Below are 56,742 nucleotides of genomic sequence, written 5' to 3' on the forward strand. Positions count from 1 at the left end.
CGGACTCGTCGTCGAGGTCGTCCTGCACCGAATCCAGACCGTCAAGCCCGGCCTTCCGGGCGCGCCGCTTGTCGTTGATCCGGGTGACCTGGATCGCGATCTCCATCATGAGGCTCATGGACAGCGCCAGGATCAGCATGGAGACCGGGTCGCCGCCGGGGGTGGCGAAGGCGGAGAGGATGAAGAGGATCAGGATGACGTAGCGGCGTTTGTCCTTCAACGTCTCGTAGCTGAGGATGCCGATGACGTTGAGCATCACCGTGATCAACGGGACCTCGAAACTCACACCGAAGACGAGCATGAGAGTCATCAGGAAGTTGAAGTAGGCCGTGCCGTTGAGGGCCGCGATCTGGGTGTCGTCGGCGATGGTGAGCAGGAACTCCAGACCGAACGCGAGCACGAAGTAGGACAGCACCGCACCGAGTGCGAACAGCAGTGTCGCCGAGGTGACGAAAACACGGGTCCACATCTTCTCGTTCTTCTTCAGCCCCGGGGTGATGAACCCCCACAACTGCAGCAGCCACACCGGGGCGGACAATACCAGGCCGGCGAGGAAACCGATCTTCAGCCGCAGCATGAACATCTCGAACGGGCTGGTGGCGAGCAGCCGGCACTCGTCAGTGACGTCACCGCCGAAACGCGCTTCCGCCGGCAACTGGCAGTACGGTGCCTTCAGCAGCTCGCCGAGACTCGGGGTGCCCAAGACCCCGTTTCCGTACCACATGTACCCCAGTACGGTCCCGACGCCGATCGCGGCCAACGCGACCAGTATCCGTCGTCGAAGCTCCTTGAGATGCTCGACAAGAGACATCTCCGCTTCGCTCGGCCTACGACGCTTCCTCGCCAGACGTGTGCGCGGCACCCGGACGCGACGGGGGGCGTCGGGAGTACTGTCAGTCATTGCGGGTCGGAGTAGCCTTCAGGTCATTCAGGTCGGTCGCGGTGACGGGCTCGTCCTCCGGGGCGGGCGGAGTGGTTGACTCTACCTCAGGGGTGGCTCCGTCCTTCTTCATCTCGGTCATCTCGGACTTGAAGATGCGCATCGACCGCCCCAGGGAGCGGGCCATGGTCGGCAGCTTGGCTGCGCCGAACAGGAGCACGAGCACGAGGACGACGATCAGCAGTTGCATGGGTCCGGGCATCATATGGTGGTCACTCCTCGGCCGGTCAGGCCTCGTTCTTCTTCGTCGGGTCGGTTGCGGGTTCCGGGGCGACGGTATCGTTGGTCACGGCTCCACCTTCCACGGCGGTGGGTTTTCCGTCGTTCTTCATCTCATTCATCTCGGACTTGAAGATGCGGAGCGACCTTCCGGCGGACCGGGCCAGCGTCGGCAGCTTCGCAGCCCCGAAGAGCAGGACGATGACGAGGAGAATGATAAGAATCTCAGGCCAACCGAGGGATCCCATGGGGCAGTGCCTTTCCGTCGCGTGGATCAGTCAACGATAACCCTACGCCAGTGAGCGGTAGGCATCCAGCGCAGCACTGGCGCGGCGGGCCACGCGGTGGGCGAGATCACACCGGGGCTCCTCCTCCTGGGGTACCACCGCCCGGATCGTCGGCGCGTACGCCAGCAGGAAGCGCTCCAACCAGTCCCCCGTGTCCGGTATCGCCGCGCGCAGCGGGCCGGGACCGTCCACCTGCCAGATCGGGAGGTACTCGAACATCCACGCCGCGTCGTCCTCCAGCTCGATCTCGGCCCAGCGCTGTCCGTCCCGGTCGAAACCGAACGGGTCCTGCGGGTCGACCGCCCGCCCGAGTGCCTCCGGGGCGGGACGGTCGGTCACCGTCACCGCCGACATCCGGGAGACGTTGAAGCACCGCTGGTCCTTCGGGTCCGAGTCCTCCCGGGCCCACAGGTAGGCCTGACCGTCGATGAACTCCAGCTGGTCCGGGACCAGGCAGCGCCGCCCCACCGAGTCCGAGGACGCCGACCGGTACGTCAGCTTCACCCACCGGCGGTCGGACAACGCCTCACGAAGGGCCGGGAGGTTCTCCGCCAGCACCGACGGCGTCCCCTCCCGAGAGCCACCGGAACCGGGGGCGGGCCGCGTCGCGGTGGTGAACTCGTCCGGCACGAAGCGGTCCCGGCGGTCCCTCACGTCCTGCTGCAGTCCGCGGATCATCTCCGCGGCGGAGTCGACGTCGGCGCGGCCCGGGCCGGACATCACGCTGGCCAGCCTCTCCAGGCTGAGCAGCAGCGCCCCGGACTCCGCCGCCGTCAGCGAGGGCGCCCGGTCGAGACCCAGCGACGTGACGACGTCGACATGCATCCCGGAGGTCGTGAACTCCAGCAACGACCCCGGCAGGTACGGGGGAACACCGCAGGTGGCCGCCTGTGTGAGTTCATGGCGCAGCTGCGGGACGGTCACTCCGAACTGGGCGGCGGCGCGCATCAGCGTGCCGTCCGGATGGTGCCGGAACCAGGCGATCACCGACAGGACACGACGGACCTGCCAGGTGGTGTACCCGACACTGCGGCGACGGGGCACGGGCTCGGTCATGACCGCTCCTCCTCTCCCCCGGCCCCGGAAGCGCCGAAGGTCCGGACGGCCTCCTCCAGGTGCGCGATGATGTCGGCGACGACGTCCGGCGGGTCCACCACGAGCACATCGGTGGCGTAGGACGCGGCTGTGCGGACCAGCCAGCGCCGGTCGACCGGTCCGAGAGGACGGGCACCGTCACCGTCCTCTGCGTCCTCGGGGCCGGCGAGAGCGCGGAGTTCCTGGGCACCGTCGGTGAGGAAGCGGACCCGGGCGCTGACCATCGTCGACGCCGCGCGCAGTCCCTCCGTCACCAGCTCCGCGACAGGACGGTCCGGGACGTGGTGACGGATCAGGGTGGCGGCGGCCTCCAGGTCGGCGATGCGTGAGAGCCGGAAGGTCCGCTGTCCGTCCCGGTCGAGGTCGAATCCGGTGAGGTAGAGCCGGCCGTCGACCGCGGCGACCCCCCACGGGTCCAGACGGCGCAGCTGCGGCTCCTCGGTCAGTGCCGGCCAGTAGTGGAACCGCAGGCTCAGGTTCCGGTCCATCGCGACGTTCAGTGCCTCGATGTCGGCGTCGGTGAGGTCGACGGCGTCGGGGACCGGGGCGGAGAACCCCGGACCGGCGTCGGCGTCGGACGCCGGGGCCACCGTGGAGAGCTTCTGCAGTGCGTGGCGCACCGGGGCGGCGAGCGACTGGTTCGGCACCCACTGCGCGGCGGGGCGCATGGCCTGCCACCGGGCGTCGGTGACGGCGAGGTCGGGCAGGAAGCTCGGTACCGGGTCGATGCCGTACTGCACCTCGGGGTGACCGTCGGCGTCGGTCCCGGTCGACTCGGTGACCACCAGCCCCAGCTCGTCGAGGAGCGGGCGGTCGCGGTCGAAACGTTTGCGTACGATCTCAGGGGCCCCGGCGTATCCGTCGACGTGGGTGCGGATCCAGTGGAGGGACCGTGGGCGCTCGGTCAGCGCCAGCACGAGATTGAGCAGGCGCGACGACGCCGGGTCCCAGTGGACCTCCGCCGGACGGTTCACGGAACTCACGGTGCCTGCTCCCCGAGGATGTCCAGCAGGTGGTCGAGCCCCTCGGCGGCGGGGTCGAAGGGGTCAGGGAGGACGATCTCGGCACCCCCGTCGCCGTTGACCTTCAGCCGCGTCCAGTCGACGGTGGTCTGGCGGGAGCCGTGCCGGGCCGCGGCGAGGAACCGTCCGCGGGCGGCGGCCCGGGTGGTCGGCGGTGCGGTGTGTGCGGCGACGGCGACGTCGGCGGGGTCGACGAGGGTCGCGACCTGTCCCCTGCGGGCCAGCAGGTGGAAAAGGCCCCGGTCGGGGTTGATGTCGTGGTATGTCAGGTCCACCTGCGCCAGCCGGGGGTCGGTGATCCCCAGGTCGCCGCGCTCGGCGATGCGGTCGATGAGCTTCTTCTTGATCACCCAGTCGATCTCGGTGTCCACCGCGGAGAAGTCACCGGACTCCGCGCCGTCGAGCACCCTGCCCCACAGGTCGACCACGGGAAGGAGCTGGGCTCGGGGGGTCCCGCTGTCACCTGCGGAAGGCTCCGGACGGTCGTCCAGCCACCGGAGCGCCGCGGTGTGGAAGGCACGCTGGATGCCCAGCGGAGTCGCGGTGCCGCCGTCCCGCAGTGCCAGCGGTGTGGTGCCCGTGGCGTCCCGGGCGATCTCACGTATCGACCGGATCTCATTGGACAGCTCGTAGTCCGGCAGGTTCACGCCGGCCTCGATCATCTCCAGCACCAGCAGTGTCGAGCCGACCTTCAGTGCGGTGGTGGTCTCGGACATGTTCGAGTCGCCGACGATGATGTGCAGCCGGCGGAACCGGGAGGAGTCGGCGTGCGGTTCGTCACGGGTGTTGATGATCGGACGGGAGCGGGTGGTGGCAGAGGACACCCCCTCCCACACGTGGTCGGCGCGCTGCGACAGGCAGTACCCGGGCCCGAAGTTCTCGTTCGGGGCACCGGCGGCCGGCACACTGATCTTTCCGGCCCCGCAGATCAGCTGGCGGGTCACCAGGAACGGAAGCAGCCGGGTCGAGAGGCTCTTCAGGGGCATGTCCCGTCCCACCAGGTAGTTCTCGTGGCAGCCGTAGGAGTTGCCCACCGAATCGGTGTTGTTCTTCAGCAGGTAGACCTTGCCGCCGATCCCCCGCTCCGCCAACGACGCCTCGCAGCGGGACGCCAGGTCATGGAAGATGTGCTCCCCCGCCCGGTCGTAGGTGACGAGCTGGTGGAGCGAGTCGCACTCGGCGGTGGCGAACTCGGGGTGGGCGCCCACGTCGAGGTACACCCGGGAGGCGTTGGGCCAGTAGACGTTGCTGCTGCGGTACTCCTCCACCACCGGGGCGAAGAGGTGCCGGGCGACCTCGTCCGGGCCCAGCCGACGGTGGCTGTCCAGGACGCTGGTGATGCCGAACTCGGTCTCCAGCCCCATGATCCGGCGGGTGAACACGGTCGCCGTGACTACTGCCCGCCCTTCTGGACGTAGGACTTCACGAACTCCTCGGCGTTGGACTCCAGCAGGCCGTCGATCTCGTCGAGAAGGTCGTCGGTGCCGCTGACCCTGAGCTGCTCCTGGCCGGAGGCGGCGGGAGCCGCGGCGCCGGTGCCGTCATCGTCCTCAGGGCCACGTCCCCCGTGCACCTGTCCCTGGCCGGAGCCGCCTGTCGAGCCTGATCCGGCTGCCATGTGGAACCACTTCCTTCATGAATTCTTGAGCGATCGTGGACGTTGTGTCCCGGTGCCTACAGGCTAGCAGCCTGCACCGTCGAGGGACCCCGGGAGCAGTTCGCCGAGGACCCGGACGAGCCCGGCGGCGTCGTCGACGTCCGCCAGGGCGTCCCTCAGTTGCGGCGCGGTGCCCTGGAGGGGGTCGGAGAGCAGGACGCGCGTGGTCGGTGACGACCCGTGGGGGGTGTCGAGGACCAGGGTGTCCCAGTTCGCGGCGAGCAGTTCGCCGGAGAACCGGCGGGCGACCTCGCCGCGCAGCCAGGCGCGGGTGTCTGTGGGGGGCTGGGCGGCCGCTGCGGCGACGTCCCCCGGGTCGACGAGGGTGCGCATCCGGCCCGTGCGGACAAGCGCGTTGTACAGGCCCTTGGCGGGGTCGATGTCGTGGTACTGGATGTCGACGACGGCCAGTGTCGGGTGGTCCCACCCGAGGCCACGGGCACGGTAGGCGGTGAGCAGGCTGAGCTTCGCCGTCCAGTCGAGCCGGTCGGCGGTGGAGGCCGGGTCCTTCTCGAGGTCGTCGAGGATCTCCCCCCACAGTTCGAGCACCAGGTCGTCCCTGTCGTGCCGGTGAGCGGCGGGGACAGCCTCGATCACCCTCCGGCGGATCTCACGCTGGATGTCGACGGCGGTGCGTTCCACCCCGCCGTACAGACGCACCGGCGCCGAGCAGTCAAGGTCACGGGAGATCTGCCGGACGGCGGTCACCGGCTCGTACAGGCTCAGGTCCGAGAAGTCAGCGCCCGCCCCCACCGCGTCGAGGACCAGGGCGGTGGTGCCGAGTTTGAGGAAGGTGGAGTACTCCGAGAGGTTCGCGTCGCCGATGATGACGTGCATCCGGGCCCAGTCCTCGCCGACGTGGGACTCGTCGCGGGTGTTGATGATCCCCCGGTTCAGGGTGGTCTCCAACGACACCGTCGTCTCGATGTAGTCGGCGCGCTGGCTGATCTGGAACCCCGGGGTCTGACTCTCAGCCCCGAGGCCGAGCCGTCCGGCGCCGGTGTAGACCTGACGCGTCACGAAGTGCGGGATCAGGGCGGCCTGCACCGCTTCGGTGTCGTAGGACCGCGGGTACAGGTAGTTCTCGTGCGCACCGTAGGATGCGCCCTTGCCGTCCACGTTGTTCTTGTGGATCGTCAGCGCAGGCTGGTCCTCCACCGCGCCGGACGCCTGGGCCGCGGTGTGCATCACCAGCTCACCGGCCTTGTCCCAGATCACCGCGTCCCAGGCGTTCGTGGTCTCCGGGGAGGAGTACTCCGGGTGCGCGTGGTCGACGTAGAACCTCGCCCCGGAGGTGGTGACCACGTTCGCCGAGCCCAGGGCGTTGGGGTCGACCACCGGTGCGGTGCGGTAACGACGCAGGTCGAAACCGCGCACGTCGCGCAGCGGGGACTCGGCGTTGTAGTCCCACCGGGTGCGTCGGTTGACTCCGAGCCCGGTGGCCCCGGCGTAGGCGACGACCGCCTGGGTGGAGGTCTCGATCGGGCTGGCGTGGGGGTCGTCGGAGGCGATGATGCCGAACTCGGTCTCGGTGCCGATCAGCCGGCGTGATGCGTGGTTCACCGTTCCCCCTCCAGGTCGGCAGCCGGTCCGGCGGCCCCGTCGGCCCGGTCGGCCCGGTCGGCCATCGTGATCTCCACGACCCGGCGTGACGAGTGGCCCGAGATCCGGGCCCACTCTGCGGGGTTGGTGGTGTCGGGCAGGTCGTCGTTGTCGCGGCACTCCTCGTCCACGGCGGCGTCGATGTGGGCCTCGGTGACACCGTCACCGTCGCCGCGCAGGACGTCCTTGATGGCCAGCTTCTTGACCCGGTCGACGATGTTGGCGAGCATCGCGCCGGAGGTGAAGTCGCGGAAGTACAGGTCGGAGCGGGTGCCGTCGGCGTAGTGCAGGGTCAGGTAGGGGCGGTCGTCGGAGTAGAGGTTGTCGATCACCCGTGCGCGCAGGCGCGCGGCAGCGGCCTCCGCCCCGCCGGCGGTCTCGACGAGTGCGCCGGAGATCGGTACCGCGGCGGTGAGGTACTTGCCGAGGATGTCGGCGGCGGCCGCGCGGTCGGGGCGCTCCACCCGGATCTTCACGTCGAGCCGGCCGGGGCGCAGGATCGCCGGGTCGATGAGCTCCTCACGGTTCGAGGCGCCGATGACGATGACGTTGCGCAGACCCTCGACTCCGTCGATCTCCGCCAGCAGCTGCGGTACCACCGTGGACTCCACGTCCGAGGAGACCCCTGTGCCGCGGGTCCGGAATATCGCCTCCATCTCGTCGAAGAAGATGATCACGGGCTGGCCGGCGGAGGCGATCTTGCGGGCACGTTCGAAGATCAGCCGGATCTGCCGTTCGGTCTCGCCGACGAACTTGTTGAGCAGCTCAGGGCCCTTGATGTTCAGGAAGTAGGACTTGGCGTCCGGGGTTCCGGCGTCGGTGTTGATCTTGCGGGAGAGGGAGGACGCGACCGCCTTGGCGATCAGCGTCTTGCCGCAGCCGGGGGGACCGTAGAGCAGGACACCCTTGGGCGGCAGCAGACCGTAGTCGCGGTAGAGCTCCGGGTGCAGGAAGGGCAGTTCGACGGCGTCGTGGAGCTGCTCGATCTGGCTCTCCAGGCCACCGATGTCCGAGTAGGAGACGTCCGGGACCTCCTCGAGGACCAGGTCCTCGACCTCGGCACGGGAGATCACCTCGAAGGCGTACCCGGCGCGGCGGTCGACGACGACGCTGTCACCGGGGCCGACCTGCCTGGCGGCGAGCTCGGAGGTGAGCCCCCCGGCGCATTTCATCAGGGCCTCTTCGCCGAGCTTGTCGGCGACGACGATGCGCTCGGAGTCGACGACCTCGACGACGGTGCCGATGTCGCCGGAGTCGGCGTACCCGCAGACCTCGACGACCTGCTGCCCCTCCCCCAGACGGACGAGGGAGCCGGGGGTGAGTTCCCCCGGGGAGACCCGCGGGCTGACCGGCAGCCGCATCCGGCGTCCCGCGGTGTGGACCTCGGCGGTGCGGCCTCCGTCCCCGGTGTCCAGCAGTGTGCCGTAGGTGCTCGGTGGTTCCGCGAGGGCGTCCAGCCGGGAGTTGAGTTCGTCCAGCTTGTCGCGGCTGGACTTGAGCATCTCGGTGAGTTTCGCGTTGCGTGTGCCCAGTGTCCGGTTGGCCAGTTGCAGCTGGCGGTAGGACTCAGGGCCGGAGTCGACCCGGGCGGTCGGTCCGTCGTGGAGATTCTGGTCCGTGGTGTGCTGCGTCATAGGGGGCCAGTCTACATGCGGGGGAAAGGTAGCCTATCCAGAAACGTGGAAGTGCCCCCGGCCCGTCCCCCACGGAGCAGGGGCGGCTACTTGCGTGCCCGGCGCTGCGGTTTCGGGGCGACGGTGCCGTCGGCCAGTCGCCGGGCCCACACCAGGAAGGCGGTGTGGGCGTTCATCCGGTGCTCGGGGCGGGTGGCCAGGCCCTCGACCTTCCATTCGCGGACGAGGGACTCCCACGCCTTGGGTTCGGTGAAGCAGCCGAGTTCGCGGATCCCCTCCATGACCTTCATCAACTGCGGGACCGTGGCGACGTAGGTCATGAAGACCCCGCCGGGGATCAGCAGGTCGCGTACCGTCTCCAGGCACTCCCAGGGGGCGAGCATGTCCAGGATCACCCGGTCCACAGGGCCGTCGGTGTCGTCGACGGTCACGTCCTTCAGGTCGCCGAGCCGCAGGTCCCAGTTCGCCGGGTGCTCGCCCATGTACTCCACGACGTTGCTCTCGGCGTACTCGAGGTGGTCGTCGCGGATCTCGTAGGAGATCAGCCGGCCGTGCCCGCCCACGGCGCGCAGCAGGGTCATCGACAGCGCCCCGGAGCCCGCTCCGGCCTCGAGGACCTTCGCACCGGGGAAGATGTCACCCTCCACCAGGATCTGTGCGGCGTCCTTGGGGTAGATCACCGCGGCACCACGGGGCATCGACAGCACGTGGTCGACCAGCAGGTGACGGAAGCACAGGTACTCGCCGCCGACGTGGGACACGACCACGGTGCCCTCGTCGCTGCCGATGATGTCGTCGTGCCTGATCTCGCCTTTGTGGGTGAAGTAGCTGCCACCGGTCTCCAGGGTGATGGTGTAGTGGCGGCGCTTGGCGTCGGTGAGCTGGACCCGGTCACCGGGCTGGAACGGGCCGGAGTAGGCCACGGTGTTCCCCTTTACGTTGGTGCGGCAGTGGACCCGATCAGTCTAACGGCCCCCACGTCACAGCGCGGTGGGGACCCCGCAGACCCCCGCCCGGCACACCTGGACCGCGGCCCCGTCCGGGACGGGGCCGAGCATCCGGGCGCCCTGTTCCGCCGACAGCACGAGAACGGAGGTGCCCAGCTGCCGGCGCAGCGCGGTGACCTGCGCGGGGTCGGCGGCGGACACCGTGGCCTGCACAGGTCCGGCGAGGTGGCACTCCAGGGCGCACAGCCAGCCGCCGGCCTGGGCCAGGTGACGGTCGACGACCCCGGTGTGGGCGTCGAGGATCCGGCGGGCCTCGGCCGACCAGCGGGCCCCGACCGCCCGGACGTCCGGGTCGTCGAGGGATGTCGCCACGGTACCGGCCATGCTCAACGCCTCGGCGAGCACGGCCACCGCCGCCGGGGTCGCCCCGTCGTAGGGGTCACGCGGACGCACTCCGGTCTCCGCCACCGGCGCCGCCGCGTCGTACCAGGTCCCCGGGCCGCGGTGGAAGGAGACCTGGGTGTGCCGCACCAGCTCGGAGACCGCCGCGGGGATGTCCAGCCCGCCGTAGGAGCTTCCCCGGTGCTCCCACAACCGGACCAGCGCGAGCAGCAGCCAGGCACAGTCCTCGAGGGTGCCCGGCGCGTGTGGTGTGCCGGTGCAGCGCACCACGTCCCGCACACCCCCGTCGGCGTCTGTGGTCACCGCGTGGTCCCACAGGGCGGCGGTGATCTCCGCCCCGGACCCCGGGTCGCCGGCCTCGGTGAGGGCGACGGCGGCCATCGCGTTCCAGGCGGTGACGACCTTTCCGTCGACGGCGGGGCGGGGGCGGCCGGCGCGGGCACGCCGCAGGGTACCCCGCAGTTCCGGGGTCAACGGCAGGCCCTCGCGCCGGGTGAGCACGACCCGGCCGTCCACGTCGCCCGCCCCCGTCAGTCCCAGGCGTTCCAGCTCCCCCGGTGCCCATGTGTAGCTGTGGCCCTCCACCCGCCTGCCGTCGACGACGGTGTCGGCGTCGAGACCGCTGGCCAGCAGGTGGGGGTCGCCGGTGCGCAGGTCGGCGGTCAGGAAGTCCCGGGTCAGGTCGACGGCCTCGGCGACGAGGTCGTCGTCCGGGCGTCGCACGCGGTAGGCGGCCAGGGCGCGGAGCAGCAGGGCGTTGTCGTAGAGCGTCTTCTCGAAGTGCGGTACGGTCCAGTCGGCGTCGACGCAGTACCTGTGGAACCCTCCCTCGACGGGGTCGGCGAGGCCGCCCTGCAGCATGGCCGCGGTGGTCCGTCCGACGATGTCGAGCACCTGGTCCGCCGCAGTGCCGGAGTCGGTCCGTTCCGCCCACCGCACCAGTCCCAGCAGTGCGGCCGAGGGTGGGAACTTCGGGGCGCCGCCGAACCCTCCGGTGGGGTGTTCCGAGGCACGCATCCTCTGGACGATCCGCGTCGGCAGTTCGGTGGTGGCCTCCCTGGCGGTCCAGGACGCCCCTGCTCCGTCGCCGTCGCCGTCGTTGTCCTCCTCCCCGCTGGCGCCGATGGCCTCGTTGAGCCGGGCGGTCAGCTCGTCGACCCGGGGGCGTTCGGTGGTCCAGGTCCGCGACACCGCCTCGAGAACCTGGCGGAACGACGGCTTGCCCTGTCTCGGTGCCGGCGGGAAGTAGGTGTCGGCGAGGAAGGGCCGTCCCTCAGGGTCGGTGAAGACCGTCATCGGCCACCCGCCCTGTCCGCTCAGGGCGACGGTGGCCTGCATGTAGTAGGCGTCGACGTCCGGGTGCTGCTCGCGGTCCACCTTCACCGCCACCATCCGGGAGTTGACCATCGCGGCGATCTCCGGGTCGGTGAAGGACTCCTCGGCCATCACGTGGCACCAGTGGCAGGTCGCGTACCCGACCGACACCAGCACCGGCACACCACGCTCCCTGGCCTCGGCGAAGGGTTCGGGGCCCCAGGGCTGCCAGTGCACCGGGTTGTCCGCGTGGGCCAGCAGGTAGGGGGACGTCGATGCGGCGAGACGGTTGGAGTTCATGCCACCACGGTAGCCGGACGGGGCCGACGACTACAGTGGCGGCAATGACGTCCCGCAACTCCACCGGAATCACCACGCACGTGGGCCGGCAGCTGGCCTCTCAGCTGGCTCCCCAGCTGTCCGGGTCCGTGACCACCGACCCGGACGTGCTGGCCGCCCACTCCTCCGACCAGTCGCTCTACAGTCCCGTGGGGACACCTGCCGCCCTGGTCCGCGCCACCACGGTGGACGACGTGGCCGCCACGATGCGTTTCGCCCACGGCCACGGCATCCCGGTGGTCCCCCAGGGTGCGCGGTCGGGCATCTCCGGTGGCGCGAACGCCGTGGACGGCTGCATCCTGCTGTCGGTCGCGGCGATGGACCGCATCCTGGAGGTCGACACGGCGAACATGACCGTCACCGTGGAGCCGGGGATCATCAACAAGGACCTCAAGGAGGCCCTGCGTCCCCACGGGCTGGCGTACCCGCCGGACCCCGGCAGCGTCGCGATGTGCTCCATCGGCGGCAACATCGCCACCAACGCCGGCGGCATGTGCTGTGTGAAGTACGGCGTCACCCGCGAGTACGTCCGGGAGTTGACCGTCGTGCTGGCCGACGGGACGGTGACCCGGCTGGGCCACCGTACCGTCAAGGGGGTGGCAGGGCTCGACCTGGCGGGACTGTTCACCGGCTCGGAGGGCACTCTCGGCGTCATCGTCGGGGCGACCCTGAAGGTGGTGCCCCGGGGACGGGAACCGCTGAGCGCACTGGCGACCTTCCCCTCGGTACGGTCGGCCGCCGAGGCGGTCTCCGCCTACATGGCCACGGGCGCCTCGCCCTCCCTGCTGGAGATGATGGACGCCGCCACTGTCGCCATGGTCAACGACCTCGGCGACTTCGGACTCGACGCCTCCGTCGGGGCCGTGCTGATCATGCAGTCCGACTCCCCCACCGCAGCCGGAGACACCGAGGACTTCGCCGCCGTCGCCGGGGCCCACGGCGCCATGGATGTCGCCTTCGCCGACAACCCGACCGACTCGGAGCTGCTGGTGGCGGCCCGACGGTCCGCACAGCCGGCCTGGGAGCACTACGCCCGGGCCCACGGCGGCGGACAGCTGCTCGACGACGTCTGCGTCCCACGCTCACGCATCGCCGAGTTCTGCGACCGGGTCGGTGACATCGGGGACGACACCGGCGCCCTGGTGACCGTCATCGGCCACGCCGGCGACGGCAACATGCACCCCTCGGTCTTCTTCGACACCGCCGACGAAGCCTCGGTCGCCGCCGCACAGGACGCCTTCGACCGGATCATGGCCCTGGGGCTGGAACTCGGCGGGACCATCACCGGCGAACACGGGGTCGGCAACCTCAAGAACCGCTGGTTGGCCACCGAGCTCGACGCCGGCAACCGCCACCTCCACCGCGAGATCAAGTACGCCGTCGACCCGACCGGGGTCCTCAACCCCGGCAAGATGCTGGAGCACCTGTGACCAACTCCCCCACCTCACACGACACCCCGGTTGACCTGGACGGGCTGGCGGCAGTGCTCGACGGTTCACTGAGCACCGACCCGGACGTCCTCGCCGCCCACGCCACCGACCAGTCCGTCCACCCGGGGCAGGACGCCCTGGTCCTGGTCCGCGCCGGGAGCGTGGACGACGTGGCCGCCACGATGCGCTTCGCCCACCGCCACGGCATCCCGGTCGTCCCCCAGGGTGCGCGTTCCGGACTCTCGGGAGGCGCCTGCGCCGACGAGGGCTGCATCCTGCTGTCGGTCGCAGCGATGGACCGGATCCTGGAGATCGACGCGGCCGACATGACCGTCACCGTGGAACCGGGGATCATCAACAAGGCCCTCAAGGACGCCCTGCGCCCTCACGGTCTGGCCTACCCGCCGGACCCCGGCAGCGTGGCGATCTCCACGGTCGGCGGCAACATCGCCACCAACGCCGGCGGCATGTGCTGTGTGAAGTACGGCGTCACCCGCGAGTACGTCCGCGAACTCACCGTGGTCCTCGCCGACGGGACGGTGACCCGGTTGGGCCACCGTACCGTCAAGGGGGTGGCAGGGCTCGACCTGGTCTCCCTGCTCACCGGCTCGGAGGGCACCCTCGGCGTCATCGTCGGGGCCACCCTTAAGGTGGTGCCCGGGGGCCCGGACCCGTTGACGGCACTGGCCACGTTCCCGACAGTGGGCCGCGCCGTGGAGACCGTGACGTCCTACATGGCCACCGGGGCCAACCCCTCGATGCTGGAGATGATGGACGGCATGACCGTGGGGCTCGTGTCCGAGATCGGGGACTTCGGGCTCGACGCCTCCGTCGGGGCCGTGCTGATCATGCAGTCCGACTCGCCCACCGCGGCGAAGGACACCGAGGACTTCGCCGCCGTCGCCGGGGCCCACGGCGCCATGGACGTCGCCTTCGCCGACAACCCGACCGACTCCGAGCTGCTCGTCGCCGCCCGTCGCTCGGTCCAGGTCGGCAACGAGCGCTACGCCCGGGCCCACGGCGGCGGCCAGATGATCGACGACGTCTGTGTCCCGCGCAGCCGGTTGGCGGACTTCTGTGCCGGGGTGGGAGACATCCGGGACGACACCGGGGCCACCGTCGCGCTGGTCGCCCACGCCGGCGACGGCAACGTCCACCCCTCGGTCTTCTACGATCTCGCCGACGAGGCGTCCGTGGCTGCCGGGACACTCGCCTTCGACCGCATCATGGAGCTGGGGCTGCGCCTGGGAGGTACCATCACCGGCGAACACGGTGTCGGCGCCCTGAAGTCGGCCTGGCTTCCCCGCGAACTCGACGAGGGAAGCCGACTCCTGCACCGCAGGATCAAGGACGCCGTCGACCCGACCGCCATCCTCAACCCCGGAAAGATGCTGGAGGCCCTGTGACCCGCCGTCCCCTCGCCCTGTCGCCCTCGCGTGTCGGTGACTACCGGCAGTGCCCACTGCTCTACCGCCTGCGCGCCATCGACCGGTTGCCCGAACCCAGTACCGTCGCCCAGGTCAAGGGGACACTGGTGCACGCCGTCCTGGAGGACCTGCACAACCTGCCCCGGGAGGAGCGGACCTACCCGGCGGCGGTGAAGATGCTCACCCCGCACTGGACGGCGATGAAGGACGCCGACGCCCAGCTCGTCGACCTGGTGCCCGACGAGGCAACGACGGACTTCCTGGTGGAGGCCCGGTCACTGGTCAAGGGCTACTTCCAGATGGAGAACCCGGCCGGATTCGACGCGGAGTCGGTGGAGAAGTACGTCGACACCACCCTGCCCAACGGTGTGCCGGTCCGCGGCTTCATCGACCGGGTGGACGTCGCCCCCACCGGCCAGGTCCGGGTGGTCGACTACAAGACCGGCAAGAAGCCGATCCCCCGCTTCTCCGCGCAGGCGGTGTTCCAGATGCGCTTCTACGCACTGGTGTGGTGGCGCATGTTCGACCACATTCCCGAGCAGCTGCGGTTGATGTACCTGAAGGTCCGTGACGACATGGTGCTCTCCCCCACCCCGGCGGAACTGAACTACGTGGAGCGCGACCTCGAGGAGGTATGGACGAAGATCGGCCAGGACGCCCGCAGCGGCGACTTCGCCCCGAAGACCTCGAAACTGTGCGGGTGGTGCTCATTCCAGTCGATCTGCCCGGCCTTCGACGGAACCCCGCCGGAGTACCCGGGCGTGCCGGAGGAGTTCGCCTGACCCGGGTGCGGGGTCAGTGGGTCGGGGTCAGGAGAGCCCCAACGAGTCGATGAGGTCGAGGAACGCGGGGGCGACCGGGGTCCGCCACAGCACATGGGCCCTGCCGTCTGCACGCCCCGGCCCCCCGTTGACCACGGAAACGGTCTTGCCCTGCCGGAGGGCGTCGAGCACCAGGCGGTACCCGCTCATCACCGACAGGGATGAGCCGACGACCAGCAGGCTGGACGACCCGGCGAGCATACGGGCCGCCCGCTGTTTCCGGGCCTGCGGCACAGGTTCGCCGAAATAGACGACATCGGGCTTCAACAGCCGGGACCCGCAGCCCAGACATCCCACCATGCAGAATCCACGCACGTGATCCTCGTCCAGTGTGACGTCGCCGTCCGGGTTGACCAGGGAGGGGTCCAGATCGACGCTCTCCAGGTAGCCGGGGTTGGCCTCCACGAGCCGGGAGTCGAGGGACCGACGGTCCTCGGTCAGCCCGCACCGCAGGCACACCACCTGCGACAGGTCTCCGTGCAAGGTGAGCAGTTCACGGCTCCCGGCAGCGGCGTGAAGCCCGTCGACGTTCTGCGTCACCACCCCGGTGACCAGACCTGCCTGCTCGAGTTCGGTGAGCCCGTAGTGTGTGGTGTTCGGTCGGGCCGCGGCCATCCGGCGCCAGCCGACGAAGGACCGGGCCCAGTACCGGTGGGAGGCGTCCGGATCGTGACGGAACTCCTGGTAGGTCATCGGCCGGTGGCGGGTCAGGGAACCGGACGGCCCCCGGTAGTCGGGGACACCGGAGTCGGTGGACACCCCGGCACCGGTGAGCACCAGGGCCGGCGCCGTACGGAGCTGGTCCGCCACCGCGGGCAGGGCCACCTCAGGTGGCGTGGGGGTGGCTGTCTCCGTGACCACCCGGGCGATCGACCGCAACGCCGAGAGATGTGCCGGGGTCACGGGGTCGGGGATCATTCCCCCCAGGCTACCCGTGCAGGTTGAGCCGGACCCAGGGTGAGTCCGGGTGGTTCAGAGCCACGGCGATGTCCTGGACGAAGCGCATGCAGGAGTCGTCCAGCCGTCCGTCCGCGACCGCCCGACCCACCACCACGCCGTCGGCGAACTCCTCCCAGCTGCCGTAGGTGGAGCGGGTGAGTTCGAGGGCGCGGTTCAGGAGCCCGGAGCACTGGTCCACGGTGACCAGCCCTCCCCCGTGCGCCAACCAGAGCAGGTGGACGGCGACGGAGACGTCCCAGCCGGTGGTGTCCGTCGGCGGGGTCTCCGGGAGGGCCGCGACGGCGGCGTCCTGGAGGAACGGGATGACCAGGTGGTGGTCGGCGGGGTCGAGGGGGCCGAGCACGGTGTGGGCTGCGGGTCGCCTGTCGACCGGGGTGGAGCACAGTCCGGCCAGCAGCTCGCGGTGGCGGCGGTAGTCGGCGTCGCCGGCGTCGTCCAGGCGTGCAGCCACCGTCCCCAGCACGTCACGGGCGGTCCGTATGCCGTACACGCTGGCCAGATGGTGGCGGTGGGCCTCCCCCGGGTCCACGACGAAGAGCTTCTGAAACCCCGAATTCGGGGGGTGCGCCTCGGCGGGTCCGTTGACGACCCGGCCGTCGTTGAGGCCGTGCGGCAGGCTCAGTGCCCAGGAGCGGGATGCCTCCGCGGTGCGGTCCCTGTCCCAGACCAGCTGCAGCTTCCTCGCTGACCTGGGGAGTTCCTGCAGGGCCGAGCGGTAGGTGGTGGCTGTCGGGGTGGTGTTGTCTGCGGGGTGTGTCACACCCGCCATGTTAGCTTCATGAACTATCTTCCGGCCGGGTGGCGGAGACGGTCACCCCACATCCGGGGACACCCGGGCGGTGCCCCCGCTGTCCGATCAGGAGTCCACGTACAGCTTTCCGCGCCACACCGGGTGCAGCAGGTTCTCCTTGCTGAGCACCTGGTCCAGGGTCTCCTCGTCCAGCAGGCCCCGTTCCAGGACGACCTCGCGCACCGACTTTCCGGTCCTGGCGCACTCCTTGCCCACCAGGTCACCGTTGTGGTGGCCGATCAGCGGGTTGAGGTAGGTCACGATACCGATGGAATGCTCCACGTAGGAGCGGCAGACATCCTCGTTGGCCGTGATTCCCACCACGCACAGCGTGCGCAGTGTGGTGCAGGCACGTGCGAGCAGGCGGATGGACTCGAACAGCGACTGGGCGATCACCGGCTCCATCACGTTGAGCTGCAGCTGGCCGGCCTCGGCCGCCATCGAGATCGTGACGTCGTTGCCGAAGACCTTGAAGCAGATCTGGTTGACGACCTCGGGGATCACCGGGTTCACCTTCGCCGGCATGATCGACGAGCCTGCCTGACGTTCCGGCAGGTTGATCTCGTTGAGGCCGGCACGCGGGCCCGAGGAGAGCAGGCGCAGGTCGTTGCAGATCTTCGACAGCTTCATCGCCACACGCTTGACCACCGAGCTGGCGTTGACGTACGCGCCGGTGTCGCTGGTGGCCTCCAGCAGGTCGTTGGCGGCGAGCACCTTGAGCCCGGTGACCTCCCGCAGTGCGGCGACCACCTGCTGCTGGTAGCCGGACGGGGCATTCACCCCGGTGCCGATGGCCGTGCCACCGAGGTTCACCTCCAGCATGAAGTCGGCGGCACGGTTGAGCTGCGACTGCTCCTCCGAGAGGTTCTGGGCGAAGGCGGTGAGCTCGTCGCCGAGGCTGACCGGCACCGCGTCCTGGAGCTGGGTGCGTCCCATGGTGATGACGTCGCGGAACTCGTCGCCCTTGTTGGAGAAGGCCCGCTCCAACGCGCTGAGATGGCGGATGAGGTCCTGGAAGGCGGTGTGGATGCCCAGACGGAACCCGGTCGGGTAGGCGTCATTGGTGGACTGGCTCATGTTGACGTCGTCGTTGGGGTTGATGACGTCGTAGCTGCCCTTGGGCTCCCCCAGGTACTCCAGTGCCAGGTTCGCGACCACCTCGTTGACGTTCATGTTCGTCGAGGTGCCGGCGCCTCCCTGGTAGACGTCGATCGGGAACTGGTCCATGCACCGGTGCTCCACCAGGATCTGGTCGCACGCCCAGACGATGGCCTCGGCCTTCTCCTTGGGCAGGGCGTGGAGCCGCTGGTTCGCGATCGCCGCCGCCTTCTTGACCTGCACCATGCCGCGGATGAACTCGGGAAGCTGGTTCAGGGTCGTCCGGGAGATCTGGAAGTTGTCCACCGCGCGCAGGGCGTGGATCCCGTAGTAGGCGTGCTCGGGGACCTGCATCGTGCCCAGCAGGTCCTCCTCCGAACGGAAGCTGTCGGCGGCGTGGGCGCTGAGCGAGTGCGTCTCGGCCGCGGTGATCAGCTGGGTGGAGGAGGTGACCGGAGCGGACTCCGGACGGAACTCGGGAACAGTCATGGTGGTCTGGACCTTTCGTGGTGTGGGCGACTCGTGGTGGAGTCTCAGATACGTGCGATACGGATGTCGCTGGCGAGGATGGCTTCCGCACCCAACGCCGAGAGGTTGTCCATCAGGGTGTTGGCCTCACGACGGGGAACCATCGCCCGGACGGCGACCCAGTTGTCCTGGGCCAGCGGGGACACCGTCGGCGCGGACAGCCCGGGGGTCACGGCGGCGGCGCGGTCGAGGATGTCCCGCGAGCAGTTGTAGTCCAGCATCACGTAGTTGCGGGCGTGCAGGATGCCCTCGATCCGCTTGAGCAGCACCTGCTGGCGGTCGTCGACGGCGGCGCCGCGACGTCCCACGACCACGGCCGTGGAACTGATCACCGGGTCGCCGAACGGACGCAGGCCCTGCTGCCGCAGTGTGCGTCCGGTCGACACCACGTCGGCGATGGCGTCGGCCACACCCAGGCGGATGGAGATCTCCACCGCGCCGTCCAGGCGCACGACGGTGGCGTCGATCCCGCGGGACTCCAGGTCCCGACGAACCAGGTTCGGGTAGGACGTGGCGATCCGGCGGCCCTCCAGCGCCTCCACCGTCCAGTCCTCGTCCGCCGGTGCGGCGTAACGGAACGTGGAGTCGCCGAAACCGAGCTCCAGCAGCTCCTCGGTCTCCTCACGGGTGTCGGCGGCCAGGTCACGGCCGGTGATGCCCATGTCGAGGTGGCCACTGGCCACGTAGATCGCGATGTCCTTCGGGCGAAGGAAGTAGAACTCCACGCCGTTGTCGGCGTCGACGACGGTCAACGACTTCGAGTCACCGCGGCCCGGGTAACCGGCCTCCGAGAGGATCTCGGTGGCGGTCTCGGACAGGGAACCCTTGTTCGGGACGGCGACGCGCAGCAGGTCGGGCTGGGCGTCGGTGGCGGACACGGACGGGGTGGACGGGTCAGACACGGTCACGGTAGGCCCCCTCAGAGGAACTTGTAGACGTCGGACGGGGTGAGGCCGCGACCGACCATCACCACCTGCAACCAGTAGATCAGCTGGGAGATCTCCTCGGAGAGTTCGTCGTCGGACTGGTACTCGGCGGCCAGCCAGACCTCCCCCGCCTCCTCGACGATCTTCTTGCCCTGGAAATGCACCCCGGCGTCGAGTGCCTCCACGGTACCGGAGCCGGCGGGGCGTTCCGCGGCACGCTGGGACAGTTCCTCAAACAGGGAGTCGAAGTTCTTCACGGCACTCATTCTGTCACATCCTGCACCGACGCGGTGACACGGTCACCCCACACGGTGACGACCGAGACGGTCCCAGAACCCGCGCAGGTCCGCGAGGGACAGTCCGTCCAGCCCCGCCGCGCCGTGGCGCAGTGCCGCCACCGGAACCGCGCCGTCAGGCACCTCGGCGTCCGCGGCGGGCAGGCCGACCACCCGGCACCCCGCCCGTACCGCCGCCGTCATGCCGTTGGTGGAGTCCTCGAACACCAGGCAGTCGTCGGGTGAGACCCCCAGTCGCCGGGCGGCGGTGAGGTAGCAGGTGGGGTCAGGCTTGCCGGCGGCCACCTCGTCCCCGCACACCGAACCGACGAAGTTCCCCTCGCCGATGGTCTCCAGCGCCTGGTCGGTCAACGACCGGAAGGTGTTGGTCACCACCATCATCGGCAGTCCCGACGCGCGGCCCTCCGCCAAGAGGGCGGGCACACCGGGAAGGAGGTCGAGACCCTGGGCGAACAGCACCGAGACACGGTCGTAGAGCCACCTGATCCAGCCGTCGACCTCCTCGTCGGTCGGGTCCAGGCCGGCCCACCGGGCGCACAGCCGCACCGTCCCGTCCGCCGTTCCGCCGACGGTCGTCGCCCGGACCTCCGGAGTGAGTTCGCGTCCCATGGCGGCAGCCATGGCGTAGGTCGCCTCCCCCCACCGTGGTTCGGTGTCCACCAGAGTGCCGTCCATGTCCCAGAGTATCGCCTTCATCCCTGCCATCATGCCTGGCCCGATAGGATCACACAGCATGAGCTTCATCACTGACACCACTGACACCACTGACACCACTGACACCACTGACACCACTGACACCGCTGAGGCCTACTTCGTGCAGGGCGCCTCCACCACCGACGACACGGGGACGGTGTGGACCGGGTACACCGCCACGGAACACACCGTGAGCCCGTGGGGGCCGGGCTTCCAGCACGGCGCTCCCCCGTCCGCGCTGGTCACCCACGCCATGGAGAGCATCGCCCCGGACGGCGGACGGCTCGTGCGGGTGACCACCGAACTGTTCGGGGCGGTGCCTGTGGCACGGTTGCAGGCCACCGCCCGGATCGTGCGGCCCGGTCGACGCATCTGCCACCTCGAGGCCGTGGTCAGGGACGACACCGGACGCGAGGTCGTCCGCGGCACCGCATGGTGGGTGCGTACCCACGACACCACCGAGCTGGAGAACCCGGACGTCGCCTCCGCCTCCGGCATGGTGCCGTTGGAGGAGAGCACCGAACCCGACGCGGACACGCCCTTCCTCACCGCCTGGCCCGGGCCGTACACGGCCTCCCTCGAACTGCGGCCCGTGCCCGGGGCGGGCAACCAGTTGTGGGTACGCAGCAGGATGGCGGTGGTGGCCGGAGTCGACGCCACCCCGTGGAGCCGGTTGATGTCGGTGGCCGACGTGGCCAACGGGACCGACCGTGTCCTGGACCCGCGCGAGTGGCAGTTCATGAACACCGATCTCACCGTGTCCCTGCACCGACTCCCGGTCAGCGGATGGATCGGTGTCCAGGCGGAGGCGAACTTCGGTCCCGACGGGGCGGGGCTGACCATCGGGCGGCTCTCCGACGAGCGGGGTCCGGTCGGGTCGACCAACCAGTCGCTGCTGCTCCAGCGGAACCGGTAGCCTACTCCTGCTCGATGATGCGGTCGAGGTCGTCGAGCACCTGCCGCGCGTCCGCCCCGACCTCCTCGCACAGCACCGTGACCAGGGCCCGGAAGTCGGTGACCTCCTCGTCCTCGTAGACGGCGCCGCCGTGGCGGTCGCTCAACGCCCGCAGGGCGTCGTGGGCGGAGATCACCTGGAGGACGACCTCCCCGGACGGGTCCGCACGGACCCCGGAGATCAGCCGGTGCAGGATCTCGGCCGCCTCGTCCACCGCGGTCGTGGGGTACGGCGCCTCCCAGAACTCACGGTCCTCGTCACGCAGGTAGCTGCCCGTGGCCATGGCGTTCAGATTGCCGATGAACTCGTGGCGTGCGGCGTCGGTGGCCGCGGCGAAGGAGTTGTCGTCGGCGGAGCTCACAGGGCCACCCCCAGCAGGGAGGAGCACATCGTTCGTACGGTGGCCCCGGCAGAACCGGCAGAACCGGCAGGTTCGGTGGAGCCGGTGCGCGCGGTGCCGTCACCGGCTGAGACCTCCCTGCTCCAGGTGTCGACCAGATCCAGCACGGTGGGGGTGTCCAGGTCGTCGGCCAGTGCCGACCGGACACCACGCACCAGTGCCTTGACCTCCGACGCAGGACGCCGCTCGGCCAGTGACGCCGCCTCACGCCACCTGCCCAGCCGCGTCTCCGCGCGCTCGAGGACCTCCGCCGACCAGTCGCGGTCGCGGCGGTAGTGCTCCTCGTACAGTCCCAGCCGCACCGCGGAGGGGTCGTGCCCCTCGGCGGTCAGCCGGGAGACGAACACCAGGTTGCCCAGGGACTTGCTCATCTTCGTGCCGTCCAGGCCGATCATCCCGGTGTGCACGTAGTGCCCCGCCATCCGCTCGACGCCGTGGGCTGCCTCGGCGTGGGCGGCGGAGAACTCGTGGTGCGGGAACCGCAGGTCGCTTCCACCGCCCTGGACCGCGAACGACGCGCCCAGACGGTTGGTGGCGATCGCCGAACACTCGACGTGCCAGCCCGGACGTCCGGGGCCGAAGGGTGACTCCCACGCCGGTTCGCCGTCCCGGTGGGCACGCCACACCAGGGCGTCCATCGGGTGGCGCTTCCCCGGACGTTCCGGGTCGCCTCCGCGTTCGGCGAAGAACCGCCCCATCGTCTCCCGGTCGTAGCGGGACTCGTAGCCGAACTGGGGGGTGAAGGTGTAGTCGACGTAGATGTCCGGGAACTCGTCGTCCATCCGGTAGGCCGCGCCCACCGACAGCAGACGGTCGACCATGTCGATGACCTCGTCGACGGACTCCATCGCCCCGATGTAATCGCGCGGCGGGAGGACGGAGAGGGCCTCCATGTCGGAACGGAAGAGGTCGATCTGCCCGGTCCCCAACTCGCGCCAGTCCACCCCGTCGCGCTCGGCACGCTCGAACAGCGGGTCGTCGACGTCGGTGATGTTCTGCACGTAGTGCACACCGTGCCCGTTGTCGAGCAGCTGACGGACCACCAGGTCGAAGGTGACGTAGGTGGCGGCGTGACCGAGGTGGGTCGAGTCGTACGGGGTGATGCCGCAGACGTAGACACCCACCTCCCCTGCGTCGGTACGCAGACCGGTGTCGACCGGGAGGACGCGGTCGGCGGCCGTGTCGTGGAGTGTGAGGGGAACACCGTCACCCGGCAGGGCGGGGACGTCGGGGGCGGACCATGAACGCATGGGGCCTGATTCTAGTCACCGGACAGGCGGCCGGCGTCCACCGGTCCGTCCGTCAGGCGTTGATGGTGCCGGTGGCCAGGAGAATGAGCACAGCGACACCCACCGGGATCCGCCACAGGGCGAACCAGGCGAAGGAGTGGTTGGCCACGAACTTCAGCAGCCAGGCGATGGAGATGTAGCCCAGCACGAAGGCGACCGTGGTGCCCACGGCCAGCTGCAGCCCGCTGGCGGCCTGCCCGGCGGCCGGGTCGAAGGCGTCCGGAAGGCTGAAAAGACCGGACGCCAGGACGGCCGGGATGGCCAGCAGGAAGGAGAAGCGCGTCGCGACCTCACGGTCGAGGTTGAGGAAGAGGCCCGCGGACACCGTCGCCCCGGAGCGGGACACCCCGGGGATCAGGGCGAGGCACTGGGCGAACCCCATGATCAGCGCGTCCTTCAGGGTCAGCTTCTCGTAGGTGCGCCTGTGGGTGCCGACCTTCTCCGCCCAGATGAAGACGAAGGAGAACAGGATCAGCACGACCGCGGTGATCCAGAGGTTGCGCAGGTTGTCACGGATGAGGTCCTTGGCCAGGTACCCGATCAGGCCCACCGGGATGGTCGCGGCGATGACCATCCACCCCATCCGGTAGTTCAGGTTGTCGCGTTTCGTGCGGTCGAAGACCCCGGCGAACCACGCCGACAGGATGATCCAGATGTCCTTGGCGAAGAACACCAGGACCGCCAGCTCGGTACCGAGCTGGACGACGGCGGTGAAGGACGCGCCCGCGTCCTCCCCCCAGATGAGCTGGGAGACGATACGCATGTGGCCCGACGACGAGACGGGGAGGAACTCGGTGAGCCCCTGCACGATCGAGAGGATGATGGTCTGCAACCACCCCATGTCGGTGGTGGTGACGGCGTCGCCGGCGTCTGCGGCGAGATACGAGGAGAGCTCCATGGCAGAGAAGCGTACCCTCCCCGACCTCTCCCCTCATGTCAGGCGGGGGCGGTGTGCCGCTCACGGTGTAGTAGCGTGATTGACGTGAGAAGCCAGGTGAACCGGCCCCGGATGCGGCCCAAGAAGAGGATGGCGGCGGTCGTGGCACTCCCTGCCGTCGCAGCCCTGACCCTGACCGGATGTGCCGAGCAGATGTTCGGAACCGACGGTGACGACGGGCCCGACGGGGAGGGCGAGGTCGTGGTCGGCGTCCCCGCCGAACCCAAGGACTCGCCCGGCTCCCCCGGCTCCCCCGGGGAGGCGACGGGCACGCTGGAGGACGGCGACGAACTCCTCGGTCTCGTCCGGGCGGGCCTCGGTGACGACGTCACCCCGGACTCCCCCGCCCCGGTCGCCGCCCTGGAACAGGGGCGGCTGCACATCGGGTCACTCGGGGACGTGGCCGACGGCAGTGCCGAGACCGTCGACGTCGACGACTCCTGCACGACCGTCAGCGGGGCCGTGGACGGCGTCGTCCTCGGCTGCGGGACCACCGTGCGCATTCTCGACGCCGAGGGCGCTGAACAGCGCCGGGTCGACGCGCCGGGTGAGGTCACCGCTGCGGTGGTGCACCCCGACGGTTCCGTGGCGTTGACGGTGGACTCCGACAGTGACGTCCACTGGTTCTCGTCTGACGGCGAGGAGACCAGGTCGGAGCACATAACCGACTCCGGCAGCGCGATGCAGCTCGTCGGGAACACCCGTAACAGCGACGGGGAGGACGGGAAGGACCCGCAGTGGCGGGCCGCGCTCATCGACGCGGCGCAGACGAGCGTCACCGACATCGACATCACCGACCGGAGCAGGGTGGCCGCACTGCGTGTCGGCCAGGGAGTCGGGACCGTCTCGGCGGGCACCCGTCCGGACGGGGTGCTCGTGGCGTCCGACGCACGGCGCGACCAGGCGCTGGTCTACACACTGACCGACGTGATCCGGCACACCCAGTCCGTGCCCACCGGCGAGGGTGCCTGGGCGGTGCTGTGGGACTCCGACCGTGAGGTGATGTGGGTGTCCACCACCGGTGACAACACCCTGACCGGTTACGACCTGTCTACCGGGACACCGGTCGAGATCGGCGCGGTCCCGACCGCCCCCGACGTGCGACACATCATCGACGACGGCAGCGGAGACCTGCTCCTGGTGGCCGCCGACGGCACCCGCGAGCTCATCCCCTCCGACGACCTCCCCAGAAAGGACTGACCCATGACCAGCTTCCGCCAGATCCGGGGATCGGTGTACGACCTCTCCCTCCGGCAGCTGTTCCGGCTACGTGCCGAGCGGATCCACGGACTGATGTCCCGCGCCCTGTCCGCGGCGGCGGGGTCCGCGCCTGCCCGGGCTGCACTGCGCCGGAGCTTCGTGGTCACCGATCCCGTGCTCGCCCAGACCGTGGACGGTGTGCGGTTCCCACGGCCACTGGGCCTGGCCGCCGGTTTCGACAAGAACGCCACCGAGGTGGATGTCTGGGGCCCTCTCGGGTTCGGCTACTCCGAGGTCGGCACCGTCACCGCGGTCCGGCAGCCCGGCAATCCCACCCCTCGCCTGTTCCGCCTGCCCGAGGACCGGGCCCTGCTCAACCGGATGGGCTTCAACAACGACGGTGCCCTGGCCGCGGCCCAGCGTCTGCGGACCCGCGTGGAGCCGGAACCGGTGGGGGTCAACCTCGGAAAGACCAAGACCACGCCGGCCGGGCAGGCGCCTTCGGACTACTACGAGTCCGCCAGGGCCGTCGACGAGGTCGCCGACTACCTGGTGATCAACGTCTCCTCCCCCAACACCCCGGGGCTGCGGGACCTTCAGGCGGTCGAGAGCCTCCGGCCGATCGTCGACGCGGTCCGTCGGGCCAGTGACCGGCCCCTCTTCGTGAAGATCGCGCCGGACCTCTCCGACGCGGACGTGGACGCTGTGACGGACCTTGCCGGCGAGCTCGGGCTGACCGGTCTCATTGCCACGAACACGACCGTCAGCAGGGAGAACCTCCGTACCCCCGCCTCGGACGTGGCGGCGCTCGGCGCCGGCGGGGTGTCCGGCGCCCCGGTTGCGGAACGCTCACTGGAGGTGCTGCGCCGGATCCGCGTACGCGCGGGTGACGGGCTGGTCCTCATCGGTGTCGGGGGCATCGAGACCGCGGAGCAGGCATGGGAACGCATCGGTGCCGGGGCGACACTGCTCCAGGGGTACACCGGGTTCATCTACGGCGGGCCTGACTGGATCCGCGACATCCACCGGGGGCTGGCGGAACAGGTCCGGCGTCACGGCCTCACCGACCTCTCGGCGGCCGTGGGCGCCGAACTGCCCTGGACGGACTGAGGTCCGCCCGGCGGATCAGTTCTCCGCCCACCCCCACAGCAGTCCCCTGGCGGTGGCGGTGAAGTTCAGGTTGAAACCGAGGATCGTCGGCGTCGACCGGTCGTCGATCTCCAGGAACGTCGGCACGGCGTGGACGGCGAAGATGTAGCGGTGCGGGCCGTGCCCGGCGGGCGGCTCGGCGCCGTAGTACCCACGGCTGCCCGAATCCCCGCGCAGGGCCACCGCCCCGTCCGGGAGCCCGATGAGCTCCGGGTCGCCGATGCCCGCGTCCAGCGTGGTGACGGATGCAGGGATGTTGAACACCGCCCAGTGCCAGTAACCCGACGTCGTCGGCGCGTCCGGGTCGTAGCAGGTCACCGCGAAGGACTCCGTGCCCTCGGGGACCCCGGACCAGGACAGCTGCGGGGAGACGTCGTTGCCGCCGAGCTGGGCGGTGGGCAGCCGGTCGCCGTCACTGAAGTCCGCACTCGTGACGGTGAGGGGCGGGAGGTCAGTCAGCGGGGCGTAGGGGTCGGCCGCCGGGAAGCGGTCGTCGATGTACGTGGGTCGGTGGTGTCGGGGTGAGTCGCTCATGGCCCCCAGTATGCCGCACGGTCACGTGCTCCGCAGAAACTGATTCTGTTCATATATGCAGGTGGCCGACGGGGCGGACGGTCGGACCGGCGCACGGCTGCCGGAGCGGGCCTTCGGGTGGTTGACCTGTGGTTCTGTGCGGCCGCGCGGGATGATTTGTCACCGTCGCGGCGACTGGTTATAGTTACCGGAGTGCGACGGACACAGGGTTGATCTTCAACCGGAACCGTGTTCGGCGTCCGCATCCATGTCCGGGTGGCGGAATGGCAGACGCGCTAGCTTGAGGTGCTAGTGTCCTATTAACGGACGTGGGGGTTCAAGTCCCCCTCCGGACACCACAGGAGAGACCCACTACGGTGGGTCTCTTTTGTCGTTCCACGACAACCCCGCAGAGACAGGACGGCACGGCATGGACAGGGACCACAGGGCGTCGCTCCTCGGGCTCGGTGTCCTCGCCGTCGGTGTCGTCGTGGCCACGGTCATGCTCCCCACTCCAGACCTGGACACGATCCGGGCCAGCGTCCGTGGCAGCGGGGCGGTCGCCTGGGCCACCTTCCTTGTCCTCATGGTCACGGCCACCCAACTGCCGGTGCCCCGCACCATCTGGACCGTGGCCGCCGGGGTGCTCTTCGGCCCAGTCGTGGGCAGCCTCCTGGCGCTGGGCGGGATGGCGGTGTCGGTGACACTGGCGCTCGTGCTCGTCCGGTGGATCGGCGGGCCGGCGGTACGCCGGGCCGAACGGGTCCCCCGTTTCCGGGTTCTGCAGACGGCCCTGGAGGAGCGTGGCTGGGTCGCGGTCCTGGGGCTCCGGATGATCCCCCTGGTCCCCTTCAGTCTTCTGAACTACGCCTGCGGGCTGAGCAGGGTGCCGCTTCTCCCCTGCGTCCTGGCCACCGTCGCCGGATCAGCGCCGCTCACCGTCGCGGTCGTGGCGTCCTCTGACGTCCTGGCCAACGGCGGTGAACCCTGGTTCCTCGCGGTCAGCGTGCTGCTCGCGGCGACGGGGGTGGTGCTGACCGCGGGCGAATGGAGGAGGATCCGGGCGCGGCTGGCCACCGAACCACCGGTGGTCAAGCCCTCACCGTAGACGGAGACTGTAGGGTGGTAGGCATGTACTCCGTCCACGCCACCTACCGAGGCACTTCACTGCGACGGGCCGACTACGTCCGCCAGGTCGCCGACGCCCTGGGAAACGCGCCCGACGTCGTCGACGTCCGGGTCCAGGGGCCCGAGGACTTCGTGGTCCTCGCCGATGACGCGGACAGTGCGGCGGGAGTGGTGATGAACCTCATCCAGGCCGGTGACTTCGCCATCGGCATCGGTGCGGTCCTCAACGACGGGTTCGGAGACGGGGACGGTGACGTGACGGGCGACGCGGCGCTGCGCGAGCACCTCGTCGCCGCCGCCGGTCGGGCGGTCCAGGGGGCGCGTCGCCCCGGGGTGATCCGGGCACGGGTCGAACTCCCCGGTCCCGGCGGTGTCCAGGCCTCCGGACTCGGGGCGGACATCGCCGGGGACATCGCCGCAGCGTTCACCCTGGTCTCCCAAGTGCTGAGCCGCCGCACCGCCGAAGGGCGGGAGGCGACGGCACTGGTGCGGCAGGGCTACCTCCAGAGCGAGGCGGCGGAGAAGGTGGGGATCTCGAAACAGGCTATGTCTCAGCGTCTGGCTGCTGCGGGGTGGCAGGCTGAGCAGGCGGGTTGGCTCCTTGCCGTCCATATGCTGGCCAGGACGGAGACTCTCCGTCCCGAGTGACCGGGCCGGTCTCGGCGCCCGTGCCGGTGCCGGACGTGCCGGTCGCCGGTGGCGTCGCCTCCCGGTCGTCGACCGAACGGTTGGCCACCGCGTTCGCCTCGGCCACGGCCTTGGCGATCTCCGGGGCGGACTCGGTGCTGAACCAGTCCTCCGAGGTGGTCTCGTTGGCGAGGTCCCGCAACGACTCGTCCACCGGACCCGGCTCATACCGGAAGGTGCCGTCCTCGTCCTTGTTCGCGAAGGCCTTGGCGAACTGCTCCAGGGAATCGCCGAACTGCATCGGCAGCATCCACACCTTGTTGGCGTCGCCCTGCGCCATCTCGGGGAGTTTCTCGAGGTACTGGTAGGACAGGACCTCGGGGGTCACCTGAGAGGACTTGATGGCCGCCGTGACCTTCTGGATGGCTTTCGCCTGCCCCTGCGCCTCGAGGTACTTCGCCGCCCGCTCACCTTCGGCGAGAAGCATGCGGGCCTGGCGCTCCGCCTCCGCGGAGAGGATCTGGGCGTGCTTGTCACCCTCGGCCCCGAGGATACGTGCCTGCTTCTTGCCCTCGGCGGTCTTGATGTCGGACTCGCGCTGGCCCTCGGCGGTGAGGATCATCGCCCGCTTCTCGCGGTCGGCCTTCATCTGCATCTCCATCGACTGCTGGATCGAGGGCGGCGGGTCGATGGCCTTGAGCTCCACCCGGCTGATCCGCAGCCCCCACCGGGTGGTGGCTGCGTCGAGCTCACCACGCAGTCGGCGGTTGATGACGTCGCGCGAGGTCAGTGTCTCCTCGAGCGTCATCCCGCCGACCACGTCGCGCAGGGTGGCGACCGAGATCTGCTCCACACCGATGATGTAGTCGTTGACGCCGTAGATGGCGCGGGCGGCGTCGTTGATCTGGAACGTCACCACGATGTCGATGGCGACGGTCAGGTTGTCCTGGGTGATCACCGCCTGCGGAGGAAAGGACACCACCTGTTCACGGGTGTCCACCCGGTCCCTGACCCGGTCGATGAACGGGACCAGGATGGTCAGACCACCGGACACCGTCCTGGTGTAGCGGCCCAGACGCTCAATGACCGCGGCCTCACCCTGGGGTATCAGAGCCACGGACTTGAACAGTGCGACGACCACGAGGACGACGAGGACGACGAGCAGGATACTCAGCGCGTTCACGGTTCACACTCCCTTCCACACCACAGCCGTGGTGCCGTCGATGGAGACGACCTGCACACGGTCCCCCTCAGCGAATGATGTACCGGGGTGTGCCGCCCGGGCCGACCAGATGTCGCCGGCGATCCTGACCTGACCGGAGGAGTCGTCGGCGGTGACCGCACTGAGCACCTCGGCCGGTTGGCCCTCGAGTTCCCTGGGGGTGAACTCGCGGACCTCCCCCTGCGCGAGATAACGGCGGCGCAGTACCGGGCGCAACAGCAGCAGGGATGCCGCGGACGACACACCGAACACCCCTACCTCGGCCCAGGCCGGGATACCGGACAACGAGACCCCGGCCGTGGTGAGGGCGGCGACCGCGAGCATCAGCAGCGTGAAGTCCATGACGAGGAATTCGCCGACCGCGAGGACGGCTGCTGCGATAAACCAGATGACCGGGCCCATGGCCGCAGACTATCAGTTCACGGCAACTGGGGTTCTGTGACGAAATCGACGAGCCGCTCGACCGCGCCGATCAGGGTGGCGTCCAGGTCCCGGAAGGTCTTCACCCTCGAGTAGACGTGGCGCCAGCCGTCGGTCGGTGTCCCCCACCCCAGCCGTCGGCAGACCCCGGTCTTCCAGTCCTCCCCGTAAGGGACCTCCGGCCACTCCCTGATTCCCACGGTGGCCGGTTTCACCGCCTCCCAGATGTCGATGTACGGGTGCCCGGTGACCATGACGTCCGGGCCGAGGTTCCGGGTGAGGCGGCTCTCCTTGGACCCCTCCACCAGGTGGTCGGCGAGCACACCGACCCGGCGGCCCGGCCCCGGACGGAACTCCTCCAGCATGGCGGGGAGGTTGTCGAGTCCCTCGATGAACTCGACCACCACGCCTTCGACGCGCAGGTCATGCCCCCAGACCTGCTCGACGATCGCGGCGTCGTGGAGGCCCTCGACCCAGATGCGGGAGGGGGCGGCGACCTTCGCGCGGACATCCTGGACCCGTCGGGAACCGGAGTTGGACCGCTGCTGCCGCGGCGACTCCGACGGAGCCACGTAGCGGGTCAACGTCACCGGGCGACCGTCGATGAGGAACCCCCCGGGACGCATCTTGAACAGCCGGTCGCGGCCGTGCCGGTCCTCCAGCCGAACGAAGTCGCCGTCGTAGGTCCTCTCGAAACCCGTCACCGCGCCGACCCAGCCGCCGTCGGCGACCTCCACGACGGTCCCCGGGGCCGCGGGGACCTCGGGCACGTCGGGACGACGGGCTGGGCTGGGGGCGTGCGGCGACCGGGAGGATCCGTCCCCTCCGAGGATGTCACGGCCGTACCTGTCGTTGAAGCTCATGGACACCGACTCTAGGCTAGGAGCAATGTCGTCCAGAAACCCCGCCGGTGACACCGGCACGATGAAAGGGACCCCGCTGCGTGAGCAACTGTGGTCCCCGGTGCAGAACACCACAGTATGGCTGGGGTGGTGGCTCCACGGACTGGTCTCCGCCGATGACGTCATCGACGCCTTCCAGGACGTCCAGGGCCCCGCCCACACGCTGCTCGTCGACCCCGCCGGAGACGACCCCTTCGACGGGCGGTTCGCCGACCGCCCCACCGGGCTCGTCGACCTGCTGCACGCCGTGCGCGAGGTTACCCGGGACCTGCCGGTCGAGCTGTCCTCCCGCCCGCTGGTCAGCCTGGTGCTCGCCGGCCCCGGTGACCCGCCCGCCCTGCCTGCGGGTTCACGCGGCGCGCGGGCGGTCTCCGAGACGGGTGCGGGGATCGCTGTCGCGGACGAGGACCCGCTGGTCACCCATGTCGTGGTACCCCGGATCGTGGACACCTCGCTGGTGCAGTGGGTCTGGTACCGCTGTGAGGGACGCGTGCGTGCCGGGGAGTTCTACGGTCCCGGGGAGGCAGACGCCCGGCTCCGGGAGGCGACCGACGCCGCGGCCTCACTGGTCGAACAGTCCGGGGCGATGCCGGTCAGGCACCACTCACCCCGTCTCGCGGTAGGTGCCCTGACGGACTTCTTCGGACTGCCCGGGCTACCTGCCGGGGTGTCCCCGCGTGCCGAGAAGCTCATGGCACGGGCCGATGTCGTCGCCTCGGTCATCGAGGTCACCCGCTCGATGGACCATGGCGCGGCGCTGGACCCCCACCTACTGCCGCTGGCGGGGGCGGTCCGGACAGCGAGAATCACCGCAGTCGACCACGCCATGCGTGAACTCCTGCGGTGACTCCCCGACCGGTCCCCCGGTCTACTCGATCATGCGCACGGCCATGGGCTCGATACCGTCCCACCGAACCGGGGACACCTTGACGACGTCGCCGGACTGCGGGGCCTCGAGCATCGTGCCGTCCCCGAGGTAGAGCGCCACGTGCGAGCTTCCGCCCGCACCCCAGAAGAGCATGTCGCCGCGCTGTGCCTCGCCGACGGGGACCTGCGTGCCGGAGGTGTACTGGTAACCGGAGTACTTCTCCAGCTGGATGCCGACGGCGGCGAAGGAGTAGACCATCAGCCCCGAGCAGTCGAAGCCGACCTTCGAGTAGTCGCCGTGGGAGTCCGCGACCCCGCCGTCACGCACACCGAGGGTGGGACCGTCCTGGTTGCCGCCACCCCAGGCGTAGGTCACGCCCAGCTGGCCCATACCACGGTCGATGACCCGTTCAATCTGCTCCTCGCGGGTGCCGGACGCGTCGGGCTCGCTCGGCGGCTGCCCCTCACCGGGGTTCGACGGCGGCAGGCCCGGGTCGATCTCCTCGGGGCCGCCGATGCCGTCCGGAAGTCCGGTACCTTCCTGACCTTCCGTACCCTCCTGTCCCTGCGGGAGATTGGCGTAGGACTCCGCGGCAGCGTCCCGGCCCGCGTTCGCCGCGGCCTCGAACGCTCCGTCCGGATTGCCCTGCAGGTGCGAGTTGATCCCGGCGAACGCAGCCTGGCCGGCGGCGTTGACGAGCCCGTCGATGGCAGCCTGGCGGCGTTCGTCACCCTCCGAGCTTCCCTCGAAGCTGCCCGGGATCGCGTCGATCTCGGGGACGTCGGCGGCGGGGTCGTCGACGAGCTCGTCGGCCTCTCCGGAGCTCCCGGACCCTTCGGCGCTTCCGTCACCTCCGGCCCCAGCCTCTGCGGAACCCGGGTCCTCCGGGAGGGCAGGGTCCTCCGTGCCCTCCACCGGAGCGGGCACCTCGGGTCCGACCTCCTCGTCCTTGGTGTCCACAGCGGCCGGCGCAGCGTCGACACGCTCGGCGGCAGCCTCGGCCGCGCGGCGTTTGTCGAAGGAGCTTGCACCTGCGTTCGCAGACACCTTGTCCACTGCCTTCTTGGCGGCCGCCAAACGCTGCTTCGCCTCGGCGAGGGACTTCTTGACCCGGTTGAGCTCATCCGCCTTCGCGGCGATGGACGACGTGGCGTCGGTGAATGCCTGCTCCGCGGCGCGGTGCGCCTCGAGGGCGTTCTCGACGAACTTGTCGGCCTTGTCACGGGACTCGCGCAGGGACGACTCCTCGTTCGCGGCCTGTGTGCGGGCGAGGTCCAGGCGGTCGATGTCCGCCTGCTTCTTCTCGGCGGCGAGCCGCATGTACGTGGCGCGGTCGATGGTGTCACCCGTCGCGTCGGACCCCGATGCGAGGACGACGGGGGCGGAGTCCCCGCCGCGGGTGTAGGCGGAGCGGGCGAGCTCGTCGAGAGTGGCCTGCGCGTCCTGCACGTCGGAGTCCGTGCCGTCGAGACGTTTACGGGCGTCAGCGACCTTGTCCTGGGCTTCCTGGGCGGCACGCTGGCTCCGGTCGACGTCGACGCGGGCCTTGTTCACCGACTCGCGCAGTCCGCCGAGCTCAAGTTCCAGGGAGGAGACTTCGCCTTCGGTCTTCGAGACAGTGCCGACGAGTTCGGCGAGGTATGCCTCTGGGGACTGGTCGGAGGTGCTCGAGGAGGTGTCGGAGGGTGCTGCGACGGCGGTCGCCGCGGGAACGGTGAGTCCTGCGGCCACCGCGAAAGACAGCAGTGCCCGAGTGGACCGGACGGTCGACCTGCGGGCTGTGCCGCGGGCGTTCAGTCGAAGTGCCACAGTGAGTCTCTCCTTGGGGGTGGCATACCGGGTCATCTAGGTCAGGCCGTCGTCCTTGACAGTGTCCTGGTACGGCCGCCTGTCCACCGCGCTTCCCCGCGAGGTGGTCCAGGGCCCGAGGGCCAGGTTCCGGAGGGCCGGTTGTTCACCGCCGGAAATGTCACGAACAGGTCTCGTTCCGATATCGGATCGTTACCAAATGACGACAACTGAACCGTAAGACACTCGCGACACATGCGAAACCCGAACCCCACTAATCACATAAGAATCACGAAGAACATGTGTCACGCTGAATGCCTTGACCTGCACGGGAGAGGGTTCGCTCCTAAAATGTGATCTTCGTCACATTGATGGTGCTCTCGGCGTGTCCTGTTGCGACAATGCACGGCGGTCAACTCAAAGTCTGAACCTTGACTTGAGCATCGACAAGCTGACGCCCTTGACTACTGGGTCGGTGTGGTTCACCGCCCGTGGTGCTGGCGTGCTGGCGTCAGTCGGAGATGTCTGGGTTCAGTGCTGCCGAGGTCGGTCAGCGGCGGTAGCTGAGCCGGGCGAGTGCGGCGGCGACGGCCACGGTGACCAGGATGCCGGCGAAGACGACGATGACAAGGGCGGTGAAGTCCGGTTCGGCGGACTCCGCCTCGGACAGGAAGTCGACGACGTCCTGGGGCGCGGTCGAGCCGTGCAGCATGCCCTGGTTCGACTCGATCTGGAACCGGGACATGGAGTCGCTGACTACCTGGGTGTTGTGCGGTGCCCGCACGATCACGGTCTGAGCCCCCTCGGAGCCGTCCGGCGGGGTCGAGTCCTTCACTGTCTGGGCGAGGTTACGTAGGCCGGTCCCCTCGGCGGAGGTGCCGTCCAGGATGACCACGTCGACGCCCCGGTCGGCGAGGTCCCGGTACCCGGCGATGTCGGCCGGGCTGAGGTCCCCGTCCGTCTGTGAGGTGGAGAACCCGGATTCGGCGATGTCGTCGAGGACCGCCTGAAGGTCGACATTCTCGAAGTCCACGGGTCACTCATTTCCTGGCGGGGCCGGTAGTTGTTATCTCGCTGTATAGATTTCTAGCATCCGGGCGGGGTGTCCGGGGGTGTCGACACGCGGAGCGGGGACGGTCGGAATCGCGCCGTCCTGCGGTTATGAAGCATTACGTTCGTACTGTTATAGTGGTTCCGACGGAATCCGCGACGACTGCTGACACAATGGTGGCAGTCCGCGTCGGCGCCAGTCTTCCCGGTGCCGGGACACGGTCCAGACGAGGTCCACAGGTCCACGCGGCGGGATGACGTCAGACGAACGTCACACAACTGACGACGATAACGAGAAGAGATTCAGGAGCACTGTCGTGACTGAAAGCAAGAATTCCTTTGGAGCAGAGGGGACTCTCGAGGTCGGTGACCGGTCCTACACGATGTACCGCCTCAGTGCGGTCCCGGGCATGGAGAAGCTGCCCTACTCGCTGAAGGTCCTCGGAGAGAACCTCCTGCGCAACGAGGACGGTGCGAACGTCACTCGCGAGCACATCGAGGCCATCGCCAACTGGGACCCCTCCGCTGACCCGAGCATCGAGATCCAGTTCACCCCGGCCCGCGTGATCATGCAGGACTTCACCGGTGTCGCCTGCGTGGTCGACCTGGCGACGATCCGCGACGCGGTGGTCGCCCTCGGCGGCGACGCCGACCAGGTCAACCCGCTGAACCCGGCCGAGATGGTCATCGACCACTCCGTCATCATCGAGGCGTTCGGTGACGAGAACGCCCTCGAGCGCAACGTGGAGATCGAGTACCAGCGCAACGAGGAGCGCTACAAGCTCCTGCGTTGGGCCACCGGCGCCTTCGACAACTTCCGCGTCGTCCCGCCCGGAACCGGCATCGTCCACCAGGTCAACATCGAGTACCTGGCGCGCTCCGTCTTCGACAAGGACGGCCTGGCCTACCCCGACACCTGTGTCGGCACCGACTCCCACACCACGATGGAAAACGGCCTGGGCATCCTGGGCTGGGGTGTCGGCGGCATCGAGGCCGAGGCAGCGATGCTCGGCCAGCCGATCTCCATGCTGATCCCCCGCGTCGTCGGCTTCAAGCTCTCCGGTGAGATCCCCGTGGGCGTCACCGCCACCGACGTGGTGCTGACCATCACCGACATGCTCCGTCAGCACGGCGTGGTCGGGAAGTTCGTGGAGTTCTACGGCAAGGGTGTCGCCGAACTGCCGCTGGCCAACCGCGCCACCATCGGCAACATGTCCCCGGAGTTCGGCTCCACCGCCGCGATGTTCCCGATCGACCAGGAGACCATCGACTACCTGGCACTGACCGGCCGCGACCAGGAGACCCTGGACCGCGTCGAGGCCTACGCCAAGGAACAGGGCATGTGGCTCGACCCGGAGAACGACGCCGTCTACTCCGAGTACCTCGAGCTCGACCTCTCCACCGTGGTCCCGTCCATCGCCGGCCCGAAGCGTCCCCAGGACCGCATCGAGCTCGCCGACTCCAAGGCACAGTTCCGCAAGGACCTGCACAACTACGCCGACAGCAACTCCGGTAACCCGGACGCGCAGGACTTCGTCGCCGAGGGCGGCTTCCCCGGCGGCCACTCCGGCACCCCGGCGTCCGCCGCCGACGCCAAGGGCAACCTGCCCTCCGCCGCCGTCGGCAACCAGGGTCGTCCGTCCAACCCGATCAAGGTCAACTACGAGGGCCAGGACATGGTCCTGGACCACGGCATGGTCGGCATCGCCTCCATCACGTCCTGCACCAACACCTCGAACCCCTCCGTCATGGTCGGCGCCGGCCTGCTGGCCCGCAAGGCCGCGGAGAAGGGTCTGAAGTCCGCACCGTGGGTCAAGACCTCCATCGCTCCCGGCTCCCAGGTCGTCACCGGCTACTTCGAGAAGGCCGACCTGTGGAAGGACCTCGAGGCCATGGGCTTCTACCTCGTGGGGTACGGCTGCACCACCTGCATCGGCAACTCCGGCCCGCTGCCGGAGCCGATCTCCGAGGGCATCAACGAGGCAGACCTCGCGGCCACCGCCGTGCTGTCCGGTAACCGCAACTTCGAGGGGCGCATCTCCCCCGACATCAAGATGAACTACCTGGCGTCCCCGATCCTGGTGATCGCCTACGCCATCGCCGGCACGATGGACTTCGACTTCGAGACCCAGCCGCTCGGCCAGGACGGCGAAGGCAACGACGTCTTCCTGCGTGACATCTGGCCCTCCACCGAGGAGATCGAGTCCGTCATCAAGTCCTCGATCACCAAGGAGCTGTACTCCGAGGACTACGCCGACGTCTTCAAGGGCGACGAGCGCTGGCAGTCGCTGCCCGTGCCGGAGGGCAAGACCTTCGCATGGGACGACAACTCCTCCTACATCCGCAAGGCACCCTACTTCGACGGCATGGAGCCCACCCCGGCCCCGGTCGCCGACGTCGAGGGCGCCCGCGTCCTGGCGCTGCTGGGCGACTCGGTCACCACCGACCACATCTCCCCCGCGTCCTCCATCAAGCCCGGCACCCCGGCCGCCCAGTACCTGGACTCCAAGGGTGTCGAGCGCAAGGACTACAACTCCCAGGGCGCCCGTCGTGGAAACCACGAGGTCATGGTCCGCGGAACCTTCGCCAACATCCGTCTGCAGAACCAGCTCCTCGACGGTGTCTCCGGCGGCTACACCCGCGACTTCACCCAGGAGGGCGGCCCGCAGTCCTTCATCTACGACGCCTCCGTCAACTACCGTGAGCAGGGCACTCCCCTCGTCGTGCTCGGCGGCAAGGAGTACGGCACCGGTTCGTCCCGTGACTGGGCGGCCAAGGGCACCCTGCTGCTTGGTGTGAAGGCCGTCATCGCCGAGAGCTTCGAGCGCATCCACCGCTCCAACCTGGTCGGCATGGGCGTCATCCCGCTGCAGTTCCCGGAGGGCGAGTCCTGGAAGTCCCTGGGCCTGGACGGCACCGAGACCTTCGACCTGGCCGGCATCGAGGCCCTGAACGAAGGCACCACCCCGGACACCGTCCACGTCACCGCGACGAAGGAAGACGGCACCACCATCGAGTTCGACGCGGTCACCCGTATCGACACCCCCGGTGAGGCCGACTACTACCGCAACGGTGGCATCCTGCAGTACGTCCTGCGCAACATGATGAACAACAAGTAAGTACCGTGTTCATCCCCCGCCCGCCCCGCGGTTGCCGTGAGGCGGGCGGACGCGTACCGGAAAGGGGCACTGTCCATGCCTAAGGTCAGTGAAACCGACCTTTCCGAGCGGCGCACCGACATCCTGCGTTCGGCCAGGACCTGCTTCGTCACCCACGGGTACGACGGCGCCACGGTCTCCCGGCTGGAGAAGGAGACCGGCAAGTCACGTGGGGCGATCTTCCACCACTTCCGGAACAAGGAGACGCTGTTCCGGGAAGTGGCCCACCGTGACATGGTCCGGATGACCGACCTCGCCGGTAACCGCGGCATGATCGGCCTGATCCGGCACCTCCTGGAAGACCCGGAACTGGCGGAATGGTGGGGACTGCGGGTGGAGATCACCCGTAGGATCCGCCACGACGACCAGCTCCGGGAGGTCTGGGAGCAGGACCAGAACGCCCTCCGCGCGGCAGTCACCGAGCGACTCGAGGAGCAGCGCCAGTCCGGCAGGATGCGCACCGACATCTCCACCGCCACCACGCTCCAGCTCCTGGAGCTGGTGTTGGAGGGGGTCATGGCCCACCTGGTCTCGGACCGCGAGAGCGGACTGCTCCCCGAGGCACTCGACATCGTCGAGCAGTCCCTCCGCTCCACGGACAGCAGGGACTGACCACCACACCCACGCACCGCTCGGCACCACGGCACCCACCGACCACGGCCATTCCGGCCCGGTGGGTGCCGTTCTCTACCAGACAAGTAGCATAGTGTCCCATGATCGCGATCATGACCGTTACCGGACGAGACCACACCGGAATCATCGCAGCCGTGTCGACCGCATGTGCTGACCTGGAGATCAACATCCGCAACGTCTCCCAGACCATCATGGACGACTGGTTCACGATGATCCTGCACGTCGAACTCCCGGACTCACTCTCGGTGACCGACGTGAACACCCGGATGTCGCAGGTGGAGGAGTCCGAGAAGCTGGTCATCACCATCCAGTCCCAGGCCATCTTCGACGCGATGCACGAGATCTGAGGAACCGGGACATGACTGCATTCCTTCCGTCGTCCTCCATCCTCGAGACGATCGAGATGATCCAGCGCTACCGCCTGGACATCCGAACGGTCACGATGGGGATCAACCTCCTGCCCGCCGTGAGGGCCACCCCCGAAGCGACCTGCGAGGCCGTCTACGACCTGGTGACCTCCCGCGCCGAGCAGCTCGTCCCGGTCTGCACCGGCATCGAGGAGGAGCTCGGCATCCCGATCGTGAACAAGCGCATTTCCGTCACACCCGTGGCACTGGTGTCCTCGGCGGTGCCCGGGTGCGATCCGGTGGACATCGCCCGGGCCCTCGACCGCGCCGCCGTGGCCGTCGGTGTGAACTTCATCGGCGGCTACTCCGCGCTGGTCGAGAAGGGCGGGTCCGCCGGCGACAAGCGACTGATCCGTTCCATCCCGGAGGCGCTCAGCGAGACGGACGTCGTCTGCTCCTCGGTGAACATCGCGTCCTCGCGGGCGGGCATCAACATGAACGCCGTGCGTGAGATGGGCCGGGTCGTCAAGGACTGCGCCGAAGCCACCGCCGACCGCAGCTCCATCGCCTGCGCCAAACTGGTCGTCTTCGCCAACTCCGTCGGTGACAACCCCTTCATGGCCGGGGCCTTCCACGGGATCGAGGAGCCGGACTGCGTGATCAGCGTCGGTGTCTCCGGCCCCGGGGTGGTCGACAGAGCCGTCGCCGCCCTAGGACCGGACGCCTCCCTCAACGAGATCGCCGAGGAGATCAAGAAGGCCGCGTTCAAGGTGACACGCACGGGCCAGCTGGTGGGCACCATGGCCGCGGACCGTCTCGGTGTGCCCTTCGGGATCGTGGACCTGTCTCTGGCACCGACGGCCGACATCGGTGACTCCGTCGCCCACATCCTCGAGCACATGGGCCTGGAGCAGGTCGGCGGGCACGGCACCACCGCCGCGCTGGCACTGCTCAACGACGCCGTCAAGAAGGGCGGCATGATGGCCTGCTCACGGGTCGGCGGTCTCTCCGGCTCCTTCATCCCGGTCTCCGAGGATGCCGGCATGATCGACGCCGTGCGGGCAGGCAACCTCACCATCGAGAAGCTCGAGGCGATGACAGCGATCTGTTCGGTGGGCCTGGACATGATCGCCATCCCGGGCGACACCCCGGCGTCAGCCATCGCCGGCATGATCGCCGACGAGGCGGCCATCGGCGTGATGAACCACAAGACCACCGCCGTGCGCGTGGTGCCGGCGGTCGGCGCCGTGCCCGGTGACGACGTCGACTTCGGTGGCCTCCTCGGTCACGCACCCGTCATGCCGGTGAGCACCGTCAGCAGCGCCGAGTTCATCGCCCGCGGCGGCTACATCCCCGCCCCCGTCCACGGCTTCCGCAACTGAGGGAGGCCGACGGACGTGCCCCGGATCTTCACCCACGCCCGCAGCACCACCGCCATCGCGGACCCCGGCAACCTGATCGAGAAGGGGCATGCGGCGAGGACGTTCGCCGCACCGTGCCCCCTGCCCCCCGATGACGGGCGGGTCACCGGGGCCCTCCGCGACGCCGGGACGATGCCGGTGTCCGGCGTCCGCCTGTTCGGTCTGGCGACCGCGCAGCTGGTCCTCGTGGTCTCCGCCTGTGTCGTGCTGCTGGTCGGCGTGCTGCTCGTCGGCGCCGGGTCAGTGTCCGGTGTGGGGGTCGGCACCGTCCTGCTCCTGCTGGGAGTGGGGATACTCGGCTTCACCTGGGTGTCCGCCCGCGGTCGGCGGAGGAAGCTCGTGGCGTTGGCCTCGGCGTGGCAGAACGGGTGGCTGCGCTACGCGCCCGCCCGGGTCGGCGCGGTGTGGGTGGACCGCCGCGTGACCCACGGCAGGGGCAACAACCAGGGGGCCAACCAGGACAACCGCTACTGGTACCGCGCGGTGGTGGAGGTTCACCCCACCGACGGGACCCCGGTGTTCACCGTGGTCACCGACCCCTTCCAGGCACTGGCGAACCGTGAGGGTGTCCCGCACGACCTCGTCAGCGCCCCGAACCCGGTCGACGCCTTCGAACCCGAGTACACCAACGGCTGGACGATCGTGCGCTACGTGGCAGGGACCCGGGAGACCAGGTCGGGGTCCGCGACGGTCACCACGAACCTGTCCCTGGACCAGATCAGTGCCGCGCTCAGCGCCGCGGGGGTGCGCTGACCGCTTCGACCCGCGGGCCTGCCGGTGAGAACCGCCGCAGGTCCATGTCTCGAAGTCCCGCCACATCCGGCGCTCCGACCAGCGCCATCGTCAGGTCCAGGTCCGCCAGCACGTTCTCCACGACCTCCCGGACGCCCTGTTCCCCCGCCACAGCCAACCCGTACATGTGGGGGCGGCCGAGCAGGACGGCGTCGGCGCCCAGTGCCACGGCGACCGCCACGTCCCTCCCCGTGCGTATCCCGGAGTCGAGGAGGACGGTGGGACCGTCGCCCAGCCGGTCACGGATCTCGACGAGGGCGTCGAGGGAGGCCACGGCCCCGTCCACCTGGCGGCCGCCGTGGTTCGACACGATGATCGCGTCCGCGCCGGCCTCGAAGGCACGCTCTGCGTCGTCGGGGTGCAGGATGCCCTTGAAGACGACGGGCAGGGAGGTCCGCTGAGGCAGCGTGGACAACAGGTCCCAGTCGAGACCGGGGTTCGAGTAGATGTCCAGGAAGGTCTCCACCGACGCCCGGGGTTCCGGCGCCAGGAGGTTGCGCAGGGTCGGGCCCGGGTGCCGGCGGGCGATGGACAGCAGGGACGCCACCGCCGACGGGGTGACCCTGACGCCGGCGGTGCCTCCGGAGACCCGGTCGCGCAGCCGCTGCCGGACGATCCGCAGGAACCGGTTGTCCGAGGTGTACTGGGCGATGCCCTGGCCCCGGGAGAACGGCAGCGAACCCAGGTTCAGGTCCTGCGGGCGCCATCCCAACACTGTGGTGTCCAGGGTGACCACGAGTGCCCCGGCGCCGCTGGCCTCGGCCCGGGCGATGAGACTGTCCACGAGTAGCTCGTCCGTCGACCAGTAGAGCTGGAACCAGTGTCCAGCTTTTTGGCTTGACTTTCGAGGGTTCTGTGCCTGACGGTAGGTGGCCGCGATGGCCTCGAGCGGTGAACTTCCCTGGTTGCTCACCACGTAGGGGACGTTCGCCCGGGCGGCGGCACGGGCGATCATCAGGTCACTGTCGGGGTGGACCAGGGCCCCGGCGCCGACCGGGGCGAGCAGGAGCGGGAAGGCGAGGTCCTGCCCAAGGACGCTCGTCGACAAGTCTCTTTCCTTGATTCCGTGAGCCATCCGCGGAACTATCCGGTAACTGTCGAACGCCTGCCGGTTGTTGTCGTGGGTCCGGCCTTCCCCGGCGCTGCCGTGGACGTAGGCCCACGCCTTCCGCGACATCGCCCGGCGTGCCGCACGCTCCAGCCCGGCGGCGTCAGTGGGCACCCGTGGCCGGAGTCCGGCGACACCGGCCCGGTAGACGGTGTCCTGCCGGGCGCGTCCGGGGCCGGGTGCGTGGGTGGTGGAGCTGTTCGTGGCGTCGGTGTCGGTGTCCATGCCGAGATGGTATCTCCGCCGAAAGAAGCGTCAGGTGGATTCGGCTGAATCAGCGCAATCCCGGGTCAGAGACGGCAACCCCGGAGGACGGTCGGACCGGCCTGCCGGGTTGCTCTCCCCGGTTCGGTCCGGGGCTGGTCCGGGGCTGGTCCGGGGCCGGTCCGGTCAGGCGAGCTCGACGATCTCCATGTAGGCGTCCGACCAGAGGTCCTCGTCACCGTCAGGCAGGACGATGACACGTTCGGGCTCCAGCGCCCGGACAGCGCCCGGGTCGTGGGTGACCAGGATGACCGCGCCGGTGTAGGTGCGCAGTGCGTTGAGCACCTGCTCACGGGACTGCGGGTCCAGGTTGTTCGTCGGCTCGTCGAGCAACAGGACGTTCGCACGCGAGCTCACCAGCGTGGCCAGAGCCAGACGCGTCTTCTCACCGCCGGACAGCGTTCCGGCAGGCTGGTTGAGCTGCTCGCCGGAGAACATGAAGGCACCGAGGAGACCGCGGAGGTCCTGCTCCCCCGCTTCCGGACACGCCTGGATCGCGTTCTCCCAGACGGTGGCGTCAGGGTCGATCGTGTCGTGCTCCTGTGCGAAGTAGCCGACCTTGAGGCCGTATCCGCTGACGATGCCGCCTTCGCCGTCGGTACGCTCCACCCCGGCGAGGAGTTTGAGCAGCGTCGTCTTTCCGGCACCGTTGAAGCCCAGGACCACCACCCGGGAACCCCGGTCCACGGCCAGGTCCACCCCGGCGAATACCTCGAGGGAGCCGTACATCTTGGTCAGGCCCTTTGCGTTCATCGGGGTCTTGCCGCACGGGGCGGGTTCAGGGAAGGAGATGCTGGCGTACTTGTCGTCCTGACGGACCTCGTCGAGGTCGTCGATCATGCGGTCTGCACGCGCGAGCATCTGCTTGGCCGCCGCGGCCTTGGTGGCCTTCGCCCCGAGCTTCGCGGCCTGCTGGCGCAGTGCCCCGGCCTTCTTCTCCGCATTGGCCTTCTCGCGTCGGCGACGGGCCTCGTCAGTGGCGCGGGCGTCGAGGTACTTCTTCCACGTCATGTTGTAGACGTCGGCCTCGCCGCGCACGGCGTCGAGGAACCACACCTTGTTGACGACGGCCTCGAGGAGCTCGACGTCGTGGGAGATCATGACCAGTCCACCCTCATGCCGCTGCAGGAAGTCCCGCAGCCAGGTGATCGAGTCCGCGTCGAGGTGGTTGGTGGGCTCGTCGAGGAGCAGGGTCGTCGCCGAACGGCCGGACCCCGAGGTGGCGGCGAAGAGGATCTGCGCGAGTTCCACCCGTCGGCGCTGGCCGCCTGAGAGGGTTCTGAGCTGCTGGTCGAGAACCCGCTGCGGGAGTCCGAGCCCGTCACAGATCCGGGCCGCCTCGGAGTCGGCCTCGTAACCCCCGAGGGCGGCGTAACGCTCCTCCAACCGGCTGTACTTGATGATCGCGGCGTCGCGCTGGGAGTCCGTGCCGGTCTCCATGAGCTCCTGCTGGCGGTCCATGGACGAGCGGAGCTGATCCAGGCCGCGGGCGGACAGGACGCGGTCACGGGCCGTCTGCTCGATGTCGCCCTCCTTGGAGTCCTGCGGGAGGTAGCCGATCTCGCCGGAGCGCGTCACGGTACCGCCGTAGGGCTCTCCCTCGCCGGCGAGGATGCGCATGGAGGTGGTCTTGCCGGCGCCGTTGCGGCCGACGAGACCGATGCGGTCGCCCGGTTGGACACGGAGCTGCTGACCGGGCGCGTTGAGGAGGGTGCGAGCCCCCACCCGCACCTCGAGGTCCTGAGTAACAATCACAACGGTCCATCGTATCACCGACGTCCCGCAGTCGTGGAGGTGGGCGCCGCGCTCTCCTTCTCCCCCCTAGGGAGAGAGCCACGTCGTGCCTCCGGTCGAGCCACGAGGGCGACCCACCCACCACTTCCGCCGAGTTCCGGAACAACGGGGCCCCCGAGTTTCCGGACATCTGGTCCTACCGGCCGGGGCCCGCTGGACAGATATCAATGTAGTCCCTGACCATGGGTTGGTGCTGTGAATCGTGTATGTTGTTCACTCTCCGCATTAACTACGGGGGGTAGAGTGTCAGGGCGAAACCGGGAGGTCGTGCCGTCGTTCTCGGCCGTCGCCCCTCCTGAACTGCTTTTTTGCCGTTCCCGAGTAATATGACGGCACGTCCGCCGTTCGGGGGTGGTGTCCCGTGCGTTACCACAGCCCTCCGGTCTCAGTTCACCGATCGACCACAGGAGTCCCGTAGACATGCACATCGCCGTCATCGGACTGGGCCCGGCCGGTGCGCTGCTCGCCCACCGCGCAGCACGGAACGGGTGGACGGTCGACGCGTACGACCCACGGTGCACCGCCACGCCCGCCGGTGATCTCCAGCTTCCGCGCTGGACGAGCACATACGGTGTATTCCCCGGCAGTCTCCCCGGATGGGTACGGGAGGTGGTCGCCTTCTCCTCGGTTACCCCCGACCTCGAGGTGTACACGCCCCGTCGCCGGTCGCTGGGTGGCCGCGACTACGCGATCATCGACCGCGACGAGACCCGACGCCGACTCTCCACGGCGGGTGACGGCCTGCGTCTGCACCGACGGAAGGTGGACGCCCTCGACCCGGTGGCCCTGGGGGTGGACGTTGTGGTGGACTGCCGTGGCGTCGTCGACCGGGCCGGTGACCTCCGGCAGGTCGCCTACGGTGTGGTGGTGCCGTCCACCGGCGAACCGCCGGAGCCCGCGGTGTTCATGGACTGGCGTCCCGCGGCGGGGGCCGGTGCTCCCCCGAGTTTCCTCTACGTCCAGCATGTCGACGGCGGGACCCTGTACGAGGAGACCGTCCTGGTGACACGGCGGCGCACCAGGGTGATGCTGGAGGTGCTTGAACGGCGACTGAGCGCCCGCCTGCCGCAGTTCACCGGGTACACGACCACCGAGACCGTCCACTTCCCGGTCGCCCGACGTGTCCGCGGCTGGTACACCGGGGTACGCGACGGGGTGGCGGTGTTCGGAGCGGCCGGCGGGATGACCCACCCGGCGACCGGGTACTCCGTCGCCGAGTCCGCGTCCACGGTGGACCGGATGCTCAGCATGCTGGACAAGGGAGCTCTCCCCCGCCGTGAACGCCTCTCCGCGTCGCTGGCCTACCGGCTCCGGCTGCTCGGCGCTGAACTCGTCGCCGTGGCGGACGGTGCGACCCTGCAGCGGTTCTTCGACGCCTTCTTCGAGCTTCCCGCGCACCGGCAGATGTCCTACCTGACCGGCCAGCACGGTGGCGGTGTGGCGCTGACGATGCTGGCCCTCGCGAGGTACCCGCGTCGGGTCCTGCCTTTCCTGCGACCTCTGCCCCGTGTGTTGTGGGCCATGGCCGTCGGCGGCCGGTGTGCCCGACGCCCCGGCACCTGACGCGAAAGACCACCACCCGGGGTACGCGTACTGGGTAGTAGGCGTACCCCGGGTGGTGGACATTGCCCGGGTGGACTCAGCGGTGCGGTGTCACACGCTGAAACCGAGGTAGCGCAACTGTTCGCGACCGTCGGCGTTGATCATGTGCGGACCCCACGGCGGGGACCACACCCAGTTGATCCTCAGGGCGGAGATCTGCTCGATGCCGTCGACCACGGCGGTGGTCGCCTGGTCCTCCAGCATGTCGGTCAAGGGGCAGGCCGGCGACGTCAACGTCATGTTGATGACCGCCTCGGTGCCCTTGTCGGTGTGCTCCACCCACACCTGGTAGACCAGGCCGAGGTCCACGACGTTGATCCCCAGTTCGGGGTCGATCACGTCGAGCATCGCCTCCTCGATCTGGTCGGAGAGCATCACGTCCTCCGGGGGGATGTCCTTCGGGGGCTCAGGCACCGCGTCCAGCGGATTCGGGTCCATCTGCGGGGACGTCGGCTCGGCGGCCGTGTCGGTGGTGGTGTCGTCACTCATGGTGGGTCCTCACTTCTCGTTGGTTGACTCGCTGGTGGCGGCCTCGAAGGCCTTCCACCCCAGCAGGGCGCACTTCACCCGGGCGGGGTACCTGGACACTCCCGCGAACGCCACCCCGTCGCCGATGACGTCCTCGTCACCCTCCACTGTGCCCCGTGAGGTGACCATCCTCTCGAACTCGGCGAGCTTCGCCATCGCCTCGGGCACGCTGAGCCCGGTGAGTTCCTCGGCCATCACCGAGGTCGCCGCCTGGCTGATCGAACAACCGGTGGCGTCGTAGGAGATGTCGGTGACGGTCCCCAGGTCCTCCGAGAGGGTCACACGCAAGGTGACCTCGTCGCCGCAGGAGGTGTTGACGTGGTGGACCTCCGCATTGAACGGGGTTCGCAGGCCGGCGTGCTGCGGGTGCTTGTAGTGGTCCAGGATCACTTCCTGGTACATCTGCTCGAGCTTCACTGGGGCTGCCTCACGTTCTGGTCCTCCTCGGCGACGGTGCCGAAGAACCGTTGGGCGGCGCGGATCGCGTCGACCAGGGCGTCGACCTCCTCCACGGTGTTGTACAGGTAGAAACTGGCGCGGGCGGTCGCCTGGACACCGAGGGCACGGTGCGCCGGCCACGCGCAGTGGTGGCCCACCCGGATACACACGCCGTGGTCGTCGAGGACCTGGCCGAGGTCGTGCGGGTGGATGCCGTCGACGACGAAACTGACCGCCGAGCCACGGTCCACGTTATCGGACGGACCGATGACCCGTAGTCCCTCGACCGTGGAAAGACGCTCCAGGGCGTAACCGGTGAGCGCGTGCTCGTGTGCGGCGACATTGTCCATGCCGAGGGCCCGGAGGTACTCCACCGCGGCCCCCAGCCCCACGACCTGGGAGGTCATCTGGGTGCCGGCCTCGAAGCGCTGCGGCGGGGCGGCGTAGGTCGTCTTCTCCATGGTCACGATCTCGATCATCGACCCCCCGGTGAGGAACGGCGGAAGGTTCGCCAGCAGGCCCGCCCTGCCGTAGAGCACACCGACACCGTTCGGACCGAGCATCTTGTGTCCCGAGAACGCGGCGAAGTCGACGTCCAGTGCGTGGAAGTCGACCGGCATGTGCGGCACCGACTGGCAGGCGTCCAGGACGAACAGCGCACCCACGGCGTGGGCGCGCCGGACGGCCTCGGCGACGTCGAGCTGGGCGCCGGTCACATTGGACTGGTGGCTCAGTGCGACCACGCGTGTGCGTTCCGACAGCTCGAGACTGTCGAGGTCGATTCGCCCGTCCGGCGTGGCCGAGTACCAGCGCAGCGTGGCGCCGGTGCGTTGTGCGAGCTCCTGCCACGGCACGAGGTTGGCGTGGTGCTCGAGCTCGGAGACGACGATCTCGTCGCCGGCGCCGACCGCCACGTCACCGGCGCGGGGGTCGCCCAGAATGTAGGCGACCTCGTTCAGCGCCTCGGTCGCGTTCTTGGTGAAGGCGATCTCCTCGTCGGCGGCACCGACGAAACGCGCGACGGCGTCACGTGCGCTCTCGTACGAGTCGGTCGCCTCCTCGGCGATCTCGTAGGCGCCACGGTGAACCGGGGCGTTGTGCTCCGTGAGGAAGGTCCGCTCGGCGTCGAGGACCTGGAGCGGCCGTTGCGCGGTCGCACCGGAATCCAGGTACACGAGTGGACGACCGTCCCGTACCGTGCGAGACAGGATCGGGAAGTCCGCCCTGATGGCGGCGGTGTCCAGTGGGGTCATTCGATATCAGGCCTTTGCGGTGAATCGCTCGTAGCCGTGCTCCTCGAGTTCCTTGGCGAGCTCGGGGCCGCCGGACTCGACGACACGTCCCTTGGCGAAGACGTGGACGAAGTCGGGTGTCACGTAGTTCAGGATGCGCTGGTAGTGGGTGATCATGATCAGTCCACCGTCCTCACGCTCCTTGTAGCGGTTGATGCCCTCGGAGACGGTGCGCAGCGCGTCGACGTCGAGACCGGAGTCCGTCTCGTCGAGGATGGCGAACTTCGGCTTCAGCAGGGAGAGCTGCAGGATCTCGTGGCGCTTCTTCTCACCGCCGGAGAAGCCCTCGTTCACGGAACGCTCCGAGAACGCCGGGTCGATCTCCAGCTCGTCCATCGCGGTCCGGGCCTCCTTCACCCACTGACGCAGCTTCGGAGCCTCGCCGCGCACGGCGGTGGCGGCGGACCGCAGGAAGTTGGCCATGGAGACACCGGGGACCTCGACCGGGTACTGCATCGCGAGGAAGAGTCCGGCGCGGGCGCGTTCCGAGACGTCCATGTCGAGCAGGTTCTCGCCGTCGAGGAGCACCTCGCCCTCGGTGATCTCGTACCGGGGGTGCCCGGCGATGGCGTAGGAGAGGGTGGACTTGCCGGAGCCGTTCGGGCCCATGATGGCGTGGGTCTCACCGGAATTCACGGTGAGGTTGACGCCGTGGAGGATCGGCTTGGGATCCTCGTTCTCGTCCTGGGGGACCACCTGTGCGTGGAGGTTCTTGATCTCGAGAGTGCTCATGATGTGTGTGTAGTTCCTTACCGGGGTGTGGGTGGATCAGAGGACGGTGTTGGCGAGTTCCTGCTCGACGACGTCCTCGAGGTTCTCGCGGATGCCCTCGACCGGGACACGGCGGATGACGTCGGTGAAGAAGCCGCGGATGATCAGGCGGCGCGCCTCCTCGTCGGGGATGCCGCGGGACTTCAGGTAGAACATGTGCTCGTCGTCGAAGCGTCCGACGGTGGCTGCGTGGCCGGCACCGACGATCTCACCGGTCTGGATCTCCAGGTTCGGCACGGCATCGGCACGTGCGCCCTCGGTGAGCACGAGGTTCTTGTTCGTTTCGTAGGTGTCCGTGCCGGTGGCCTCGGGACGGATCAGCACGTCGCCGATCCACACCGTGCGGGCCTCGGTACCGTGCCGCCCGGTCTCGCCCTGGAGGGCGGACTTGTAGAGAACGTTGGAGCGGCAGTTGGGCACGCTGTGGTCGACCAGCAGACGCTGCTCGAAGTACTGGCCGGCGTCGGCGAAGGACACGCCCAACAGTTCGGCGTCGCCGCCGGGGGCGGTGAACCGCACGTGCGGGACCGACCGCACGACGTCCCCGCCGAAGGTGGCGACGGTGTGGCGGACCGTGGCGTCACGGCCGACGAGGATGTGCGAGTTCGACAGGTGCACCGCGGTGCGTCCCCAGTCCTCCCACACGACGGTGGTCAGGCGGGCGCCGTCACCGACGACGAACTCCAGGTTGTCGGAGTGCACGCCCTCGCCCTGGTAGCGCAGCACGACGATGGCCTCGGCGTGCGGCTCGAGCTCGATGACGGTGGTGCCGTAGGCGGTCACGTCGTCGCCGGACCCGGTGACCGTCACAGTGACCGGAGCCTCGAGGACGGTGTCCTTCGCCACGAGTACGTGGTCGGCCACGGTGCTGTTGACCCAGGCCTCCGCCGCGGGCCGGTCGACGGGCAGCCCGGCCCGGCCGGTGCGCTCGTCGTCCATGTCCAGCTCGGAGTAGCTCACCCCTGCCTGGTCGCCGGTGTCGACGGTGACCTGTGGCCGTGCCGCCGGAGCGGCCTTGCCGGACGCGGCGTCCTCCAGTCCGCGCAGACGGCGCAGCGGGGTGAAGCGCCAGTCCTCGTCCTTGCCGTGCGGGACCGGGAAGGCCGCCGGGTCGGTGGACTGGAAGCGGTCACCCTTGGTGGGCATGCTGTTGGCGGGTGTGGTCTCCGCAACCTGGTCCGGGGTAGTAACGGGAGTGGTCATCGGTTAACCCACCGATCCTTCCATCTGCAGTTCGATCAGTCGGTTGAGCTCCAGTGCGTACTCCATCGGGAGCTCCTTGGCGATGGGCTCGACGAATCCGCGGACGATCATCGCCATCGCCTCGTCCTCCTCGAGCCCGCGGCTCATGAGGTAGAACAGCTGGTCCTCGGACACCTGCGAGACCGTGGCCTCGTGGCCGAGGGTGACGTGGTCGTTGCGGATGTCGTTGTAGGGGTACGTGTCCGACCGTGAGATCGAGTCGACCAGCAGGGCGTCGCACTCCACGTTCGCCTTGGAGTGGTGGGCCTCCTTGTTGATCTGCACCAGGCCGCGGTAGGCGGCGCGCCCGCCGGAGCGGGCCACCGACTTGGACACGATGTTGCTGGAGGTGTACGGCGCCATGTGCACCATCTTCGCCCCGGTGTCCTGCACCTGGTTCTCGCCGGCGAAGGCCACGGAGAGGACCTCACCCTTGGCGTGCGGACCGGTCATCCACACCGCCGGGTACTTCATGGTCACCTTGGAGCCGATGTTGCCGTCGACCCACTCCATGGTGGCGCCCTCTTCGGCCCGGGTGCGCTTGGTGACCAGGTTGTAGACGTTGTTCGACCAGTTCTGGATGGTCGTGTAGCGGCAGCGGCCGCCCTTCTTGACCACGATCTCCACGACGGCGGAGTGCAGGGAGTCCGACTTGTAGATCGGCGCGGTGCACCCCTCCACGTAGTGGACGTAGGCGTCCTCGTCCACGATGATCAGCGTGCGCTCGAACTGGCCCATGTTCTCGGTGTTGATCCGGAAGTAGGCCTGCAGTGGGATGTCCACGTGCACACCCTTGGGCACGTAGATGAACGAGCCGCCGGACCACACGGCGGTGTTCAGGGCGGAGAACTTGTTGTCGCCGGCGGGGATCACCGTGCCGAAGTGCTCCTTGAACAGCTCCGGGTACTCCTTGAGTGCGGTGTCGGTGTCCAGGAAGATCACGCCCTGGCTCTCCAGGTCCTCACGGATCTGGTGGTACACGACCTCGGACTCGTACTGGGCGGCGACGCCGGCGACCAGACGCTGCTTCTCCGCCTCGGGGATGCCGAGTTTGTCGTAGGTCTGCTTGATGTCCTCGGGCAGGTCCTCCCACGACTGGGCCTGCTTCTCCGTGGACCGCACGAAGTACTTGATGTTGTCGAAGTCGATGCCCTCGAGGTCGGCGCCCCAGGTGGGCATCGGCTTGCGGTCGAAGGTCTTCAGGGCCTTCAGACGGCGCTCGAGCATCCACTCGGGCTCGTTCTTCTTGGCGGAGATGTCGCGGACGACGGCCTCCGACAGGCCACGCTCGGCGGCGGCACCGGCGGCGTCGGAGTCGTGCCAGCCGTAGCCGTAGGCGCCGATGGAGTCGATGATCTCGTCATCGGTCTGCGGCTTCGTCGGCTTCGTCGTCGCCTCGGCCGGCGTCTGTGCCTTGTTGTCGGGTAATTGTGCGGCTTGAGTCATGTCAGCTCTCCTTCGTGGATGAAGGGTGGATTGTGGTCAGCGGGATGTGTGTCGTGCAGATACCGTTGCCGTCGGCGATGGTCGCCAGGGGTTGGGTGTGGTGGCCGAGGAGTTCGGTGACCACCCGGTGCTCCGCCGCGCAGAGTTCGGGGAACTCGTGGGCGACGTCCTGGATCGGACAGTGGTGACGGCAGATCTGGACGCCGGTCGCCGCCTCGTCGACCGTGGCCGCGTAGCCACGCTCGGTCAGCGCCTCGGCGATCCGCCCCGCCCGGTCCACGACGTCCTCCGGGACGGAGTCGTCGACGGACCTGAACAGGTCCTGCATACGCTGGTCGGCGAACTCGGCGACCGCGTCGTCACCACCGGTCTCCCGGAGGGCCCGGAGGGCCAGGAGCGCGAGTGTGTCGTAATCATGGCCGAAACGGCCCCGTCCGGCGTCGGTCAGCCGGTACAGTCTGGCGGGGCGGCCGCGGGTGCGGCCCCCGACGGACCGGGGTGCCTCGACCGTCTCGGCGAGTCCGTCGGAGACGATGTTGTCGAGGTGCCGGCGGACGCCGGCGGCACTCAGCCCGAGCGCCTCGCTGATGTCGGTGGCACTGACCGGTCCGTTCCGGAGGATCTGCGCCAGAACTTCACGGCGTGTGTCCCGTTCGCTCATGAGCTGTTCCCTCCTCGACGACAGTTGTGACAGCGGGTCATGATTAGACAACACGAGTGTCGCGTAAATCATTCCCGTTGTCTAATAAGGCCAGGCTGACCTGTTGTTTCGCAGCTCTACCGAATCCGACAATTTCGCAACACCGGGCGGTCCGCAGGGAGGGTCCGGAGGGGGCTGAGGTGTCGGTGGGGTGTCGTGCGCCCCGCCGCGCCGCCGGCCCGTAGAATGCCGGTGTGACCCAGCCACCTCCCTCTGACAGCAACGTGGCCACCGCCGGCCGTCGCCGGTTGCGTGGTCCCGGGGGCATGTTCGGCCTCCTGCCGAACATCGGCACCGCCGGCTCGCGCAGTGCCCGGCTGCACACGACCAGCCCCGCGGCCTCCACCCGTGGCTTCACCCCCGCCGAGCTGCTGCGGCTGAGACTGGGTATCTTCACCGGCATCGTGGGATCCGTGCTGATCGGGGTCGGCGGCATCGGCGCAGGGGCGCTCCCCGTGGTCGGCAATTCACTGTGGTCCCTGCCGGTCAGCGGTTTCCTGTCGCGCATGCTGCACACCACCACCGTGGCGGTGTTCGTGGGGATCAGCCTGCTCATCGTGGGCTGGCTGCTCCTCTGGCGCTACTGTGTGCCGTCGAAGGACGCCTCTGCGCCGCTGCTCCCCATGGCCACGCTGGTGCGCACCGGTATCCTGTGGGTGCTCCCGTTGCTGGCCACGGCCCCGATGTTCACCCAGGACATCTACTCCTACCTGGCGCAGGGGTCGATCGCCGCACAGGGACTGGACCCCTATTCCGCCGGGCCGGTGGACCTGCTCGGGGTCGACAACGACCTGGCCCGGTCGGTGCCTTTCGAGTGGTCCCACTCCCCCGCGCCCTACGGGCCTGTCGCCGTGGGGATGGCGGCGGTCATCTCCAAGGTCACCGGCGACGTCATCGCCGCCGGGGTGATCATCCACCGGCTGATCTCGGTGGCGGCGGTCATAGTGGCGGCGTGGGCGGTCGTGCGTCTGGCGCGCCGCTGCGGGGTGCAGCCCCAGGCGGCGCTGTGGCTCGGGATCCTCAATCCGCTGGTCTACCTTCACCTGGTCGCCGGTGTCCACAACGAGGCCGTCATGATGGGACTGCTGCTCGCCGGTGTGGAGTGCGGCCTGCGGGCCGTCGACCCGGACCGTCCCACCGTCGCCGGGCGGTGGATGTGGGGTGTGGCCGGCGTGGTGCTCATCAGCTCGGCGGGCATGGTGAAGGTGACCGCCTTCCTGGCACTGGGCTTCGTCGGTGTCGCACTGGCCCGGTACCTGGGCGGACGGTTCCGCGACCTCGTGGTCGCCGCACTGGTGTACGCCGCCGGGTCCGCGGCGACGGTGGTCGTCATGTCCGTGGGCACCGGGCTGGGCTTCGGCTGGATCCTGGTGCAGGGCGGGGCGACGGAGGTGATCAGCTGGATGTCGGTGACCACCGACATCGGGCTGCTCACCGCGAACACCGGCGCCCGCCTGGGGCTCGGTGACCACACGGACGTGGCGTTGTCGACCGCCCGGCTGATCGGCCTGATGATCGGCGGGTTCTGGGTGGTGCGCATGCTCTGGGCGTCTTTCCGGGGACGGGTGCACCCCGTCGGCGGGCTGGGGGTGGCGACGTTCTTCCTCGTCGTGTTCTTCCCGGTCGTCCACCCCTGGTACGTGCTGTGGGCCGTGATGCCACTGGCCGCGTGGGCGAACCGGGCGACGTTCCGGGTGGCGGTCGTCGCATACTGCGCGATCCTCAGCTACTTCATCCTCCCCCGTGGCCTGAACCTGCCGCCGTCGACGGTGGCGGTGATGTACCTGATGTCCGCACTGTTCTCCGTGGTGATCATCATCGTCGGCTGGCTGCTTTACCTACGCCGCAAGACCACCGGCTAGACTCTGGGCCGTGGATAGCGCTGGGATGGACGCGGGCAGCAGACCTGCACTCCGCTTGCGGGGCGTGGTCAAACGGTACGGGGACGTCACCGCGGTCGACGGTCTCGACCTGACGGTCGGGCAGGCCGAGGTGCTCGCGCTCCTGGGGCCCAACGGTGCGGGGAAGACGACGACGGTCGAGATGTGCGAGGGATTCCTCGTGCCCGACGCCGGCACCGTCGAGGTGCTCGGCACCGACCCCGCCCAGGACACCGACCGGCTACGGGGACGTATCGGGGTGATGCTGCAGGGTGGCGGAGCCTACCCGGGCATCCGGGTCGGTGAGATGCTCGACCTCGCCGCGTCCTACTCCGCGGACCCGCTCGACCCCTCCTGGCTCCTGGAGACGGTGGGACTCACGGGGCACGAGAAGGCCAACTACCGCCGGCTGTCCGGAGGCCAGCAGCAGCGTCTCTCCCTGGCGCTGGCCCTGGTGGGCCGGCCCGAGCTCGTGTTCCTGGACGAGCCGACCGCCGGACTGGACGCGCAGTCGCGCCTGGCAGTGTGGGACCTCGTCGCCGCACTGCGCAACGACGGCGTGTCGGTGGTCCTCACCACCCACCTCATGGACGAGGCCGAGGCGCTGGCGGACCAGGTCGTGATCATCGACCACGGCCGGGCGGTGGCGCAGGGCACCATCAGCGAGCTCACCAGCAGCGCGGACCCGAGGGTCGCGGTGGCCACAGACCGGGAGGTCGACCTCCCCGCCCTGGCCCGGCGGCTCGCACCCCTGGGCGCCACGGTCTCGGTGACCCGTCCCACCCTGCTGACGGTGTCGGCGACGGTCACCCCTGAACTCATCAACGAGATCACCGGCGAGGCGGCCCGTCAGGGGGTGCTGGTGACCTCACTGGACGTCGACCAGCGCAGCCTGGAGAGCGTCTTCCTCGACATCACCGGAAGGGAGATCCGGGCATGATCCGGAATCGACAGTCCACCGGGCGGTTCACTCCCGGACAGTTCACCCCCCGCCCGCGGCAGGCACCCACCGGGCGCATGCTCCTGGCGCAGGCGCGGATCGAGACCCTGCTGTTCCTGCGGCACGGGGAGCAGCAGCTCCTCTCCCTGGTGATTCCCCTGGGGCTGCTGATCGCCCTGAGCCTGATCCCCGTCGTCCCCCTGGACGACCCGGTGCAGAGCGTCTACCCGATGACCGTGGGCATCGCCCTGATGAGCGCCGGTTTCACCGGACAGGCCATCGCCGTGGCCTTCGACCGACGCTACGGGGCGCTCAAACGCATCGGCGCCTGCGGTGTCCCGCGGCGCATCCTGATCAGCGGTAAGGTCCTGGCCGTCGGGGCGGCGGTCCTGGTGCAGCTGGTGGTCCTCACCGTCGTCGCCCTGCTGCTGGGGTGGTCACCGAGCGCCGCGGGCGCGTTGCCCGCCGTGCTGTTCATCGTGGTCGGCGTCGCCACCTTCACCGCCCTCGGGCTGCTGCTCGGCGGGACGCTGAGTTCCGAGCTCGTCCTGGCCCTGGGGAACACCGTGTGGTTCATCCTCATGGGCGCGGCGGTGCTCACCACCATGAACACCGACATCAGCGGGCCGGTGCACGCCGCCCTGCGTGCCCTGCCCTCGGTGGCGCTCACCGACGGCCTCGTCGACGCCGCGGCGGGCACGCTCAACGTCGCCGCCCTCCTCGTCCTCGCCGCCTGGGGTGCGGTGGGTGGCGCACTGGCCGTCCGGTACTTCTCCTTCACCATGGAGAATGACTGACCCGCGACGGTTCCGCACCCCTCTCAGGATTACGGTCGCCGTGTCCGGGAGAGATAGACTGGAGCACCGTGAAGGTCTCCCAGAAAACCCAGGACGACAGCCCGACAGCCAGTGACGACGCGGCCCCCGCACCCAGGGTGGGAGACTCCACCCTGGTGCGGATGCGGGAACGGGTGGCGGCCACCACCCACCCGGTGAACCGCTTCTTCCTCCGCCTCTACACCGCGATCCTGGCGCTGTGCGCCAGGACCCCCGTCCCCACCGTCCGACGCCAGCGGCTGTACGCGGTGATCCTCATGGTGTGCCAGGGCGGCATCACCTTCACCGGCTCCCTCGTGCGCGTCACGGGGTCGGGTCTGGGCTGCCCGACGTGGCCCCAGTGCCACCCCGGCTCACTGGTCCCCGAGTCCGGCACGACCCCGGCGATCCACCAGGCCATCGAGTTCGGCAACCGGATGCTCACCTTCGTCCTCATCCTCGCCGCACTGGTGGCGTTCCTCGCCGTGCTGAGGGCCGCGCGCCGCAGCTCCATCCTGCACATCGCGTTCCTCCAGGGCATCGGCATCATCGCCCAGGCGGTCATCGGCGGGATCACGGTGCATCTCGACCTGGCGTGGTGGATCGTGATGGCGCACTTCCTCCCGTCGATGGTGCTCGTGTTCTTCGCCGCGGTGATGGTGGTCAAGATCGGCGAGGACGACGACAGCCCCCGCC

At 69.0% G+C, this 56,742-nt stretch carries 54 protein-coding genes and 1 tRNA gene (1 of these 55 only partly in view); 20 read left to right on the plus strand and 35 right to left on the minus strand.

The window, feature by feature from the left end; translation table 11 throughout:
* From tatC to Q0A34_RS11330, 11 genes are all read right to left on the minus strand, one after another.
* The coding region (tatC, locus tag Q0A34_RS11280) for a twin-arginine translocase subunit TatC (protein WP_363316449.1) at positions 1–901 on the minus strand (901 nt) is incomplete at its 3' end.
* Positions 894–1,145 carry a Sec-independent protein translocase subunit TatA gene (gene tatA, locus Q0A34_RS11285; RefSeq protein WP_291480089.1) on the minus strand — a complete coding sequence of 84 codons (252 nt, stop codon included), beginning with the start codon at positions 1,143–1,145 and terminating at the stop codon, positions 894–896. The genes tatC and tatA (Q0A34_RS11285), both read right to left, overlap by 8 nt.
* A 22-nt stretch (positions 1,146–1,167) precedes the next feature.
* Positions 1,168–1,407 carry a Sec-independent protein translocase subunit TatA gene (tatA, locus tag Q0A34_RS11290; protein WP_291480090.1) on the minus strand — a complete coding sequence of 80 codons (240 nt, stop codon included), beginning with the start codon at positions 1,405–1,407 and terminating at the stop codon, positions 1,168–1,170.
* 42 nt (positions 1,408–1,449) lie between these two features.
* Positions 1,450–2,502: a WYL domain-containing protein gene (locus Q0A34_RS11295; RefSeq protein WP_291480091.1), complete on the minus strand. Its 1,053-nt coding sequence runs from the start codon at positions 2,500–2,502 to the stop codon at positions 1,450–1,452.
* On the minus strand, positions 2,499–3,524 hold the full coding sequence (locus Q0A34_RS11300) for a WYL domain-containing protein (protein ID WP_291480092.1): 1,026 nt from the start codon (positions 3,522–3,524) through the stop codon (positions 2,499–2,501). Before Q0A34_RS11300 ends, Q0A34_RS11295 begins: the two co-directional genes overlap by 4 nt.
* Complete coding sequence (gene pafA / locus Q0A34_RS11305; RefSeq protein ID WP_291480172.1) at positions 3,521–4,927, minus strand: Pup--protein ligase; 1,407 nt, start codon at positions 4,925–4,927, stop codon at positions 3,521–3,523. Before pafA ends, Q0A34_RS11300 begins: the two co-directional genes overlap by 4 nt.
* Before the next feature lie 29 nt (positions 4,928–4,956).
* A complete protein-coding gene (locus Q0A34_RS11310) occupies positions 4,957–5,181 on the minus strand; it encodes a ubiquitin-like protein Pup (protein WP_291480093.1) in 225 nt (74 codons plus the stop codon).
* Positions 5,182–5,244: 63 nt separating this feature from the next.
* Positions 5,245–6,783, minus strand: coding sequence for a depupylase/deamidase Dop (gene dop, locus Q0A34_RS11315; RefSeq protein ID WP_291480094.1), 1,539 nt, complete (start codon positions 6,781–6,783; stop codon positions 5,245–5,247).
* The gene (arc, locus tag Q0A34_RS11320; RefSeq protein ID WP_291480095.1) at positions 6,780–8,456 is read right to left on the minus strand and encodes a proteasome ATPase; all 1,677 of its coding nucleotides are present in this window, start codon (positions 8,454–8,456) and stop codon (positions 6,780–6,782) included. The genes dop and arc overlap by 4 nt, the downstream gene beginning before the upstream one ends.
* 86 nt (positions 8,457–8,542) lie before the next feature.
* The gene (locus Q0A34_RS11325) at positions 8,543–9,379 is read right to left on the minus strand and encodes a tRNA (adenine-N1)-methyltransferase (RefSeq protein ID WP_291480096.1); all 837 of its coding nucleotides are present in this window, start codon (positions 9,377–9,379) and stop codon (positions 8,543–8,545) included.
* A 57-nt stretch (positions 9,380–9,436) separates the two neighbouring features.
* Complete coding sequence (locus Q0A34_RS11330) at positions 9,437–11,419, minus strand: DUF255 domain-containing protein (RefSeq protein ID WP_291480097.1); 1,983 nt, start codon at positions 11,417–11,419, stop codon at positions 9,437–9,439.
* Positions 11,420–11,463: 44 nt separating this feature from the next.
* On the opposite strand from Q0A34_RS11330, the gene Q0A34_RS11335 reads away from it, so the two are divergent.
* The 3 genes from Q0A34_RS11335 to Q0A34_RS11345 are packed head-to-tail and all read left to right on the plus strand — an operon-like array spanning position 11,464 to position 15,097.
* Complete coding sequence (locus tag Q0A34_RS11335; protein WP_291480098.1) at positions 11,464–12,888, plus strand: FAD-linked oxidase C-terminal domain-containing protein; 1,425 nt, start codon at positions 11,464–11,466, stop codon at positions 12,886–12,888.
* On the plus strand, positions 12,885–14,294 hold the full coding sequence (locus tag Q0A34_RS11340; protein ID WP_291480099.1) for an FAD-linked oxidase C-terminal domain-containing protein: 1,410 nt from the start codon (positions 12,885–12,887) through the stop codon (positions 14,292–14,294). The genes Q0A34_RS11335 and Q0A34_RS11340 overlap by 4 nt, the downstream gene beginning before the upstream one ends.
* Positions 14,291–15,097 carry a RecB family exonuclease gene (locus Q0A34_RS11345; protein ID WP_291480100.1) on the plus strand — a complete coding sequence of 269 codons (807 nt, stop codon included), beginning with the start codon at positions 14,291–14,293 and terminating at the stop codon, positions 15,095–15,097. The genes Q0A34_RS11340 and Q0A34_RS11345 overlap by 4 nt, the downstream gene beginning before the upstream one ends.
* A 27-nt stretch (positions 15,098–15,124) precedes the next feature.
* Here the strand turns inward: Q0A34_RS11345 and Q0A34_RS11350 are convergent, their stop codons facing one another.
* From Q0A34_RS11350 to Q0A34_RS11375, 6 genes are all read right to left on the minus strand, one after another.
* Entirely contained in the window at positions 15,125–16,054 is a 930-nt protein-coding gene (locus tag Q0A34_RS11350; protein ID WP_291480101.1) for a Sir2 family NAD-dependent protein deacetylase, read from the minus strand.
* Between the two features lie 10 nt (positions 16,055–16,064).
* Positions 16,065–16,856 carry a DUF1266 domain-containing protein gene (locus Q0A34_RS11355; protein ID WP_291480102.1) on the minus strand — a complete coding sequence of 264 codons (792 nt, stop codon included), beginning with the start codon at positions 16,854–16,856 and terminating at the stop codon, positions 16,065–16,067.
* Positions 16,857–16,952: 96 nt separating this feature from the next.
* Positions 16,953–18,338, minus strand: a complete 1,386-nt coding sequence (aspA, locus tag Q0A34_RS11360) for an aspartate ammonia-lyase (RefSeq protein ID WP_291480173.1) — start codon at positions 18,336–18,338, stop codon at positions 16,953–16,955.
* A 179-nt stretch (positions 18,339–18,517) separates the two neighbouring features.
* Entirely contained in the window at positions 18,518–19,363 is an 846-nt protein-coding gene (gene hisG / locus Q0A34_RS11365; protein ID WP_291480174.1) for an ATP phosphoribosyltransferase, read from the minus strand.
* Between the two features lie 68 nt (positions 19,364–19,431).
* Positions 19,432–19,695: a phosphoribosyl-ATP diphosphatase gene (locus tag Q0A34_RS11370; RefSeq protein WP_291480175.1), complete on the minus strand. Its 264-nt coding sequence runs from the start codon at positions 19,693–19,695 to the stop codon at positions 19,432–19,434.
* Positions 19,696–19,737: 42 nt separating this feature from the next.
* A complete protein-coding gene (locus tag Q0A34_RS11375) occupies positions 19,738–20,478 on the minus strand; it encodes an HAD family phosphatase (protein ID WP_363316450.1) in 741 nt (246 codons plus the stop codon).
* Here Q0A34_RS11375 and Q0A34_RS11380 point away from each other — a divergent pair.
* Entirely contained in the window at positions 20,468–21,343 is an 876-nt protein-coding gene (locus Q0A34_RS11380; protein WP_291480104.1) for a thioesterase family protein, read from the plus strand. The genes Q0A34_RS11375 and Q0A34_RS11380 overlap by 11 nt on opposite strands.
* Position 21,344: 1 nt before the next feature.
* Here Q0A34_RS11380 and Q0A34_RS11385 read toward each other — a convergent pair whose 3' ends face one another.
* From Q0A34_RS11385 to Q0A34_RS11395, 3 genes are read right to left on the minus strand one after another with little or no spacing between them, the layout of a single operon-like run.
* Entirely contained in the window at positions 21,345–21,743 is a 399-nt protein-coding gene (locus tag Q0A34_RS11385) for a hypothetical protein (protein WP_291480105.1), read from the minus strand.
* Complete coding sequence (gene mshC / locus Q0A34_RS11390; RefSeq protein WP_291480106.1) at positions 21,740–23,032, minus strand: cysteine--1-D-myo-inosityl 2-amino-2-deoxy-alpha-D-glucopyranoside ligase; 1,293 nt, start codon at positions 23,030–23,032, stop codon at positions 21,740–21,742. Before mshC ends, Q0A34_RS11385 begins: the two co-directional genes overlap by 4 nt.
* Positions 23,033–23,084: 52 nt before the next feature.
* Positions 23,085–23,912: an undecaprenyl-diphosphate phosphatase gene (locus Q0A34_RS11395; protein ID WP_291480176.1), complete on the minus strand. Its 828-nt coding sequence runs from the start codon at positions 23,910–23,912 to the stop codon at positions 23,085–23,087.
* Between the two features lie 141 nt (positions 23,913–24,053).
* Here Q0A34_RS11395 and Q0A34_RS11400 point away from each other — a divergent pair, with 141 nt between their 5' ends.
* Both Q0A34_RS11400 and Q0A34_RS11405 read left to right on the plus strand, forming a co-directional pair.
* On the plus strand, positions 24,054–25,208 hold the full coding sequence (locus Q0A34_RS11400) for a hypothetical protein (RefSeq protein WP_291480107.1): 1,155 nt from the start codon (positions 24,054–24,056) through the stop codon (positions 25,206–25,208).
* Positions 25,209–25,211: 3 nt separating this feature from the next.
* Positions 25,212–26,318 carry a quinone-dependent dihydroorotate dehydrogenase gene (locus Q0A34_RS11405; RefSeq protein ID WP_291480108.1) on the plus strand — a complete coding sequence of 369 codons (1,107 nt, stop codon included), beginning with the start codon at positions 25,212–25,214 and terminating at the stop codon, positions 26,316–26,318.
* Positions 26,319–26,333: 15 nt separating this feature from the next.
* Here the strand turns inward: Q0A34_RS11405 and Q0A34_RS11410 are convergent, their stop codons facing one another.
* The gene (locus Q0A34_RS11410; RefSeq protein ID WP_291480109.1) at positions 26,334–26,891 is read right to left on the minus strand and encodes a YbhB/YbcL family Raf kinase inhibitor-like protein; all 558 of its coding nucleotides are present in this window, start codon (positions 26,889–26,891) and stop codon (positions 26,334–26,336) included.
* A 249-nt stretch (positions 26,892–27,140) separates the two neighbouring features.
* Between Q0A34_RS11410 and Q0A34_RS11415 the strand changes: the two genes are divergently transcribed.
* The 3 genes from Q0A34_RS11415 (at position 27,141) to Q0A34_RS11425 (ending at position 28,646) form a co-directional block, all read left to right on the plus strand.
* A tRNA-Leu gene (locus Q0A34_RS11415) sits at positions 27,141–27,229 on the plus strand.
* Between the two features lie 71 nt (positions 27,230–27,300).
* Positions 27,301–27,978, plus strand: coding sequence for a TVP38/TMEM64 family protein (locus Q0A34_RS11420; RefSeq protein WP_291480110.1), 678 nt, complete (start codon positions 27,301–27,303; stop codon positions 27,976–27,978).
* Between the two features lie 23 nt (positions 27,979–28,001).
* Complete coding sequence (locus Q0A34_RS11425; protein ID WP_291480111.1) at positions 28,002–28,646, plus strand: DNA-binding protein; 645 nt, start codon at positions 28,002–28,004, stop codon at positions 28,644–28,646.
* On the opposite strand, the gene Q0A34_RS11430 is transcribed toward Q0A34_RS11425, so the two are convergent.
* From Q0A34_RS11430 to Q0A34_RS11440, 3 genes are read right to left on the minus strand one after another with little or no spacing between them, the layout of a single operon-like run.
* Complete coding sequence (locus Q0A34_RS11430) at positions 28,543–29,808, minus strand: SPFH domain-containing protein (RefSeq protein WP_291480112.1); 1,266 nt, start codon at positions 29,806–29,808, stop codon at positions 28,543–28,545. The two genes, Q0A34_RS11425 and Q0A34_RS11430, sit on opposite strands and share 104 nt — an antisense overlap.
* Before the next feature lie 3 nt (positions 29,809–29,811).
* Positions 29,812–30,249, minus strand: coding sequence for an NfeD family protein (locus tag Q0A34_RS11435; RefSeq protein ID WP_291480113.1), 438 nt, complete (start codon positions 30,247–30,249; stop codon positions 29,812–29,814).
* 17 nt (positions 30,250–30,266) lie between these two features.
* Positions 30,267–31,130 (minus strand): DUF3097 domain-containing protein, encoded by an 864-nt coding sequence (locus Q0A34_RS11440; RefSeq protein WP_291480114.1) that lies wholly within the window; start codon positions 31,128–31,130, stop codon positions 30,267–30,269.
* Between the two features lie 25 nt (positions 31,131–31,155).
* On the opposite strand from Q0A34_RS11440, the gene Q0A34_RS11445 reads away from it, so the two are divergent.
* Complete coding sequence (locus Q0A34_RS11445; protein ID WP_291480115.1) at positions 31,156–32,016, plus strand: hypothetical protein; 861 nt, start codon at positions 31,156–31,158, stop codon at positions 32,014–32,016.
* Positions 32,017–32,037: 21 nt separating this feature from the next.
* Here Q0A34_RS11445 and Q0A34_RS11450 read toward each other — a convergent pair whose 3' ends face one another.
* On the minus strand, positions 32,038–33,846 hold the full coding sequence (locus Q0A34_RS11450) for a DIP1281 family NlpC/P60 protein (RefSeq protein WP_291480116.1): 1,809 nt from the start codon (positions 33,844–33,846) through the stop codon (positions 32,038–32,040).
* A 529-nt stretch (positions 33,847–34,375) separates the two neighbouring features.
* Positions 34,376–34,858, minus strand: coding sequence for a DUF6676 family protein (locus tag Q0A34_RS11455; RefSeq protein ID WP_291480117.1), 483 nt, complete (start codon positions 34,856–34,858; stop codon positions 34,376–34,378).
* Positions 34,859–35,192: 334 nt separating this feature from the next.
* On the opposite strand from Q0A34_RS11455, the gene Q0A34_RS11460 reads away from it, so the two are divergent.
* The 5 genes from Q0A34_RS11460 to Q0A34_RS11480 all read left to right on the plus strand — a co-directional run bounded on the left by Q0A34_RS11460 (position 35,193) and on the right by Q0A34_RS11480 (position 41,187).
* Positions 35,193–37,994 carry an aconitate hydratase gene (locus Q0A34_RS11460; protein ID WP_291480118.1) on the plus strand — a complete coding sequence of 934 codons (2,802 nt, stop codon included), beginning with the start codon at positions 35,193–35,195 and terminating at the stop codon, positions 37,992–37,994.
* 75 nt (positions 37,995–38,069) lie between these two features.
* A complete protein-coding gene (locus Q0A34_RS11465; protein WP_291480119.1) occupies positions 38,070–38,645 on the plus strand; it encodes a TetR/AcrR family transcriptional regulator in 576 nt (191 codons plus the stop codon).
* A 101-nt stretch (positions 38,646–38,746) separates the two neighbouring features.
* Complete coding sequence (locus Q0A34_RS11470) at positions 38,747–39,013, plus strand: ACT domain-containing protein (RefSeq protein WP_291480120.1); 267 nt, start codon at positions 38,747–38,749, stop codon at positions 39,011–39,013.
* Positions 39,014–39,024: 11 nt separating this feature from the next.
* Positions 39,025–40,395 carry a PFL family protein gene (locus tag Q0A34_RS11475; RefSeq protein WP_291480121.1) on the plus strand — a complete coding sequence of 457 codons (1,371 nt, stop codon included), beginning with the start codon at positions 39,025–39,027 and terminating at the stop codon, positions 40,393–40,395.
* A gap of 15 nt (positions 40,396–40,410) precedes the next feature.
* Positions 40,411–41,187 (plus strand): hypothetical protein, encoded by a 777-nt coding sequence (locus Q0A34_RS11480; RefSeq protein WP_291480122.1) that lies wholly within the window; start codon positions 40,411–40,413, stop codon positions 41,185–41,187.
* On the opposite strand, the gene Q0A34_RS11485 is transcribed toward Q0A34_RS11480, so the two are convergent.
* The gene (locus Q0A34_RS11485) at positions 41,165–42,559 is read right to left on the minus strand and encodes an alpha-hydroxy-acid oxidizing protein (RefSeq protein ID WP_291480123.1); all 1,395 of its coding nucleotides are present in this window, start codon (positions 42,557–42,559) and stop codon (positions 41,165–41,167) included. The two genes, Q0A34_RS11480 and Q0A34_RS11485, sit on opposite strands and share 23 nt — an antisense overlap.
* 165 nt (positions 42,560–42,724) lie before the next feature.
* The gene (locus Q0A34_RS11490; protein ID WP_291480124.1) at positions 42,725–44,353 is read right to left on the minus strand and encodes an ABC-F family ATP-binding cassette domain-containing protein; all 1,629 of its coding nucleotides are present in this window, start codon (positions 44,351–44,353) and stop codon (positions 42,725–42,727) included.
* 459 nt (positions 44,354–44,812) lie between these two features.
* Between Q0A34_RS11490 and Q0A34_RS11495 the strand changes: the two genes are divergently transcribed.
* Complete coding sequence (locus Q0A34_RS11495) at positions 44,813–45,955, plus strand: lycopene cyclase family protein (RefSeq protein ID WP_291480125.1); 1,143 nt, start codon at positions 44,813–44,815, stop codon at positions 45,953–45,955.
* Positions 45,956–46,045: 90 nt separating this feature from the next.
* On the opposite strand, the gene Q0A34_RS11500 is transcribed toward Q0A34_RS11495, so the two are convergent.
* From Q0A34_RS11500 to Q0A34_RS11530, 7 genes are read right to left on the minus strand one after another with little or no spacing between them, the layout of a single operon-like run.
* Positions 46,046–46,483: a metal-sulfur cluster assembly factor gene (locus tag Q0A34_RS11500; protein WP_291480126.1), complete on the minus strand. Its 438-nt coding sequence runs from the start codon at positions 46,481–46,483 to the stop codon at positions 46,046–46,048.
* A 9-nt stretch (positions 46,484–46,492) separates the two neighbouring features.
* On the minus strand, positions 46,493–46,939 hold the full coding sequence (gene sufU / locus Q0A34_RS11505) for a Fe-S cluster assembly sulfur transfer protein SufU (RefSeq protein WP_291480127.1): 447 nt from the start codon (positions 46,937–46,939) through the stop codon (positions 46,493–46,495).
* Positions 46,936–48,213, minus strand: a complete 1,278-nt coding sequence (locus tag Q0A34_RS11510) for a cysteine desulfurase (RefSeq protein ID WP_291480128.1) — start codon at positions 48,211–48,213, stop codon at positions 46,936–46,938. Before Q0A34_RS11510 ends, sufU begins: the two co-directional genes overlap by 4 nt.
* A 6-nt stretch (positions 48,214–48,219) precedes the next feature.
* Positions 48,220–48,984 carry a Fe-S cluster assembly ATPase SufC gene (gene sufC, locus Q0A34_RS11515; protein ID WP_291480129.1) on the minus strand — a complete coding sequence of 255 codons (765 nt, stop codon included), beginning with the start codon at positions 48,982–48,984 and terminating at the stop codon, positions 48,220–48,222.
* Between the two features lie 36 nt (positions 48,985–49,020).
* A complete protein-coding gene (sufD, locus tag Q0A34_RS11520; RefSeq protein ID WP_291480177.1) occupies positions 49,021–50,169 on the minus strand; it encodes a Fe-S cluster assembly protein SufD in 1,149 nt (382 codons plus the stop codon).
* A 60-nt stretch (positions 50,170–50,229) separates the two neighbouring features.
* The gene (gene sufB / locus Q0A34_RS11525) at positions 50,230–51,711 is read right to left on the minus strand and encodes a Fe-S cluster assembly protein SufB (RefSeq protein WP_291480130.1); all 1,482 of its coding nucleotides are present in this window, start codon (positions 51,709–51,711) and stop codon (positions 50,230–50,232) included.
* 1 nt (position 51,712) lies between these two features.
* On the minus strand, positions 51,713–52,372 hold the full coding sequence (locus tag Q0A34_RS11530; protein WP_291480131.1) for a metalloregulator ArsR/SmtB family transcription factor: 660 nt from the start codon (positions 52,370–52,372) through the stop codon (positions 51,713–51,715).
* Positions 52,373–52,605: 233 nt separating this feature from the next.
* On the opposite strand from Q0A34_RS11530, the gene mptB reads away from it, so the two are divergent.
* From mptB to Q0A34_RS11550, 4 genes are all read left to right on the plus strand, one after another.
* On the plus strand, positions 52,606–54,273 hold the full coding sequence (gene mptB / locus Q0A34_RS11535) for a polyprenol phosphomannose-dependent alpha 1,6 mannosyltransferase MptB (RefSeq protein WP_363316451.1): 1,668 nt from the start codon (positions 52,606–52,608) through the stop codon (positions 54,271–54,273).
* A 25-nt stretch (positions 54,274–54,298) separates the two neighbouring features.
* Positions 54,299–55,231, plus strand: coding sequence for an ABC transporter ATP-binding protein (locus Q0A34_RS11540; protein ID WP_291480179.1), 933 nt, complete (start codon positions 54,299–54,301; stop codon positions 55,229–55,231).
* Positions 55,228–56,028 (plus strand): ABC transporter permease, encoded by an 801-nt coding sequence (locus Q0A34_RS11545; RefSeq protein ID WP_291480132.1) that lies wholly within the window; start codon positions 55,228–55,230, stop codon positions 56,026–56,028. Before Q0A34_RS11540 ends, Q0A34_RS11545 begins: the two co-directional genes overlap by 4 nt.
* 161 nt (positions 56,029–56,189) lie before the next feature.
* A protein-coding gene (locus Q0A34_RS11550; RefSeq protein WP_291480180.1) for a heme A synthase crosses the window boundary here: on the plus strand, positions 56,190–56,742 show its 5' portion. The gene runs 488 nt beyond the window's last position; 553 of the gene's 1,041 nt are visible here — the first part of the coding sequence; it begins with the start codon at positions 56,190–56,192; its stop codon lies off the right edge, out of view.

Source organism: Corynebacterium sp. (assembly GCF_022712195.1).
Lineage (GTDB): Bacteria > Actinomycetota > Actinomycetes > Mycobacteriales > Mycobacteriaceae > Corynebacterium.

Excerpts from the sequence above, each read along its gene's own strand:
- Q0A34_RS11335 (WP_291480098.1), top strand. The coding sequence starts at position 11,464 with ATGACGTCCCGCAACTCCACCGGAATCACCACGCACGTGGGCCGGCAG.
- Q0A34_RS11330 (WP_291480097.1), bottom strand. The coding sequence starts at position 11,419 with ATGAACTCCAACCGTCTCGCCGCATCGACGTCCCCCTACCTGCTGGCC.
- Q0A34_RS11410 (WP_291480109.1), bottom strand. The coding sequence starts at position 26,891 with ATGAGCGACTCACCCCGACACCACCGACCCACGTACATCGACGACCGC.
- Q0A34_RS11475 (WP_291480121.1), top strand. The coding sequence starts at position 39,025 with ATGACTGCATTCCTTCCGTCGTCCTCCATCCTCGAGACGATCGAGATG.
- Q0A34_RS11440 (WP_291480114.1), bottom strand. The coding sequence starts at position 31,130 with ATGAGCTTCAACGACAGGTACGGCCGTGACATCCTCGGAGGGGACGGA.
- Q0A34_RS11530 (WP_291480131.1), bottom strand. The coding sequence starts at position 52,372 with ATGAGCGAACGGGACACACGCCGTGAAGTTCTGGCGCAGATCCTCCGG.
- Q0A34_RS11485 (WP_291480123.1), bottom strand. The coding sequence starts at position 42,559 with ATGGACACCGACACCGACGCCACGAACAGCTCCACCACCCACGCACCC.
- Q0A34_RS11395 (WP_291480176.1), bottom strand. The coding sequence starts at position 23,912 with ATGGGGTGGTTGCAGACCATCATCCTCTCGATCGTGCAGGGGCTCACC.
- Q0A34_RS11510 (WP_291480128.1), bottom strand. The coding sequence starts at position 48,213 with ATGACCCCACTGGACACCGCCGCCATCAGGGCGGACTTCCCGATCCTG.
- Q0A34_RS11295 (WP_291480091.1), bottom strand. The coding sequence starts at position 2,502 with ATGACCGAGCCCGTGCCCCGTCGCCGCAGTGTCGGGTACACCACCTGG.
- Q0A34_RS11375 (WP_363316450.1), bottom strand. The coding sequence starts at position 20,478 with ATGAAGCTCATGCTGTGTGATCCTATCGGGCCAGGCATGATGGCAGGG.
- mshC (WP_291480106.1), bottom strand. The coding sequence starts at position 23,032 with ATGCGTTCATGGTCCGCCCCCGACGTCCCCGCCCTGCCGGGTGACGGT.
- pafA (WP_291480172.1), bottom strand. The coding sequence starts at position 4,927 with ATGGGGCTGGAGACCGAGTTCGGCATCACCAGCGTCCTGGACAGCCAC.
- Q0A34_RS11310 (WP_291480093.1), bottom strand. The coding sequence starts at position 5,181 with ATGGCAGCCGGATCAGGCTCGACAGGCGGCTCCGGCCAGGGACAGGTG.
- aspA (WP_291480173.1), bottom strand. The coding sequence starts at position 18,338 with ATGCAGGTCCCCGAGCACGCCTACTACGGGATCCACGCCCTGCGCGCG.
- Q0A34_RS11350 (WP_291480101.1), bottom strand. The coding sequence starts at position 16,054 with ATGATCCCCGACCCCGTGACCCCGGCACATCTCTCGGCGTTGCGGTCG.
- sufB (WP_291480130.1), bottom strand. The coding sequence starts at position 51,711 with ATGACTCAAGCCGCACAATTACCCGACAACAAGGCACAGACGCCGGCC.
- Q0A34_RS11495 (WP_291480125.1), top strand. The coding sequence starts at position 44,813 with ATGCACATCGCCGTCATCGGACTGGGCCCGGCCGGTGCGCTGCTCGCC.
- tatA (WP_291480090.1), bottom strand. The coding sequence starts at position 1,407 with ATGGGATCCCTCGGTTGGCCTGAGATTCTTATCATTCTCCTCGTCATC.
- Q0A34_RS11380 (WP_291480104.1), top strand. The coding sequence starts at position 20,468 with ATGAGCTTCATCACTGACACCACTGACACCACTGACACCACTGACACC.
- Q0A34_RS11545 (WP_291480132.1), top strand. The coding sequence starts at position 55,228 with ATGATCCGGAATCGACAGTCCACCGGGCGGTTCACTCCCGGACAGTTC.
- Q0A34_RS11420 (WP_291480110.1), top strand. The coding sequence starts at position 27,301 with ATGGACAGGGACCACAGGGCGTCGCTCCTCGGGCTCGGTGTCCTCGCC.
- Q0A34_RS11540 (WP_291480179.1), top strand. The coding sequence starts at position 54,299 with ATGGACGCGGGCAGCAGACCTGCACTCCGCTTGCGGGGCGTGGTCAAA.
- sufD (WP_291480177.1), bottom strand. The coding sequence starts at position 50,169 with ATGCCCACCAAGGGTGACCGCTTCCAGTCCACCGACCCGGCGGCCTTC.
- Q0A34_RS11465 (WP_291480119.1), top strand. The coding sequence starts at position 38,070 with ATGCCTAAGGTCAGTGAAACCGACCTTTCCGAGCGGCGCACCGACATC.
- Q0A34_RS11470 (WP_291480120.1), top strand. The coding sequence starts at position 38,747 with ATGATCGCGATCATGACCGTTACCGGACGAGACCACACCGGAATCATC.
- Q0A34_RS11500 (WP_291480126.1), bottom strand. The coding sequence starts at position 46,483 with ATGAGTGACGACACCACCACCGACACGGCCGCCGAGCCGACGTCCCCG.
- arc (WP_291480095.1), bottom strand. The coding sequence starts at position 8,456 with ATGACGCAGCACACCACGGACCAGAATCTCCACGACGGACCGACCGCC.
- Q0A34_RS11425 (WP_291480111.1), top strand. The coding sequence starts at position 28,002 with ATGTACTCCGTCCACGCCACCTACCGAGGCACTTCACTGCGACGGGCC.
- sufC (WP_291480129.1), bottom strand. The coding sequence starts at position 48,984 with ATGAGCACTCTCGAGATCAAGAACCTCCACGCACAGGTGGTCCCCCAG.
- tatA (WP_291480089.1), bottom strand. The coding sequence starts at position 1,145 with ATGATGCCCGGACCCATGCAACTGCTGATCGTCGTCCTCGTGCTCGTG.
- Q0A34_RS11445 (WP_291480115.1), top strand. The coding sequence starts at position 31,156 with ATGTCGTCCAGAAACCCCGCCGGTGACACCGGCACGATGAAAGGGACC.
- Q0A34_RS11405 (WP_291480108.1), top strand. The coding sequence starts at position 25,212 with ATGACCAGCTTCCGCCAGATCCGGGGATCGGTGTACGACCTCTCCCTC.
- Q0A34_RS11435 (WP_291480113.1), bottom strand. The coding sequence starts at position 30,249 with ATGGGCCCGGTCATCTGGTTTATCGCAGCAGCCGTCCTCGCGGTCGGC.